This window comes from Luteimonas terrae, from assembly GCF_031457535.1.
In the GTDB taxonomy this organism is placed as follows: Bacteria; Pseudomonadota; Gammaproteobacteria; order Xanthomonadales; family Xanthomonadaceae; genus Luteimonas; species Luteimonas terrae_A.
This window is the reverse complement of sequence record NZ_JAVDWO010000005.1, coordinates 224224-273841: the sequence shown is the minus strand read 5'-3', so window position 1 is coordinate 273841 and position 49618 is coordinate 224224. Positions and strand designations below refer to the sequence as shown.

Annotated in this window: 46 protein-coding genes and 1 pseudogene (1 of these 47 cut by a window edge); 23 read left to right on the top strand and 24 right to left on the bottom strand. The window is 66.0% G+C overall.

Annotation, left to right across the window (positions count from 1 at the left end; all coding sequences use genetic code 11):
• Positions 1 to 216, top strand: a 216-nt coding sequence (locus tag J2W68_RS08220) for a hypothetical protein (protein WP_310234462.1), incomplete at its 5' end; no start/stop codon positions are given.
• Positions 217 to 364: 148 nt separating this feature from the next.
• On the opposite strand, the gene J2W68_RS18015 is transcribed toward J2W68_RS08220, so the two are convergent.
• The 9 genes and pseudogenes from J2W68_RS18015 to J2W68_RS08175 form a co-directional block, all read right to left on the bottom strand.
• The gene (locus J2W68_RS18015) at positions 365 to 694 is read right to left on the bottom strand and encodes a DUF4189 domain-containing protein (RefSeq protein ID WP_430539686.1); all 330 of its coding nucleotides are present in this window, start codon (positions 692 to 694) and stop codon (positions 365 to 367) included.
• A gap of 183 nt (positions 695 to 877) precedes the next feature.
• Positions 878 to 1072 (bottom strand): hypothetical protein, encoded by a 195-nt coding sequence (locus J2W68_RS08210; protein ID WP_310234458.1) that lies wholly within the window; start codon positions 1070 to 1072, stop codon positions 878 to 880.
• A gap of 503 nt (positions 1073 to 1575) precedes the next feature.
• Positions 1576 to 2418 (bottom strand): hypothetical protein, encoded by an 843-nt coding sequence (locus J2W68_RS08205; RefSeq protein WP_310234457.1) that lies wholly within the window; start codon positions 2416 to 2418, stop codon positions 1576 to 1578.
• Positions 2419 to 2693: 275 nt separating this feature from the next.
• Complete coding sequence (locus tag J2W68_RS08200) at positions 2694 to 3464, bottom strand: DUF4435 domain-containing protein (protein ID WP_310234454.1); 771 nt, start codon at positions 3462 to 3464, stop codon at positions 2694 to 2696.
• A gap of 37 nt (positions 3465 to 3501) precedes the next feature.
• Complete coding sequence (locus tag J2W68_RS08195; protein WP_310234452.1) at positions 3502 to 4833, bottom strand: AAA family ATPase; 1332 nt, start codon at positions 4831 to 4833, stop codon at positions 3502 to 3504.
• A 43-nt stretch (positions 4834 to 4876) separates the two neighbouring features.
• A pseudogene (locus J2W68_RS08190) lies at positions 4877 to 5346 on the bottom strand (methylmalonyl-CoA mutase family protein); the annotation flags it as partial.
• Between the two features lie 7 nt (positions 5347 to 5353).
• Positions 5354 to 5551 (bottom strand): hypothetical protein, encoded by a 198-nt coding sequence (locus J2W68_RS08185; protein ID WP_310234450.1) that lies wholly within the window; start codon positions 5549 to 5551, stop codon positions 5354 to 5356.
• Positions 5538 to 6056: a hypothetical protein gene (locus J2W68_RS08180; protein WP_310234448.1), complete on the bottom strand. Its 519-nt coding sequence runs from the start codon at positions 6054 to 6056 to the stop codon at positions 5538 to 5540. Before J2W68_RS08180 ends, J2W68_RS08185 begins: the two co-directional genes overlap by 14 nt.
• 20 nt (positions 6057 to 6076) lie before the next feature.
• Positions 6077 to 9952, bottom strand: coding sequence for a methylmalonyl-CoA mutase family protein (locus tag J2W68_RS08175; RefSeq protein WP_310234446.1), 3876 nt, complete (start codon positions 9950 to 9952; stop codon positions 6077 to 6079).
• A 546-nt stretch (positions 9953 to 10498) separates the two neighbouring features.
• On the opposite strand from J2W68_RS08175, the gene J2W68_RS08170 reads away from it, so the two are divergent.
• Entirely contained in the window at positions 10499 to 10693 is a 195-nt protein-coding gene (locus J2W68_RS08170; RefSeq protein ID WP_310234444.1) for a hypothetical protein, read from the top strand.
• A gap of 303 nt (positions 10694 to 10996) precedes the next feature.
• Here the strand turns inward: J2W68_RS08170 and J2W68_RS08165 are convergent, their stop codons facing one another.
• The 3 genes from J2W68_RS08165 to J2W68_RS08155 all read right to left on the bottom strand — a co-directional run bounded on the left by J2W68_RS08165 (position 10997) and on the right by J2W68_RS08155 (position 15210).
• Positions 10997 to 11926 carry an alpha/beta hydrolase gene (locus J2W68_RS08165; RefSeq protein WP_310234442.1) on the bottom strand — a complete coding sequence of 310 codons (930 nt, stop codon included), beginning with the start codon at positions 11924 to 11926 and terminating at the stop codon, positions 10997 to 10999.
• Between the two features lie 15 nt (positions 11927 to 11941).
• Positions 11942 to 12679, bottom strand: a complete 738-nt coding sequence (locus J2W68_RS08160) for a TetR/AcrR family transcriptional regulator (RefSeq protein ID WP_310234439.1) — start codon at positions 12677 to 12679, stop codon at positions 11942 to 11944.
• A gap of 461 nt (positions 12680 to 13140) precedes the next feature.
• Complete coding sequence (locus tag J2W68_RS08155; RefSeq protein ID WP_310234438.1) at positions 13141 to 15210, bottom strand: C1 family peptidase; 2070 nt, start codon at positions 15208 to 15210, stop codon at positions 13141 to 13143.
• Positions 15211 to 15640: 430 nt separating this feature from the next.
• On the opposite strand from J2W68_RS08155, the gene J2W68_RS08150 reads away from it, so the two are divergent.
• The 3 genes from J2W68_RS08150 (at position 15641) to J2W68_RS08140 (ending at position 19780) form a co-directional block, all read left to right on the top strand.
• Positions 15641 to 17203: a phospholipase D family protein gene (locus J2W68_RS08150; protein ID WP_310234436.1), complete on the top strand. Its 1563-nt coding sequence runs from the start codon at positions 15641 to 15643 to the stop codon at positions 17201 to 17203.
• 579 nt (positions 17204 to 17782) lie between these two features.
• A complete protein-coding gene (locus J2W68_RS08145; RefSeq protein ID WP_310156360.1) occupies positions 17783 to 18883 on the top strand; it encodes a Glu/Leu/Phe/Val dehydrogenase dimerization domain-containing protein in 1101 nt (366 codons plus the stop codon).
• A 174-nt stretch (positions 18884 to 19057) separates the two neighbouring features.
• Positions 19058 to 19780 carry a carbonic anhydrase family protein gene (locus J2W68_RS08140; RefSeq protein WP_310234434.1) on the top strand — a complete coding sequence of 241 codons (723 nt, stop codon included), beginning with the start codon at positions 19058 to 19060 and terminating at the stop codon, positions 19778 to 19780.
• A gap of 165 nt (positions 19781 to 19945) precedes the next feature.
• On the opposite strand, the gene J2W68_RS08135 is transcribed toward J2W68_RS08140, so the two are convergent.
• Together J2W68_RS08135 and J2W68_RS08130 are read right to left on the bottom strand one after the other, a co-directional pair.
• The gene (locus J2W68_RS08135) at positions 19946 to 20473 is read right to left on the bottom strand and encodes an REP-associated tyrosine transposase (protein ID WP_310234432.1); all 528 of its coding nucleotides are present in this window, start codon (positions 20471 to 20473) and stop codon (positions 19946 to 19948) included.
• Between the two features lie 170 nt (positions 20474 to 20643).
• The gene (locus J2W68_RS08130) at positions 20644 to 23472 is read right to left on the bottom strand and encodes a S8 family serine peptidase (RefSeq protein WP_310234430.1); all 2829 of its coding nucleotides are present in this window, start codon (positions 23470 to 23472) and stop codon (positions 20644 to 20646) included.
• A gap of 195 nt (positions 23473 to 23667) precedes the next feature.
• Here J2W68_RS08130 and J2W68_RS08125 point away from each other — a divergent pair, with 195 nt between their 5' ends.
• From J2W68_RS08125 to J2W68_RS08100, 6 genes are all read left to right on the top strand, one after another.
• Complete coding sequence (locus tag J2W68_RS08125; protein WP_310234428.1) at positions 23668 to 24843, top strand: thiolase family protein; 1176 nt, start codon at positions 23668 to 23670, stop codon at positions 24841 to 24843.
• Positions 24844 to 24970: 127 nt separating this feature from the next.
• The gene (locus tag J2W68_RS08120) at positions 24971 to 25306 is read left to right on the top strand and encodes a hypothetical protein (protein WP_310234426.1); all 336 of its coding nucleotides are present in this window, start codon (positions 24971 to 24973) and stop codon (positions 25304 to 25306) included.
• Positions 25307 to 25514: 208 nt separating this feature from the next.
• Entirely contained in the window at positions 25515 to 25874 is a 360-nt protein-coding gene (locus tag J2W68_RS08115) for a hypothetical protein (RefSeq protein ID WP_310234424.1), read from the top strand.
• Between the two features lie 498 nt (positions 25875 to 26372).
• Positions 26373 to 26969 carry a bactofilin family protein gene (locus tag J2W68_RS08110; protein ID WP_310234422.1) on the top strand — a complete coding sequence of 199 codons (597 nt, stop codon included), beginning with the start codon at positions 26373 to 26375 and terminating at the stop codon, positions 26967 to 26969.
• A gap of 2 nt (positions 26970 to 26971) precedes the next feature.
• Positions 26972 to 27376 carry a hypothetical protein gene (locus J2W68_RS08105; RefSeq protein WP_430539685.1) on the top strand — a complete coding sequence of 135 codons (405 nt, stop codon included), beginning with the start codon at positions 26972 to 26974 and terminating at the stop codon, positions 27374 to 27376.
• A 53-nt stretch (positions 27377 to 27429) separates the two neighbouring features.
• Positions 27430 to 27996: a hypothetical protein gene (locus tag J2W68_RS08100; protein WP_310234420.1), complete on the top strand. Its 567-nt coding sequence runs from the start codon at positions 27430 to 27432 to the stop codon at positions 27994 to 27996.
• A 16-nt stretch (positions 27997 to 28012) separates the two neighbouring features.
• Here J2W68_RS08100 and J2W68_RS08095 read toward each other — a convergent pair whose 3' ends face one another.
• Genes J2W68_RS08095 through J2W68_RS08085 form a run of 3 tightly spaced genes read right to left on the bottom strand, consistent with a single transcriptional unit; the run spans position 28013 to position 30359 of the window.
• Positions 28013 to 28255 carry a DUF6587 family protein gene (locus J2W68_RS08095; protein ID WP_310234418.1) on the bottom strand — a complete coding sequence of 81 codons (243 nt, stop codon included), beginning with the start codon at positions 28253 to 28255 and terminating at the stop codon, positions 28013 to 28015.
• Positions 28256 to 28263: 8 nt separating this feature from the next.
• Positions 28264 to 30117, bottom strand: coding sequence for a ferrous iron transporter B (feoB, locus tag J2W68_RS08090; RefSeq protein WP_310234416.1), 1854 nt, complete (start codon positions 30115 to 30117; stop codon positions 28264 to 28266).
• On the bottom strand, positions 30114 to 30359 hold the full coding sequence (locus J2W68_RS08085; protein WP_310234414.1) for a FeoA family protein: 246 nt from the start codon (positions 30357 to 30359) through the stop codon (positions 30114 to 30116). The genes feoB and J2W68_RS08085 overlap by 4 nt, the downstream gene beginning before the upstream one ends.
• Positions 30360 to 31012: 653 nt before the next feature.
• Between J2W68_RS08085 and J2W68_RS08080 the strand changes: the two genes are divergently transcribed.
• From J2W68_RS08080 to efpL, 4 genes are all read left to right on the top strand, one after another.
• On the top strand, positions 31013 to 33589 hold the full coding sequence (locus J2W68_RS08080) for a sensor domain-containing protein (RefSeq protein ID WP_310234412.1): 2577 nt from the start codon (positions 31013 to 31015) through the stop codon (positions 33587 to 33589).
• Between the two features lie 79 nt (positions 33590 to 33668).
• On the top strand, positions 33669 to 34439 hold the full coding sequence (locus J2W68_RS08075) for an SDR family oxidoreductase (protein WP_310234410.1): 771 nt from the start codon (positions 33669 to 33671) through the stop codon (positions 34437 to 34439).
• Positions 34440 to 34667: 228 nt separating this feature from the next.
• Complete coding sequence (locus J2W68_RS08070) at positions 34668 to 35210, top strand: aspartyl protease family protein (RefSeq protein ID WP_310234409.1); 543 nt, start codon at positions 34668 to 34670, stop codon at positions 35208 to 35210.
• Positions 35207 to 35773 (top strand): elongation factor P-like protein EfpL, encoded by a 567-nt coding sequence (gene efpL, locus J2W68_RS08065; protein WP_310234406.1) that lies wholly within the window; start codon positions 35207 to 35209, stop codon positions 35771 to 35773. The genes J2W68_RS08070 and efpL overlap by 4 nt, the downstream gene beginning before the upstream one ends.
• A gap of 132 nt (positions 35774 to 35905) precedes the next feature.
• On the opposite strand, the gene J2W68_RS08060 is transcribed toward efpL, so the two are convergent.
• The 3 genes from J2W68_RS08060 to J2W68_RS08050 form a co-directional block, all read right to left on the bottom strand.
• Complete coding sequence (locus J2W68_RS08060) at positions 35906 to 37702, bottom strand: DUF4105 domain-containing protein (RefSeq protein WP_310234404.1); 1797 nt, start codon at positions 37700 to 37702, stop codon at positions 35906 to 35908.
• A gap of 14 nt (positions 37703 to 37716) precedes the next feature.
• On the bottom strand, positions 37717 to 38016 hold the full coding sequence (locus J2W68_RS08055; protein WP_310156377.1) for a DUF2388 domain-containing protein: 300 nt from the start codon (positions 38014 to 38016) through the stop codon (positions 37717 to 37719).
• 77 nt (positions 38017 to 38093) lie between these two features.
• Positions 38094 to 39479, bottom strand: coding sequence for an FAD-binding oxidoreductase (locus J2W68_RS08050; RefSeq protein ID WP_310234403.1), 1386 nt, complete (start codon positions 39477 to 39479; stop codon positions 38094 to 38096).
• Between the two features lie 132 nt (positions 39480 to 39611).
• Between J2W68_RS08050 and serA the strand changes: the two genes are divergently transcribed.
• Positions 39612 to 40844, top strand: a complete 1233-nt coding sequence (gene serA, locus J2W68_RS08045; protein ID WP_310234401.1) for a phosphoglycerate dehydrogenase — start codon at positions 39612 to 39614, stop codon at positions 40842 to 40844.
• A gap of 19 nt (positions 40845 to 40863) precedes the next feature.
• Here serA and J2W68_RS08040 read toward each other — a convergent pair whose 3' ends face one another.
• Both J2W68_RS08040 and J2W68_RS08035 read right to left on the bottom strand, forming a co-directional pair.
• Positions 40864 to 41298, bottom strand: coding sequence for a VOC family protein (locus J2W68_RS08040; RefSeq protein WP_310234398.1), 435 nt, complete (start codon positions 41296 to 41298; stop codon positions 40864 to 40866).
• A 91-nt stretch (positions 41299 to 41389) separates the two neighbouring features.
• Complete coding sequence (locus tag J2W68_RS08035; RefSeq protein ID WP_310234396.1) at positions 41390 to 41992, bottom strand: NUDIX hydrolase; 603 nt, start codon at positions 41990 to 41992, stop codon at positions 41390 to 41392.
• A 198-nt stretch (positions 41993 to 42190) separates the two neighbouring features.
• Between J2W68_RS08035 and J2W68_RS08030 the strand changes: the two genes are divergently transcribed.
• The 7 genes from J2W68_RS08030 to J2W68_RS08000 all read left to right on the top strand — a co-directional run bounded on the left by J2W68_RS08030 (position 42191) and on the right by J2W68_RS08000 (position 48623).
• Positions 42191 to 43702 carry an amino acid permease gene (locus J2W68_RS08030; protein ID WP_310234393.1) on the top strand — a complete coding sequence of 504 codons (1512 nt, stop codon included), beginning with the start codon at positions 42191 to 42193 and terminating at the stop codon, positions 43700 to 43702.
• Between the two features lie 96 nt (positions 43703 to 43798).
• Positions 43799 to 45106: an amino acid permease gene (locus tag J2W68_RS08025; RefSeq protein ID WP_310234392.1), complete on the top strand. Its 1308-nt coding sequence runs from the start codon at positions 43799 to 43801 to the stop codon at positions 45104 to 45106.
• Positions 45103 to 45348, top strand: coding sequence for a hypothetical protein (locus J2W68_RS08020; RefSeq protein WP_310234390.1), 246 nt, complete (start codon positions 45103 to 45105; stop codon positions 45346 to 45348). The genes J2W68_RS08025 and J2W68_RS08020 overlap by 4 nt, the downstream gene beginning before the upstream one ends.
• A 30-nt stretch (positions 45349 to 45378) precedes the next feature.
• Entirely contained in the window at positions 45379 to 46026 is a 648-nt protein-coding gene (locus J2W68_RS08015) for a methylthioribulose 1-phosphate dehydratase (protein WP_310234389.1), read from the top strand.
• A 109-nt stretch (positions 46027 to 46135) separates the two neighbouring features.
• On the top strand, positions 46136 to 46690 hold the full coding sequence (locus tag J2W68_RS08010) for a 1,2-dihydroxy-3-keto-5-methylthiopentene dioxygenase (RefSeq protein WP_310234387.1): 555 nt from the start codon (positions 46136 to 46138) through the stop codon (positions 46688 to 46690).
• Between the two features lie 348 nt (positions 46691 to 47038).
• Entirely contained in the window at positions 47039 to 47728 is a 690-nt protein-coding gene (gene mtnC, locus J2W68_RS08005; protein WP_310234386.1) for an acireductone synthase, read from the top strand.
• A gap of 1 nt (position 47729) precedes the next feature.
• The gene (locus tag J2W68_RS08000) at positions 47730 to 48623 is read left to right on the top strand and encodes a C13 family peptidase (RefSeq protein ID WP_310234384.1); all 894 of its coding nucleotides are present in this window, start codon (positions 47730 to 47732) and stop codon (positions 48621 to 48623) included.
• A 344-nt stretch (positions 48624 to 48967) separates the two neighbouring features.
• Here J2W68_RS08000 and J2W68_RS07995 read toward each other — a convergent pair whose 3' ends face one another.
• Positions 48968 to 49105 (bottom strand): hypothetical protein, encoded by a 138-nt coding sequence (locus tag J2W68_RS07995; protein ID WP_310234382.1) that lies wholly within the window; start codon positions 49103 to 49105, stop codon positions 48968 to 48970.
• Positions 49102 to 49618 carry the end of a calcineurin-like phosphoesterase family protein gene (locus tag J2W68_RS07990; protein WP_310234380.1) on the bottom strand. The gene runs 1043 nt beyond the window's last position, so only the last 517 of its 1560 coding nucleotides appear in the window; its start codon lies off the right edge, out of view; its stop codon occupies positions 49102 to 49104. Before J2W68_RS07990 ends, J2W68_RS07995 begins: the two co-directional genes overlap by 4 nt.

Here is a 49618-nt window from a genome sequence, read left to right as displayed (position 1 = left end):
GCCTGTCTCCAGATGGCTGGAGCGCATGCGATCACTGCCGCCAGAAGTCCTCGATCAGATGGCGCTGACGCCATGAAAACGTGGGGAAACCTTAGAACCTGGCACCGTTATCGTCGGCCCGCGCAAGCCTGCCAAGTGACCAAACCCCGTCTAGAGAAATTCAAACCGGTGTATGCGAACCTGACCACGTTAGTTGCGGCACTGAACAAGCTGTGATCAGAAACGGACAAAATACCGACTTCGATTTGATCCGGCTTTGCACTTCATGCTGCTCCTGAATATTCAAAAGTCACAATCTAATCAATCGTTTCAGGCCAGTGCAATATCGACCCGCAAATTCGGATCTCGAATGATCGCCACCACCTCATCCACCCTGACGCCTACTGCGCGGCGTTGTGCAGCCTGACCAAACAATTGAGCAGTCTTTCCCGCAAGTGCGTCTTGCAGAGGATACGGCATGACTTATGGTAGTCGGCTCAAAAGCCCATGCGCTATTACCAGGACGTGACACAACTGCCGCGCAGCCCAACTCGAGAGCGAATTCGACCTCACATTCGCCACCACCTCGCTCGCGACACATCTCAAGCGCAGCGTTCTCCGCAGCTCGCTCGGACTGCCCATAAACAAAGCCCGTGCGAGAGTTTGTCGTGCTGCCCGCAAAAGCGATCCAGGGACCCGATGCATCACCCCACATTGGAGACTCCGGCCCAACCGCCGGAGCGTGGCTACCAGACCGACGCGAGTCGCTTTGTTCCGCGGACGACGCTCCCGGAAGAGCGAAAATAACTGCCGCGATCGTCCAAGCCAATCCAGATCCAAACCAATTCATTGCTTCTTGCCTCGTTCCATCAAAGAGTCAGAAGAACTTACAACTCGATTAACCAGATTCCTGACCGCTCTCACTTCTAACGGAAACCCCATTCGCCTTATACATACCCTGCGTGATATCCAATTTCTGACCAGACGCATTACGGCCAACAGTGCCGAAGCTCGACTTCGCAGCAAACTGAGCCAGTGTTCCGTTGAAGAACATAGCAGCAGTAGGCGGCGCCATCACCATCAGCACCGACATGATCGATCCAACACCGCCCTGCTGACAGCGGCGGATCCAAGCCGCCGCTGAACGCGGGCATTACGCCCGTGGCCGACAACATGGTCGACAGAGTATAGGCTGCGAGCATCGCCGCAGCGGACAGCGCCACCACCTCTGTGGCGATCGCGACCATCCCGGCGAGGAGCATCGTACCGATGCCATAGAGCAACCAGCGCTTGAAGAGGTCCTGGGTCTGAGGTTTCCCCACGTTTTCATCTGGAACGGGGTCAGGTTCTAAGGTTTCCCCACGTTTTCATCGCGTCAGCGCCATCTGATCGAGGCAGCCGGCGGTAGTGATCGCATGCGGTCCAGCGTAAGCTGGAGCCGGATTAATTACCTCCGTCCCCTTTGGCTCGGAGGGCTGCCTTCGTGCCAAGTCTAATTTGGTTCCGGTAGGAGACGGATTAATTACCGCCACCCTCTTTTGGATTTCTTTGGATTTTAGTCGGAAATCAGAACGCAAAAATCTCACCCATAATAAGCTATTCGCTCTGATCCAGCCATACTTCTAAAATCATGAACCCCCCCTCACCCTCATCACCCGCATCTTCATCCACCGGGGGCGACATATAGGATGGAGCTGTAAAAACCGCGCGCGCAAATGCGTCCAAAAACCGATTCCAGAGCGAGCTACTCTCGAAAGAATAGAGCTTGGAGCTTATGGAGCGCGAAATCGGCTTAACAGCACTGGGGAACCGAGCCAAGGGTGAAGCATGCGAGTATCTAAATATTATATCGTGAACCAATTGCGACCAATCATCGCCACAGACGCCACCTGTTGATGGCGAAGTGCAGGCCTGCCCAACTGCGCCAGCGCTTCGCTTCGCCATTCCCAACATAGCTTGACCAAGATGCACTACAGAACCGCCCGTAGCTGTTCGAGAACTTGGCCATAATAGGTTATAAGGCAATCCTTGGATCTTATTATTAGGAATAATTAAGTAGCGGGCGAATTTTTCAAGCCCGATTGCAGGCACTGACGGCGCCGCAAGAATATAACTACTTTTGGTCGGGTTTAGTAGATCCCCGCCGCTGGACGTCCTAACTTCCAATGTCCCACTTGACATCTCAAGCAGGTTTCTCTCCTTCCAGCTTGAACTTAAGCGCTGACAGGCGTCCAACTGATTCACGCAGGCGGCGCATTTCGCCTGCACCAGCAGCGCCGATTTATATCTGCTTAATCCATTAAAAGTAATGTTGACGACCAATAACAAGTCAGCCAACTCAACCCATCTGGAAGCAGAGTCTTTTGGATCGCGGGCTTTAGGGTATTGGTCAACCCAGGTAGACGTAACACGCAGATTAGCTAGCGTCGAATCGTCCAAATTCGCCACCAACCACCTAGCAAGATAGTTAATCCTGCTCGAAGAATGTAACGACCTTAAATGCCAGCGCTCTCTTTGGCTGCTTGGATTCGAAACTGCCCCCCGAGCGCCCCAAAGACGCTCAATACTCGACCAAAGACGCCAAGAAAAAACCGGCCAATTTTTCATAGAAATTTTTCGATTTAAAATCGTTCTTACCCATTAATTCTAGCCGAATTGACTAGATAGCCAAAACTTGATTAAAACGGCTCAAAATCAGGCATTTGATTACCAACTCACGCATGACGAACGGCCCCTGAAACACCCGCGTGAACCATGCTTGCAACGTCGCCGCGATTTCGCCAAAACGCATCACTCAACATTCTAAGGAAAGCTCGGTTATCTACGTTCACTCTCTGGCCGGTCATGAGCCGCACAACTTTCGAAAACAACCGCCGCAGAAGCCCAAATATAATATGACCTCTTAAATATCTAATCACCACTTCATACGGCTGCAAAAGAGAAAGCTGAGCTCTTACCGCTTCGTGATTGCGCCCCAACTCTCTCACAGCCGTACGGACAGATTCCTTCCAATCAGCGCACATCGTCAGGCCAGGCTTATTTCCAAAAATAACATCGCAATGAGACGGAACAAGCGCATTGGGCTCCCCAGCCAAACGAGTAACTACGTCATAGACAACCGTATCATAATAAGTCTCGCCGTGATCCCGAAGATGCGAAATTAATGCGTCAACTGCCTCACCTCCGGCCTCACTCCTCCCACAATACTCTGATGCAACGATGTCTAAAACCTCATCGAGCGCAGGTAGATTCTCGATCGAGTAGCAGGGTAGATAATACACGGAAGGATGCGATATTTTTCCTCCGATAAAGTCGTCAAGATCAGAATCCATCACAACGGCATAGCCAGTAGCGCCCCCTACAAGCCTCCCCGCAAGTTCAGAAACGTTAATTTTTCCGTAGGCAGGTTCACACCTAATCTCAAGCTCTCCAACTAAAGGGCTAAAGAAGGAAACGTCATCAACACCTTCGACGTAAAGGATCACCTGCCTAACGAACTTCGACTTAACCGACTTCCCCGCATTAGTTCGTTGAAACTCGAGCGCAGCCATCAGCCCCCCTAGCGATGTCGATTATTTTCTCCGGATAGGGCCCTGCGATGTCAGGCGAGTGCGTAGCGACGATGAACTGCATATCACCACCTAGCGCGACCAGGCTTGGTATTAATTTCTCCTGCCACGTTACGTGAAGCGACAGCTCGGGCTCGTCGGCCATATATATCGAGGGGACCGCCTCCCTTACCAACGCCTGCAGTAGGAGAATCATGATTTGTTTCTCACCGGAGGAAAGAGAGGAAGGCTTATGAATACCCCGCTCATCAACCGTGTCTCGTATTAATAGATCACCCGAAGGCCCGACTTCGACTCTCTTGGACCGCAGAAACGAATTCGCAACTTCAACGAACTTGAATATAGGCCTAAATATCTCGTTACGACGAACCTCCAGGTTCTTTGCCAGCTCGGTTAGTGACTTCGTTCTACTCATAAGCGGGAGCATAAGAACTTCTCTCACGGTAAAACCGTGAGAATTACCTTTCTCTTTCAACTTCGATACGGTCTTTTCAGCCTCACTGAAATGCTCGTCGATCTTCTTTCTGGTAGACGGAGACAGAAGGTCCGCCGCAGAGAAAGCCTGGACCAACTGAGCTTTGTCGTCGTCCGTTAGCCTTTGTTTTTGCAACTTCGAGACTACAAATGAATCATGATGCTTGTCGAAAAGCATAAGAGTAAGAATACTTCTCTCGAAGTCTTTATATTCTTTTGCCATCAAGTTATCCAAGCCAAGCCTAAATTTCGCAAGCTCACCCAAAAGGTCCGTCAATCTATGATCAACAGACTCAATGGGTCTACCTCTATTGCTTGAGTACCGTTCATCAGGCTCTTCATCTGCGATGGGAAGTCGCCTTGCAACGGGAAGCCAAACAATATTTACAAGCTTATTGAGCTCCTCGAGTACTGATCTTTTACCTTCGAGAACTCGCTGGCGAATAACGCGCGGCCCATACCTTTCAATTGCATACGCATCAAAGGGGATTGAGAATTTCCTCCCCGAGATGTAATAGTTTATCCTTCTCGATTCAGGCACCACTCTGATTGTTCGAACCGAATTATTATCGAACGAAGCGAGGCGAATGGCTATTTGAGCGAAAGGCACGTCCATGAGGCCGAAGACATCGGCCTGCAGAGTGCATCTGATAAGACTCAGGATGGTGGTTTTTCCAGACGCATTTTCGCCAATAATAATATTGACGGCAGGATCAAATGGAACATCAATAGTCCCTTCTCGACCCCAGAGACCTTCAATTTCGACGCGCGATATGTAAGAAGGCTTTTGCTCTACTTCCGTTTCAGTCATTTGACCCCTCGCTAGTGCATGGATAACTTACGTACGGGTGGGATCACATATTCCGCCGACATTCCCCATCCACGTCATATAGCGCACAACCGACCTGCCCCAGGCTATGCGTCTTCACCGCTTCCATCAGCGCTTCGAACACATTGCCTCGTTCGCGCGCCGCGTTCTGAAGATACGCGAGGTTTTCGGTTTCTGAAGCGTCTGCGCGAAGAGCGCCCTCACCCCGGCCCTCTCCCAGGGGGAGAGGGGGAAGTGCAACCGCGTTGCGGCCTTCCTGCCAGTTGCGGACGTTCTCGATCTGCTGGCCTTTCTCTTCCTCGGTGCTGCGGATCAGTTCGATCTCGGTGGCGATCTCGCCGGTGTGTTCCTTGGGCAGGAACATGTTCACGCCCACCTGGGACAACGAGCAGTCGTGCTTCTTGTGCTCGTAGTACGTGGACTCTTCCTGGATCTTGCCGCGTGCAGGGTGTCCGTAGCACCCTGCACGCCGCCGCGATCACTGACGGCATCCCAGGCGGCGTCATTGCGCCTTCTGCTTCGATGAGACGCGATCCCGGAGCGCGAGACGCTCAGGCGACAGTGCGCCACTGCGATAGGCCAGCTCGACCATCTCTTCGAAGAAGTCGACCTTCGCGGCAGTGCTCAATCCGATCCAGTCCAGCAGTTGGGTCCGCTCAGCATCTTCGAACGTGAAGCCGGCCGGATCAGTCGCGTGCATGGCGCGCGCTCGTTTCTGCATCGAGGATCTGCCGGAGTTTGCCAATGTCTTCAAGGTCGCGGGGCCGACCTGCGCGCTGCTTCATTTCGATGAGGTGCGGGATGGACGCCACCCGCACCGGCAGCCCGTCGAGATCCTTGGTGACGGCCTGCTGCAACAAGTGCTCGAACGCGATGGGCTCGTCGATGAAGACATCGACCGAGCGCAGCGGGTTGGCGGGGTCCCACAGCGGGAAGACCAGCATGTTGCGGGTCTCGCGCCACTCGGCGCGCTTGGCTGGATCGGCGAAGTCGTCGAGTGTCACCGGCAGACGGGGCCGCAGGCCGATACCGGACAGCGAGGCCATGCCCCGCCGCGCGTTATCGGGCGACAGGCCGATGGCCAGGTCGAGGTCGGCCGTGGCCCGCAGGTAGCCGTGCATGATCACAGCCAGGCCACCCACCACGACATAGTCGACCTCGGCATCGGCCAGCGTCTTGAAGATCTCGCGGAGGTTGAAGGCCATCGTGGTGGACCGGCGGGCGGCTACATGTTGCGGCGGTATTCGCCGCCCACATCATAGAGCGCGTGGCTGATCTGGCCGAGGCTGTGGGTTTTCACGGCTTCCATCAGGGCTTCGAAGACGTTGCGGCGTTCGCGGGCGGCGGTTTGGAGGTAGGTGAGGTTTTCGGTTTCTGACGCGTCTGCGCGAAGAGCGCCCTCACCCCGGCCCTCTCCCAGGGGGAGAGGGGGAAGGACGACGGCATTGCGGCCTTCCTGCCAGTTGCGGACGTTCTCGATCTGCTGGCCCTTCTCTTCCTCGGTGCTGCGGATCAGTTCGATCTCGGTGGCGATCTCGCCGGCGTGTTCCTTGGGCAGGAACATGTTCACGCCCACCAGGGGCAAGGAGCCGTCGTGCTTCTTGTGCTCGTAGTACATGGACTCTTCCTGGATCTTGCCGCGCTGGTACATGGTGTCCATGGCGCCCAGCACGCCGCCGCGCTCGCTGATGGCTTCGAACTCCTTGTAGACGGCCTCTTCCACGATGTCGGTGAGGTAGTCGACGGCGAAGCTGCCCTGCCAGGGGTTCTCGATGAAGTTGAGCCCCATTTCCTTGTTGATGATCATCTGGATGGCGACGGCGCGGCGCACGCTTTCTTCCGTCGGCGTGGTGATGGCTTCGTCGTAGGCGTTGGTGTGCAGGCTGTTGCAGTTGTCGAACAGCGCGTAGAGCGCCTGCAGTGTGGTGCGGATGTCGTTGAACTGGATCTCCTGCGCATGCAGGGACCGGCCGCTGGTCTGGATGTGGTACTTCATCATCTGGCTGCGCTCGTTGGCGCCGTAGCGCTCACGCATGGCGCGTGCCCAGATGCGGCGGGCGACGCGGCCGATGACGGTGTATTCCGGGTCCATGCCGTTGGAGAAGAAGAACGACAGGTTGGGCGCGAAGTCGTCCACGCGCATGCCGCGCGCGAGGTAGTACTCGACGATGGTGAAGCCGTTGCTCAGGGTGAAGGCGAGCTGGCTGATCGGGTTCGCGCCGGCTTCGGCGATGTGATAGCCGGAGATGCTGACCGAGTAGAAATTACGGACCTTGCGGTCCACGAAGTACTGCTGGATGTCGCCCATCATCCGCAGCGCGAACTCGGTGCTGAAGATGCAGGTGTTCTGGGCCTGGTCTTCTTTGAGGATGTCGGCCTGCACGGTGCCGCGCACGGTGGCGAGCGTGCGTGCCTTGATCTCGGCGTAGGTGCCCGCGTCCACCATCTGGTCGCCGGAGGCGCCCAGCAGTCCGAGGCCCAGACCGTCATTGGTGGGCGGCAGGTCGCCGTGGTAGCGGGGGCGCTCGCGGCCTTCGAAGAGTTTGGCAAGTTTGGCTTCGGCCTCGTTCCAGCGCGCGTCGTCTGCCTTGAGGTACTTCTCCACCTGCTGGTCGATGGCGCAGTTCATGAACATCGCCAGGATCATCGGCGCGGGGCCGTTGATGGTCATCGACACCGACGTGGTGGGCGCGCACAGGTCGAAGCCGGAATAGAGCTTCTTCATGTCGTCGAGCGTGGGGATGTTGACGCCCGAGTTGCCGATCTTGCCGTAGATGTCCGGGCGCGGCGCCGGGTCTTCGCCGTACAGGGTGACGCTGTCGAAGGCGGTGGACAGGCGCGCGGCCGGCTGGCCGACGGACAGGTAATGGAAGCGGCGGTTGGTGCGCTCGGGCGTGCCCTCGCCCGCGAACATGCGGATCGGGTCTTCGCCGGTGCGGCGGTACGGGTACACGCCGCCGGTGTAGGGATAGCTGCCCGGCAGGTTTTCCTTGCCGAGGAAAGTCAGCAGCTCGCCCCAGGACTTGTAGGTGGGCGCGGCGATCTTGGGGATCTTCTGGTGGCTCAGCGAGTCGCGGTAGTTGTCGACCTTGATCGACTTGTCGCGCACCTGGTACTCGGTGAATTCGTCGGTGATGGATTTCAGGCGCTGCGGCCATTCGCGCAGGAGCTTGAGGGATTCGCTGCTGAGGGTCTGGATGGCGTCGTTGTAGCGCTGGCGCAGGGTGAGGAGGGAGCGGTCGACTCGTTCGTCATTCCCGCGAACGCGGGAATCCAAGGACGTTGCGCTTCCACTGCCTGAACGTCCATGGGCCCCCGCCTCCGCGGGGGTGACGGTGTTGGGGTCAGGCGCGATGCCGGCCTGGACCGGGTCGGCGGGGACTGCGGGGGATGGGCTATCGACGACGGTGGCAAGAGCGCCCTCACCCGCGCCTGCGGCGCGACCTCTCCCGCTTGCGGGAGAGGTGTTCATTCCCTGCTCGGGCGCGATGTCGTCGGAGTGATAGAGATCGAGGGCCTTGGGCAGCTGCGGGTCTTCGAGTTCCTGCAGCGCCTGCCACATGGCCTGGGCGCGGTCGGCGGCTTCGGCCTGGCGCTCGATGTCGGTGTTGATGCGGCGGCCCTGCTCGGCGATCTCGGCGAGGTAACGCACGCGCGCACCGGGGATCAGCACGGTGGCGCGCGGTTCCTTCAGCGAGGTGTCGAGGCGAGGCTGGAAATCGCAACCCACCGCTGTTGTAGGAGCGGCCTTGGCCGCGATGCCCTTGGCATCACCGGTGGAAGCCCCGGTCGCGGCCGAGGCCGCTCCTACACCGGTCTTCTCGCGCAGCAGGCGGCACAGGTTGTCGAACATCCAGGTCACGCCGGGATCGTTGAACTGGCTGGCGATGGTGGGATACACCGGCACGTCGGCATCGGCGGTCTGGAACGCGACGCGGTTGCGCTTCCACTGCTTGCGGATGTCGCGCAGGGCGTCCTCGGCGCCGCGCTTGTCGTATTTGTTGAGCACGATCAGCTCGGCGTAGTCGATCATGTCGATCTTCTCGAGCTGGCTGGCCGCGCCGTAGTCGCTGGTCATCACGTACATCGGGAAATCGACGAGATCGACGATCTCAGAATCCGACTGGCCGATACCGGCGGTTTCCACGATCACCAGGTCGTAGGCGAGGCTCTTGAGGAAGCCGATGCAGTCCTTGAGCACCGCGTTGGTGGCGACGTTCTGGCGGCGGGTGGCCATCGAGCGCATGTAGACGCGATGGCTGCGCAGCGAGTTCATGCGGATGCGATCGCCCAGCAGCGCGCCACCGCTGCGGCGACGCGTGGGATCGACCGAGATCACCGCGATGCGCATCTGCGGGAAGCTGGCGAGGAAGCGGTTGAGCAGTTCGTCGGTGACCGAGGACTTGCCAGCGCCGCCGGTGCCGGTGATGCCGATGACGGGTGTGGTCAGGGGCGGCTCGGCACTGGGGGCCAGGGATTTGGGGGAACGGCTTGCCCAGCCCTTGCGCATGAGGGTGAGTTCGGACTCGGAATAGACGCCGTCCTCGAGCGCGCTGAGGACCCGGCCGATGCCGATTTCGTCTTCGATGTCGGGTGTCTGCTCCAGCGCATCGCGACCCCCGGCCGCCGCATCCCGGGCGCCGCCTGCGCGGCTCACCACGTCTTCGATCATCTCCACCAGGCCCATCTTCATGCCGTCGTTGGGGTGGTAGATGCGCTCGACGCCGTAGCCCTGCAGCTCGCGGATTTCCTCGGGGGTGATCGTGCCGCCACCGCCGCCGAACACGCGGATATGGCCGGCGCCCTTCTCTTTCAGCATGTCGACCATGTACTTGAAGTACTCGACATGACCGCCCTGATAGCTCGACAGCGCGATGGCGTCGGCGTCTTCCTGCAGCGCGGCGCGCACCACGTCTTCGACGCTGCGGTTGTGGCCGAGGTGGATGACTTCCGCGCCCTGCGACTGGATGAGGCGACGCATGATGTTGATGGCGGCGTCGTGGCCATCGAACAGGCTGGCGGCAGTGACGAAGCGCAGCGGCGAGGCGTCGAACTGGGCGGCGGTGGCGGTGGAATCGATCTGGCTGGCCGGCGTGCTCATGGCGCGCTCCTGCGGGGACAAAAGATGCGTCGATTGTAGCGGTGGGCGCGTAGCTGTTTCGGATGAAAATATGCTGCGGTGCGGCAGATTTCGGGTTCGCGGGTGTGGGTTTGGTTGTGTCGAGGCGGAGAGCGAAGTCGCTGGGCCCCGGCGTGCGCCGGGGCGACGGCTTCGTTCGATCGATGCGCGACCTGGACGTTACCGAGCGCGGTGCGGTCAAAGTTGAAGATCACAATGGGCCCCAGCGTGCGCTGGGGCGACGGCGGGAAATCGGCAGCGTACTTCCGTCATCCCAGCGGCTTTCAACAGACGTATGTCTGGATCAAGCTGGAAAAGCTCTTCAACAGCCGAACGGCTTGTCATCCATTTTGATTTTCGTCACTTCGCTCGACGAAAGATTGGAAGCGAAGGCCTATGAGCCCCGTCGCCCCGGCGGAGGCCGGGGCCCAGCGACTTCCGCACGGACGTCGAGCGCTGACGCCACCCTTGCCTTCCCTCGACACCATCGCGCGCAGCATCCAACCCCACACAGCAGCCCCGCCGCTCATGACCCCACTCGACAAGCCCCTCAAGCGCGAAGTCCGCATCGGCGAACACGCCTATTCGCTGACCATCGACCCCGACGGCCTGATGCTGGTCCCCAAGGGCAAGCGCAAGGGCCTCGAACTGCGCTGGACCGATCTGGTCAGCGGGGATGCGGCACTGGCGACGGCGTTGCAGGCATCGCTTGAAACGCCTTGAGGAGCGCTACGCGGATGCGGCAAGCGATCGCGCGCGAGCGCGCTCCTACAGGTCGGACCTGTTGGTCGACCGATCCGCGCCTTCTTTGTAGGAGCGCGCTCGCGCGCGAAGCTGTTGCGCGGCGGGGTATCACTGCGGGTTCCGGTCCAGGCCGCGCAGCGGCAGGTGGCGAACGGCAGAGCCATGCCGATGGCGTGCGGGCAGCGCATGCGTCACGCGATGCGGCAGAGCGGTCGCGCGCGAGCGCGCTCCTACAGGGCGGACCTGTTGTGCCGTCTTTGTAGGAGCGCGCTCGCGCGCGAATCAACACACCCCGAACGGCAGCGCGCCGGTGGAGACCACGCGCTGGCCGACGGTGTCGCCCTGCAGGAAGGCGATCGCATCGGCGACGACGGCGGCATCGTTGGCGATGCGGTGATGGCCCAGGCCGGTGGTGCTGAGCAGGTGCGCCTGGGGCCAGTAGCGCGCGTAGCGTTCGCCTTCGGCCCAGGGCACGTCACGGTCTTCGAGGTCGTGCACCACCAGCGCCGGGCGGGCGATGCGCGGGGCGGTGGAGTGGGCCTGCAGGTCGGCGACGGACTGGGCGGTCACGGCTTCGTAGTCGTCGAAGATCCGCCGGGTCAGGTGCTGGGCCAGGCCGATGACGCCGGCGAAGCGACGGGCGGCGTCGACGGGATCGGCGGCGGGTGCCAGCAGGATCGCCCGCTCGGCCTGCAGGCCACGGCTGAGCGCGATGGCCACGGCCGCGCCGCCCAGCGAATGTCCGATCACGCCCGCGAGCGGGCCCAGGTGCGCGGCCACGGCCTGCACGCCCGCGACGAACATCGGCAGGTTGGCGCGACGGCCGCTGCTGCGGCCATGCGCCGTCTGGTCGAACGCGACGACCGCATAGCCGGCGCGCTGCAGCGGCGCCACCCACGGCAGGAAACGCAGGCCGTAACTGGACCAGCCGTGGGCCAGCAGCACGCAGGGTTGGGTGTCCGGATCGCCCCAGGTGTAAACGGTCAGCTGCTCGCGACCGAGCGGCAGGCGATGGATGCGCGCGCTGTTGACGTCCACATTGCGGGCCCGCTCGCGCGAGGCCGACATGGGCGTGCCGAACAGATCGAACGCGCGGTGCAGCGTGCCCGTCGGGGCCAGCCAGCTGCCCAACCGGAAGCGCCAGCGCAGCAGCGCGAGCCCGGCATGTTTTCGAACGGTCGTGCTATTTGAGGACGCGGCGGCGGAGGCCATGGCGGGTTCCAGGGATCAGGCGGTGGGAGACGGGTTCGACGCGGACCCGGACGCGGGCCCCGTGCCCGCGCCATAAGACGCGAGCAACCGGTCCAGCGAACGCAGCGCGAGCTGGCGCGCGTGGTCGGGGTCGTACAGGCGGGCGGTGTGCAGCCCTTCGGTGATGGCGAAGATCTCGAAGGCGAGCAGCATGGGATCGGTCGACGGGGCCAGCTCGCCGGCGTCGACGCACATACCGACGGCCTTCGCCAACTGCTGGCGCCAGTGCTGCAGCCAGCGCACGGTGCGCTCGCGCAGCGCGCCCGGACGTGCGTCGTATTCGTTGGCCGCGCCGAGCATCACGCAGCCGTCGGGGTTGTCCAGCACCCACTGGAACCAGCCCTCGGCGATCGCGCGCAGGCGCGGCAGGCCGCGCGGCCGGGCCAGCGCCGGCGCCACGACGACCTCTGCGAAGCGTTCCGCGGTCCAGTCGAGCACGCTGAGCTGCAGGTCCTCGCGCGAGCCAAAATGGGCGAACACCCCGCTCTTGGACATGCCGGCGGCACCGGCCAGATCGCCGATCGACAGGCCTTCCAGCCCCTGGCGCGAGGCGATGGCGTAGGCGCGCTCGACGATCATCTCGCGGGTCGCGCTGCCTTTGCTGGTGGCGGGCACAGGGGTCATGCCGGGATAAATAGCACGAACGTTCGTATTTTCAAATCCGGCCGTTCGGGCCTTATGGAAGGTCTGAACAATTCCGCGTTTGGCCGTCATTCCCGCGAAGGCGGGAATCCAGCGTCTTTGGTTTTCAAAGGCTTGAAGTCACTGGATCCCCGCCTGACCGGACATGCGTCCGTTGAAAGCCGCGGGGATGACGGCAGTTATTCAGAGCCTCCTTAGTCCGCCCCGCAGGCCGGCGTGGCCCATTCGGGCTCCCTGCATGCGCCTCCGCCATCACCCCGCGTCGCACCCGACGGGTGCTTTCAGCGCCTCGCACAGGCGCGGTCGTGGAACCGGGACTTGGGTGATGGCTGCAACCGGTACCGCATTCGCCGCTGCAGTGAGGCTGGCCGGACGTCAGGCTCAACGCCCCGACGGGGTATCCAGTGCCTCGCGCAGGCGCAGGCGACAGTCCTCCAGTCCGGATTCCGGGCGGTGAATCCGCACCTTCCTCGTCGCCCCGGCGCAGGCCGGGGCCCAGCGACTTCGCTTCCAGATCGAGACATCGAGACAACTCACCCCCGCCCCACCGGATCCAAAGCCTCCCTCAACCGCGCCCGGCAATCCGCCAAGCCCGATTCCGAGCGGTGAATCCGCACTGGCGCGGTGGTGCTGCGCTCGCCGAGAATCCGACACAGCGTGGCCTGCAGCGTCGCTGCGTCGTCGTCGAAGCCGCCATGGCTCGTCGCCGCGCTGCCATCCGCGGCATGCGCGGGATCGCCCTGCACCGGTGCCTGGATCCAGTCCAGCTTGCCGGTCGCCAGCAGGTCGCGGATGGCGCCGTTGGATTCGATGAAGCGCGCCATGCCCAGCAGCGGTGTGCCGTTGCGATGCTCGCGGCGCACCCAGCTGCGGGCGCGCTCTTCGAAGGCGTGGGCGACGAGGTACAGCAGCGACTTGTTGTAGACGCGGGCGCAGTGGTCGTCCTGTTCGGCGCGGTCGCTCAGGGTGAACAGGCCGGCGTGCGCGATCTGCCCGGCGGCCAGCGCGGGCGCGAAGCTCTGCTCGAACAACGCCATCGTCATCGCCGGCGCCCACAGATTGAGGCTGGCGATGCGCTGGCCGATGCCCTGCATGCTGGCGGCCGGGCCCGTGGACACGAGTCCGTCGGCGGTGATCAGCTGCGCCAGCGGTGCGAGCAGGATCGAACCGGCGCTGTGGCCGACGAGATGCAGTTCGACGTCCGGATCGGCCTGCATCCATTCGCCGAGCAGGCGCGCGACCTGCGCGGCGCCGCCGGCTTCGGTGAGCTGGTCGCCGTTGCGGACGACGGCGGTCGTCGCGAGCAGCGCGTTCTCCTTCATCTCGTTCCACATCGCCTTGCCGCCCAGCGCGCGCGCCAGCGGTTCGATGGTGTCGTCGATGCGATCGAGCAGCACGCCCTTGGCCGTGTCCATCAGGCCTTCCGTGCGCGGGCGCACGGCGTCGCGCAGGATGTTGCCGAGCGTGCTCCAGAAATCGGTCTTCCACACGAAGCACAGCGGGTAGATCTGCTGCGGCAGCATCAGCTCGCGCAGATCGGCGACACGCTGGATCGCGGCCTGTTCCGGCACAAGTCCGCCGTGGGCGTAGAGCATCACGCGCTTTTTCGGCCAGTCGCGGGTGATGCGTGGCAGGTCTTCGCGGATGAGATTGCGCACCGCGTCCTGGCCGGTGCCGAAGCGCCCGCTGGTGCGCAGGCGGCCGTCGTTGCCGAGGCTGACGATGTGCGGGCGCAGGTCGGCCTGCGAGTAGCCGTTCGATTGGCGCGCCAATGCCGAATTGCTGGCGGCCACGGCCTGCACGCGCTGCAGGCGCACCGGCACGGCGAGCCGCGCCACCCAGACATCTGTACCGCGCTGCAGCCATTCGTCGTAGCTGATCCAGCCGAAGCCGCGCTTGCCCCAGCCCGTGCCCCAGGAGTTCTGGATCCAGAATCCATCGCGGTCGTAGCCGACGATGGCGAACGCGTGGTAGCCCGCGATCGGCTGTTCAGTCCATTCGATGACGCCCGACGTCGGCGGCGCCATCCAGTCGGCGTGCACGGCGGCCGAGGCGTAGAGCACGCCCACTTCGGCGAACGCGGCGTGCATCGCCACCAGATCCTTGTGGTTGACGCGGTAGTAGGCGCCCAGCGGATGTTCCTGCGCGGCGCGCGCGCGTTCCTCGGTGTAAACCTCGTGCAGCGGGTCGGTGGTCTCGGGCCAGCAGTCCTCGGCGCAGACGCCGTGGCGGTGCCAGCCCTTCATCGCGCCGCGGCAGCTGGAGCCGTCGTAGTCCTCGCCTTCCCACTCGTCGTAGCGGCGGGCCATGTCGTAGAGCATGCGTGTGCTCATGCGCTCGGTGACCGGGTCGGGCCGTCGGCGGCGTAGCAGGGTATGCGCGACGGTCGCCAGGCCGTAGGCGGTGCAGGCGCCCTCCTCGCCCTGGTCGAGCACCGGCACGCGCAACGCGATGAAGCGCGAGAGCGGCATTTCGCTGGGCACGTCGACCAGGGTGGGTTCGAACATGCGGTCGCGGAAATCCGCGGTGTCGGGGCGTGCGTCGAGCAGCCGCTGGGTGGTCGCCTTGCGCGCAACGCGGCGCGTGGTCTTTCGGGTCGCCATGAAGCCTCCGTGGTGCGCATATCGAACGCGCCCGGGCCTGCCGGGCGGACAACGACGGATCCCCCGCCGCAGTGTGCAACGGATCGATGACGGTCGCGATATGGCCCAAGGCGCGCGCGGCCGGTCGCAGGCGCCGCGACGGTGGGTCATTTCCGCGAAAGCGGATGTGGTTTCCAACAGCCGAATGGCTGGTCAATCCATGGGCGCTCGACCCGATCGCGCAAACGTCCTTGGATTCCCGCCTTCGCGGGAATGACGACGGGTCAATCCATGGACTCTCGACCCGATCGCGCAAACGTCCCTGGATGACCAGCCCTCCGGGCTGTTGAAGAGCGCTTCCCGCCTTCGCGGGAATGACGATTTGTTGGTTGGGATAACACCTGCATCCGCGTTCTGCGATGCTTGTGCGGATGACCACCGGCCTGCGCCCATGAAGAAACGCGTCAAAAAAATTGTCGGCTGGAGCCTGTTCACGCTGCTGGTGATGGCGGTCAGCAGCATCTTCGTGGCCGACCACCTGCTGCCGCCGGCCAGCGGCGTGCCCAGTCATGTGCTGCCACTGGCCGACGACGCCACGGCGCTCGACCGCGAACTGGTGCCACTGCTGGCACGCCATGACGGCAAGACCGGCGCGATCATGCTGCCCGACGGCGTGGACGCCTACGCCGCGCGTGCGATTTCCGCGCGCCAGGCCGGCCGCAGCCTCGACCTGCAGTACTACATCTGGCACGACGATCTGACCGGGCGGATGCTCGCGCACGAGGCCTGGATGGCCGCCGAGCGCGGCGTGCGCGTGCGGATCCTGCTCGACGACATGGGCATCGGCAAGATGGACGACACCCTGCTGGCGATGGACTCGCACGCCAATATCGAGCTGCGCGTCTACAACCCGTTCCGCAACCGCACCGGCGTGATGCGTCTGCTGGAGATGGTGCAGCGCGCCTGGGGCGTGAACCACCGCATGCACAACAAGGCGTGGATCGCCGACGGCCGCGTGGCGGTGGTGGGCGGTCGCAACATCGGCGTGGAGTACTTTAGCGCGGCCGAGGAATTCAACTTCCACGATCTCGACATGGTGCTGTTCGGCCCGGCAGTGGCCGATGCCAACGCGATCTTCGATGACTTCTGGAACAGTGAGGCGGCGGTGCCGATCGAGGCACTGAACCGCAAGTCGAAATCGACGATCCGCGCCGTGCTGGCGCAAATCCAGGAGGAATCGCGCAGCGACGAGGCGCAGCGCTATCTGGAGGCGATGGAGCTGTCGCCGAGCGTGCGCGGCTACTTCTCGCAAGGGCTGACGCCAATCTGGAGCGAGCACATCCGCATCCTGTCCGACCCGCCGATCAAATGGCGCGGCGACGACCGCGAGGACTGGCTGGTCGAGCGCCTAGTCGGCGACATCGTGGACGCCGAGCGCTCGGCGCTGCTGATCTCGCCCTACTTCGTGCCCGGCGTGCAGGGCACCAGCGGACTGGTCCACCTGGCGCAACGCGGCGTGCATGTGGCGGTGGTGACCAATTCGCTGGCGGCGAACGACGTGGTTGCGGTGCATGGCGGTTACGTTCGGTATCGCACGACGCTGCTCGAAGGCGGCGTGCACCTGTTCGAAGCCCGCAGCCGCGCGGAGGCGAAGGCCGCCAGCAGCCTGTTCGGCAGCAGCGGCGCCAGCCTGCACACCAAGGCGATCCTGGTCGACGGCCGACGCGGCTTCGTCGGCTCGTTCAACCTCGATCCGCGCTCGGCGAATCTCAACACCGAAATGGGCGTGCTGTTCGACGACCCCGCGCTGGGCGCTGCGCTGTTCGAGGAATACAGACACCTCACCGCACCGGGCATGAGCTATTGGGTGTACCTCAACAGCGATGGCGACACCCGCTGGCTCGACCGCACCGAAGACCCGCCGGCGCCACTGAAACTCGAGCCCGACAGTACCCGCCTGCAGCGCGTAAGCGCGAATGTCGTGCGCTGGCTGCCGGTGGAGTCGCAGCTGTAAGGTCGCATTGCCGCTCGAAGCCCTCCCCCGCTCGCGGGGGAGGGTTGGGTGGGGGCGAACCGTCAGGCTGTGCGAGGCGCGAACCAGGCGAGTCGGAAGGGCCTCGCTTTTTTGAGCTCGTCATCCCGGCGAAGGCCGGAAGTGCTTCACAACAGCGCTTAATGCTGGTCATCCAGCGAATTGAGGGCCGGTAGCGGAGCAGCAACGCCATGTGCGTGATTGAGGCGGCAAGCCTGCTGACAGGTTCGCGATCTCGGCCGACTGGAAGTCGCTGGATCCCGGCCTTCGCCGGGATGACGGCTTCTGGCTTATCGCGACCCAGACGACTTGGAGGTCGGCCAGCTCTTCACAGAGAGCCGAGCGAACAACGCCAAACCACCCCAACCGCTTGATCCTGAAGCCCTTCGGACCCGGAAGTTGCACCTTCAACCAATTCACAGGGCAGGGGCGTAAAATGGCCGGCTACCCCACACCCCGCGGCCCTGCCGGACCGATCCGGTCGCCAAGACGGACCCGCACAGCCCCCACGCCGCCTCCTGCCACCAGACGTCGGGCCTACCGCCCGTGACGGAGTTTTGAATGATTTTCGAGCACCTCGACACCTACGGCCACGAGCAGGTCGTGTTCTGCCACAACAAGGACGTGGGTCTGAAGGCGATCATCGCGATCCACAACACCGTGCTGGGTCCGGCGCTGGGCGGCACCCGCATGTGGCCGTACGACTCCGAGCAGGACGCGCTCAACGATGTGCTGCGCCTGTCGCGTGGCATGACGTACAAGAACGCGGTCGCCGGCCTGAATCTCGGTGGCGGCAAGGCGGTGATCATCGGTGATCCGGCGTCCGACAAGTCGGAAGGCCTGTTCCGCGCGTTCGGCCAGTTCGTCGAGTCGCTGGGCGGCCGCTACATCACCGCCGAGGACGTGGGCATCGACGTCAACGACATGGAACTGGTGTATCGCGAAACCCAGTTCGTCACCGGCGTGCACCAGGTCCACGGCGGCTCGGGTGACCCTTCGCCGTTCACCGCCTACGGCACGATGCAGGGCCTGCTCGCCGCGCTGAACCGCAAGTTCGGCAACGAGGACGTGGGCAACTACAGCTACGCCGTGCAGGGCCTGGGCCATGTCGGCATCGAGTTCGTGAAGCTGCTCGCCGAGCGCGGTGCGAAAGTGTTCGTCACCGACATCAACAAGGATCGCGTGGCACGCGCGGTGGACGAGTACGGCGCCGAAGCCGTGGGTCTGGACGAGATCTACGACGTCAACGCCGATGTCTATTCGCCGTGCGCGCTCGGCGGTACGGTCAACGAGCAGACGTTGCCGCGCCTGAAGGCCAAGATCATCTGCGGCGCGGCGAACAACCAGCTCGTCAACAACGCGATCGGTGACGAGGTCGAGAAGCGCGGCATCCTCTACGCACCCGACTACGCGGTCAACGCAGGCGGTGTGATGAACATCTCGCTGGAAATCGACGGCTACAACCGCGAACGCGCGATGCGGATGATGCGCACGATCTATCACAACCTCACGCGCATCTTCGAGATCTCCGAACGCGAGGGCGTGCCGACCTACATGGCCGCCGACCGCCTCGCCGAGGAGCGCATCCAGACCATGGGCAAGCTGAAGCTGCCGCTCGGCCGCGCCCAGCCGCGCTTCCAGGGCCGCGTGCGCGGCGGCTGATCCGGCCGTCTCGTAAGTGTCACGAAAACGCCACCTTCGGGTGGCGTTTTTGCTTGCGCGCGGCGCGTTGCTTAACGGTTGCGGAGCCCCGCACCGGGCCCACCGCCACTGCCGGATCGCAGGTGTAGGCTGGCCGCCCCGACGTCTCCCGACGCCCTCCCCCAGGAGATTCCAATGCCCCGTCTGACCCGCACCCGCACCCTCGTCCTCGCCATGGCCGCCCTGCTCGCCCCGACGTTTGCCGTCGCCCAGCAGTACGACTACGAGCGGCAGGACACCTGGCAGTACCCGGCGTCGCTGGGCCAGTCCCCGATCGACATCCAGCGCGCGGTGGCCACCGAAGGCGACATGGAAGAAGCCCAGGCGATCGAACTGCGCGACACCCAAGCCGCGCTGCGCGTGGTCGACAATGGCCACGCGGTGGAAGTGGAAGCACATGGCCCGGACGCGCTGATCCGCGGACGCCATTTCGAGCTGATGCAGTTCCATTTCCACGCCGCCAGCGAACACACCATCGACGGCGAATCGTTCCCGCTCGAAGGCCACTTCGTGTTCAAGGCGAAGGACGGCCGCCTGGCCGTGGTCGGCGTGATGTACCGCGAGGGCGAGCCCAACAAGCTGGCCGGCGAAGTGCTCCAGGCGCTGGGCGGCGCGCACGAGGGCGAGATTGAAAGCGAGGACATCGCGATCATGCTGCCGCGCGACAAGAGCTATCACCACTATCTCGGGTCGCTGACCACGCCGCCGCTGACCGAGAACGTCGAGTGGTACGTGCTGGACAACCCGGTGACGCTGTCGGCAGAACAGATCGCCGGCTTCAACGCCCGCTACAGCCACAACAACCGCAAGGTCCAACCGCTCAACGAACGCCCGCTGATCCATTACGCGGCGCATTGATTGCGAGCTTATTTGTAGGAGCGCGCTTGCGCGCGATCAGTCCTGGCTGGGAACATCGCCCGCACGCGCACTCGTGCGGGCTCGACCGTTTTCTCCATCGAGCCAAACCGCATCCCAGACACGCATTGATCGCGAGCTTGTCTGTAGGAGCGCGCTTGCGCGCGATCAGTCCTGGCTGGGAACAATGCCCGCCCGCGCACTCGTGCGGGCGCGGGCGTTTTCCCCATCAAGCCAAACCGCATCCCAGAACGGATAGTCGGCAAGCGACCGGCTCAGCCCTGCCCGCAGCGGATTGGCGACGACGTAGCGCGCCGCGGCATGCAGGTCCTCATCGCGCCGCATCGCACGGTCGTGAAACGCCCTTGCCCATATGGGACGCGTGTTCCCCCAGCTGTGATGCAAATTGCGACTGACAGCCGACTTCATCCGCGCCACAACCCGCTCTAATGATTCGTTGCCCAGCTGCAACAACCAGTGCGCGTGGTCGGGCATCAGCACCCAAGCCAAGAGTTTCGAATCCCCTGCAGCACGCGGGCTCGTGAAGGCGCAGCACGCTGCTCGCGCATTGTCAAAATCAGCGAATAACTTGCGCCGTTTCCAGGTGGAAGCGGTGACGAGGTAAGGCCGATCGGCTTCAGACCGTCGGCCGACACGCAGTGCACGATGACCCCGGCTTTCGACTGGACAAGGCATGCCTCCATTTTCGGACGCTCACTACCTCGAAGCCACAGGGGATCAACCCGAGGCCCTGTAGGTGACACCGCGTGACGCTGTTCTCTCGATAGCGCATTTCGCGCGCGAGCGCGCTCCTACAGAAAAAAGGCTGCTTGTGAGCAGCCTTTTTCAAGGGGATTGCTGGCAGATCAGAACCCGACCGCAACCCGCATCGATGCCATGCGATCACTGCCGCGCGGCCCGAAGCGCTGGTCGACGCCCAGCATCATCCGCGCGCGCGGCGTCAGCCAGGATTCGAACCCCACGCCCACGAGACCGCCCGAACGCGCGGGCGCAAAGCCGGCGATCGGTGCCCATGCCTCGACCCCGGTGAAGCTGGCCTGCAGGTCGAACCCGCTCGACGACAGCGTCTGCTGCCATTCGCCATAACCGTGCAGCGAGAATCCCGGCGCATCCCAGCGCGCGCGAAGGCCGGCGATGGCCTGGCTGCGTTCGACATCCCAGCCTGCAGTGCGCAGGCCAAAGCCGTCGCCGCCGCGTTCGTCGAAGCCGTCGCTGCGCAGACGCACCTGCTCGGCGCCGACATACGGGCCGAACGCCGTCGTGCCGACGCGCCACTGATGGCCGGCCTCGACCGCCGCCTGCGTGTAATTGCCGGCGTAGCGCGTCGACACACCCTGCCAGTCCGCGCCCGCGAACAGCTGCCGCTGCATGTCACGATCGAAGCGGCCGCTGCCGAGCTGCGCCATGACGTAGCTGTCGCCGAAGCTGCGCGCCAGATAGGCCTGCGCCTGGGTCTGCCGGTCTCGATTGCGGTCACCGCGGGCCTCGGAGATGCCATCGCCTCGCAGTTCGCCGAAGGCGAAGCCGGCCACCAGTCCGTTGCCCAGCAGATGATCGCGGCCGATGCTCCAGCCGTCGACGCTGAAACCATCGCGCGCGAATCCGCCGCTGCCGCCCTGCCCCAGCGATTCCCGCCACACGCCGGCAGACGCATCGCGCGCCGCCAATGCGCCCACCCGGGATGCGACCGCGCGTCGGCCCATGTCGACGTTGTCGAATGTCGCCGTCAGCGCCGCCGCATGCTGCGCGCCCGACAGGCTCTCGAGCGCGGCGACCGCGGCCGCTTCGCTCTGGATGCCCTGGAATTCGCCAGCCACCCGGACGAAGCCGTCAGCGATGGCGCCGCCGCCCACCGACGACTGGCCATCGACCTGTGCGAACGCCCCTTCCACCCGTTCGGCCGCGCCCATCGACTGCGCGGTGATTCCGCTCATCGAGGCTGCCGCGGCCGTCACGTTGAGCCGGATCACATCGATCCAGGCGAGGTTGGTGTCGTAGCGCAGGTTGCCTTCGAGGAAAACGCCCGGTCCGCTGGTGAGGCTGCCGAACACGCCGGTCACGCCGCCAGCGGCTTCGACGACGTTCTCGCGGCGCTGGGTCGTATACCCGCTGATGACGCCGGTGACCTGCAGTTCGCCTGCGAGGCTGGCGCTACCGCTCACCTGCAACGGCGCGCCCATCTGCCACGCGAGACGGCCCGCAGACCCTTGCTGGAAGTTGCCGGCGATGGTCCGCGCCGGTGTGTTGCCGGTCACCGCAAACGTGCCGTTGTTGACGAGGTTGCCGCCCACGCGCGCGCCGGCGAACTGCAGCACCGCGCCAGACATGACCGTCGCCGGCCCCGGGATCGACGACGCGAACGCGAGCGTGCCGCCCTCGGCGCGCGTGGCACCGCCGTACGTGGACGTGCCCGTGATCTGCAGCGTGCCGCCGCCGCGCTTGATCAAGCCGCCTGCACCGCTGATGTCGTTGGCCCAGGTCGACGTGCCGCTGTTGAAGTTCGCGGTCACATCGCCCCAGTCGAACTTCGCCGGCCCGCGGACGGCCTTGCCGACGTTGAGCACGCCGTAGCCGAACACCGCGTCCACACCGGGCGCACCGATGTCGGTCGCGGTGCCCAGGATGGTCTGGCGCACCAGGTCGTTGTCGAAGTACGGGAACGCTTCCCAGACCAGCGCGGCGGCGCCCGAGACCAGCGGCGCGGCTAAGGAGGTGCCGCTGTAGCGGTAGTAGGTCGGCGCGTCGGGGGCATCGTCGGTGTCGGTGACGATCACCGTGCCGGGCGCAACCAGGCAGTAGCGCATCGCGACGCCGCAGGCGTTCGAGTAACTCGCGAGCGTGGTGGTGCTGTTCTCGGCCAGCGCGGACACGGTGAGCCAGCCGCGCTCCAGATCCGCCGCCGGCGTGCTCCCGTTGGTGCCGGCCTTGCTCGGCAGCGCTGCGGTGTCCGACGGATTCGCGAAACTGGAATTGCCTGACGCGAACACCACCAGGCCGCCGTGATCGATCACGAACGGGCGGTACTCGCTCGCAATCTGCGCGGTGACGCTCAGGTCGGTCCAGTACAGACCGCCCCAGGAGTTGTTCATCACCTTGACGTTGCGGTTGATCAGATCACGGTGGATCGCCGTCAGACCCAAGGGGCCGTCGATCTCGTTGCCCCCACCGGTGCCGTCGTCTTCGGGTGGCTTGTCGCTGATGATCCGGGCGGACACGATCTCCGCGTTCTGGGCCACGCCGCCTGGCCAGGTGCCGAACGGACGCCCGGCCGCAGCCTGTGCGACCGCGGTGCCATGGCCGACGACATCGTCGACCGTGAGGTTGTTGCCCGACGATCCGATGTAGGTCAGGTTCGCGATCACCCGGTCGCGCAACGCCGGATGGTTGCGGTTGATGCCGCTGTCGAGGAAGCCGATGCGCACGCCGCGTCCGGTCAATCCGGCCTCGTGCGCGGCAAAGGTATTGGTGTCGGCGAGATGCCGGCTGTAAGCGGGATTGGGTGGCTGGACGACCGTCGGCGGCGGTGTCGTCGGTGGGGGCGCCAGTGGTGGCGGTGGCGTCGGCATCACCAGTCCGCCGCCGGAACCGCCTCCGCCACAGGCGGCGAGGGCCGTGCCCAGCGCGCAGGCCAGCACCGTACGTGGAATACCCCGCGCGCCGCTGCGCACGCTCATCGCTCTCGACATCATGTCTGCCCTCTTCGATGCGGACGCACGCCGTCCACCTGCACCCCTGTCGCCGCATCTATACCCGCAATCGCGGGCCGGTGCCATCGGCGCGGTTCCAGTTCCGCGGACGCATCCGCACACGCAGGCGCCGGGTGCGATAATCGGCGGACATGCAGTTCACCTAATTGGAGTCACCTCCCCATGACTGACATCGTCATCGTCGGCGCCAAGCGCACCGCCATTGGTTCCATGCTCGGCCAGTTCACCGGCGTTCCCACGACGACCCTCGGCGCGACCGCGATCACCGCCGCGCTCGAACACGCCGGCGTGTCGCCCGACCTCATCGACGAGGCCATCATCGGCTGCGTGCTGCCGGCCGGTCTGGGCCAGGCGCCTGCGCGCCAGGCATCGCGCGCGGCGGGGATTCCCGACAAGGCCGGCTGTGTGACCATCAACAAGGTCTGCGGCTCGGGCATGCAGGCCGTGATGTTCGGCCACGACCTGATCAAGGCCGGCACCGCGAAGTTCGTCGTCGCCGGCGGCATGGAGTCGATGACCAACGCGCCGCACCTGCTCAACGGCTCGCGTACCGGCATCCGCTACGGCAGCGCCGAAATGCTCGACCACATGGCGTGGGACGGCCTGACCAATCCCGACGACGGCAAGTCGATGGGCGTGTTCGGTGATGTCGCCAGCCACAAGTACGGCTTCACCCGCGAGGATCTCGACGCCTACGCCGTCGAAAGCGCCACCCGGGCGAAGAAGGCCATTGAAAGCGGCGCATTCAAGAACGAAATCGCGCCGGTGACGGTCAAGACCCGCAAGGGCGAGGCGACGTTCGACACCGACGAGGCGCCCGGCAAGATCCAGGTCGAGAAGATCCCGACCCTGCGCGCGGCCTTCGGCAAGGACGGCGTGCTGACCGCGGCCAGTTCCTCGAGCATCTCCGACGGCGCCGCGGCGCTGGTGCTGACCTCGTCCGACGAAGCCGCCGCGCACGGCCTCACGCCGCTGGCGCGCATCGTCGCCCACGCGCGTCATTCGCAGGCCCCCGAGTGGTTCACGACCGCGCCGGTGACCGCGATCCAGAACGTGCTGGACAAGGCGGGCTGGAAGATCGAGGACGTCGATCTGTTCGAAGTCAACGAAGCGTTCGCCAATGTCGCGATGGCGCCGATGAAGGATCTCGGCATCCCGCACGACCGGCTCAATGTGAATGGGGGCGCACTGGCACTCGGCCATCCCATCGGCGCGAGCGGTGCGCGCTTGATTGTCACGCTGATTCACGCGCTCAAAGCGCGCGGCCTGAAGCGCGGTATTGCCACGCTTTGCATTGGTGGTGGCGAAGCGACCGCAATTGCCGTGCAAATGGCGTGAACTTCGGATAACGTGTTTTTTACGAAAAAACCACGCACGTCCCGCTTGACACCCGTCAGAGGCTTGTCATCATGTCGGCGGCGCGCATTCAAGCGCGTTGCCCACACTTTCAGACGAGGAAGAAACAATGACGATCAATAAGGCTCTGCTTGCCCTGGCTCTGGGTATGGCGCTGGCTGCTTGCAGCAACGCCGACCAGGCCAACAGCTCGGCTGAAGGCGCTGCTGACGCCGCTGCCGACGCACAGGCTGCTGCGAACGAGACGCAGGATCCGGCCGTTGCCGGTACCGCGCAGGCTGCTGCCGACGACGCCGCTGCCGCTGCTGACGCCGCTGCCGACGCTGCTGCCCAGGCCGCCGCTGCCGGTACGGACGACGCCGCCGAGCACGCTGCTGACGCCGCTGACCATGCAGAGACCAAGGCTGAAGACGCCGCGGACGCTGCTGAAGAAGTGACGCCGTAATTTGCTTCGATGGCCTTCGGCCATCTGTAGTGAATTCGAAGGCCGCCGGGTTCTCCCGGCGGCCTTTTTCATGCGCAACGTACTCGCCTACCACGAGGGAGTAGATGGCGCTTCAGTGCGTCGCCCGCCAACAACGACGCTCTTTGCGCAGCCCTCACACCCGCGCATTCAATCTTCGCGCCGTCCTCATCCACACAGGAAACACGCCATGCATTTCAAGCCGATGACCGCAATCGCCGCCGCATCGCTGCTGGCCCTGGCCGCGTGCAGCAACTCCAACGATGCCGAGCGTGAGCGTGCCGAAGCCGCCGCTGCCACCGAGAGCGCCGGTCAGGCGATCTCCGATGCCGCGTCCGCCACCGCCGATGCCGCACGGGCCACAGCCGACGCTGCAGCCCAGCAGACCCGTGTCGCCGCCCAGGATGCCGAAGTCGCCGCACGGGACGCCGCACGCCGTGCGGACGCTGCCGCCGACGAAGCCGCACGGGCCACGGGCCAGGCGACGCAGGAAGCAGGCCAGGCGATCGAGAACGCAGGTGAACGCGTCGAAGAGCGCGCCGATCGCTGATCGCCTCTACCCAGGCCATCGAAAGCCCGCCTGATGGCGGGCTTTCTGTTTGGGCCATCTACAGACTTGAAACTGCGCTCCGGTTTCGACGCAACGGAATCGTGTGCCGACCGGCCTGCTACGCGGGCCGGGAGCCTGGATCAGCGACCGCACATCGCACATCGCACATCTGACACTGTCGAACGCAGCGCATACCTAGCCGCGCATCTGTCGCGGCAGCTGCGCCCAATGCTAGTGCTTCGAAGGCTGCGCGGTAGCGGCCATCGATCCGTGACATCACCGGGTAATCCCACAAGCACGCGCGGGACATCTCGCGTAACGCTTCTTGAACATGCGGCAAGTGCTTGCCCTGTCTCGGATCTGCCCCAACGGTCACAGTTGGATGTCGTCGTTTGCGTGCTAGGCTCGGGGTCCGCGTTTGCCCACCGCGGCGGCGTGGAAATACCCTTTCGAGCGGTGGTTTCCGCTCTCCTGTCCATTTCCGAGGTAAAGCGCGACATGGCCATTTTCCAGCAGTCCGGCACCGTCAAGAAAGATTCCTCCGCGTTCGGTGCCGACGCTCCGCCGCCGCCCGCTCCGGCACGCGAAACACCCCCGCCCGCGGTTGCGGACTTCCAGACCGCGACACCGCCGGCGTCCACCGCGCCTGCACCCTCGCCTGCACCGGCCCCCGCATCCGCGCCGCGTCCCGCGACGCCGGTGAACAAGGAATCGATCATCGCCGCCGACCTCACGATCGAGGGCAAGATCGAGGGCACCGGCGATGTGCGTATCGCGGGCCGTTTCAAGGGCGACGTCAACGTGCAGGGCAATCTGACCATCGAGCACGGCGCCAAGCTCAACGGCGGCGTCCGCGCCCAGCAGGTGCTGGTTTCGGGCGAACTCGAAGGCAACATCGAATCCGCGTCCCTGGTGGAACTGCGTGATTCGGCGGTGCTGACGGGCGATCTCAAGGCAGGCTCGTTGACGGTGGCGTCGGGATCGAAGATCCGCGGCCACATCGAGTGCGGCTGGGGCGATGTCAAGCCGACGACGACTACGACGACGACCGGGAGCGCCAAGGACAAGGGCGCCAACGACAAGTCCAGCGACTGACCGTGAGCAGTCGCCCGGGCGCGGCAGGTGCGACACGCACCTGCCCGCACTGCAAGACCGTGATCCTGGAGAGCGCTTCGCGCTGTCCGGCGTGTCAGCATTTCCTCAAGATTGACAGCGCGCCCGGCTCGCCGATCGTGGCGCGCAATACCGTGCAACGCGAAGAAACCACCACGGCCCTGCAGGTCGAGGGTCGCATCCGGCACCCGTCCGAGGGCGGTGCCTGGGAGTATTCGGTCGTGCTGGTGATCCGCGACGAGGATGGCAAGGAGATCAACCGCCAGGTCGTCGGCGTCGGCGCCTTGCTGGTGGGCGATGAGCGCACTTTCAGCCTGTCGGTCGAGGTCACGCCGACCAACGATGCGCGACGACCCACGCGCTCTCCATTGAGCCGGGGACGCCACTAGCGCTTCCCGGACAACCCGCTTCACCATGCGCGACCACATGACAAGGAAGTCCGATGCCAGCCACTACCCCGACCGCGCGCGCCCTCGTCCTGCTCGCCGCTGCGCTCGTGCTCGCCGCGTGCGGGCCTGCGCCAAACACCGACCTGGCCGCCGAGATGCCGCCGGGCGCCGATTCCGTGGCGACCGCGGCTGACGACAGCCCGGCGGCGACCGCTGTGGGCGGCCCGACATTCGATGCGCCCTGCGTGTCCACGCAGGAAAATGTGGGGGAAACCACCGCGCGTTCTGCGGACGTGCCACCGCGTACCCATGCATTCGCGACTCGCGAGGACATCCGGGCGTGCGTGATGTTCCGCACGCGGGACGCGGGAGGCCGCCGCAGCTCGGTCTTCAGCAACTACCGGCCCAACGTCCGCTTCGTCGGGACGGACCGCGAGGCCACGGCCACGCACGTGTGCACGTTGCGCTTTGATGCCGATGGCGCCGTCGAACCCGGGTCCACCGTTGCCGCGTACCTGAGGTGCGAGGCGCCGGTCGAGATCGAGGACGGTGGCGCGTTCCTACTGGTCGAGGGCGGCCGCGAAGTCGGTGGCGGCACGATCGTGCTGCCGCCTGCCTGAGGCCGCAGAACGTTGCTCAGCTCGCAGGCGGTCCGCAGCTGTCGCAACTGCCGCAGGTGCCTGTTGCAGCCGGCGAAGGTGCAACGCGCCTGCCGAGCGCCCGCACCCAGGTCGGCCTGCCGGCGCGCAGCAGCGTCAACGCGAGGGCGATGCGCAGGCGTCGCGTCGCATTCGGAGCCAGCTTCTTCAACACCACCCACGCGCTGAGCAGCACGGCCAGCGCGACGACGACGTACTGCAACAGCAGAGCGGCAGTCATCCGCGCGCTCAACCCGCGCCCAGCGCGCGCGCGACCTGGTAGGTCAGCAGCGATGCGAGATACGCCAGTGCGAACAGATAGCCGGCATTGAGCGCCATCAGCTTCCACGAACCGGTTTCACGCTTGATCGTCGCCCAGGTCGACAGGCACTGCGGCGCATAGATGAACCACACGAGCAGCGACAGACCGGTGGCGATCGACCAGCCGTCGGTGATGATCGGCGTGAGCGCCTGCGCTGCAGCCGCGTCGTCGGTTGCAGAGAGCGCATAGACCGTCGCCAGCGACGCGACCGCGACCTCGCGCGCGGCCAAGCCCGGGATCAGCGCGATGCAGATCTGCCAGTTGAACCCCAGCGGCGCGAATACCACCGCCAGTGCATGGCCGATGCGGCCGCCGAAGCTGTATTCGATCGCGGCCCCGGTCGCCCCGTCCGGCGGTGCCGGGAAGGACAGCAGGAACCACAGCAATACCGTCAACGCGAGGATGATGCCGCCCACGCGCTTGAGGAAGATCATCGCGCGCTCCTTGAGTCCGATCGCGAGATCACGCGGATGCGGCAGCCGGTACGCAGGCAGTTCGAGCAGCAATGCGTGCTCGCGCTTGTCGCGGCGCCACTTCTTCATGACATACGAGACCACCAGCGCGCTGAGAATGCCGGCCAGATACAGCGCGAACAGCACCAGCCCCTGCAGGTTCAGCACGCCCCAGACCTGGCGCTGCGGAATGAAGGCGCCGATCAGCAGCGCATAGACCGGCAGGCGCGCCGAACACGTCATCAGCGGCGCCACCATGATCGTCGCCAGCCGGTCACGGGGGTCCTGGATCGAACGCGTCGCCATGATCCCGGGGATCGCGCAGGCGAAGCTCGACAGCAGCGGGATGAAGGAACGTCCCGACAAGCCTGCGCCCTTCATGACGCGGTCGAGCAGAAAGGCCGCACGCGGCAGATAACCCGACTCCTCGAGGGCGAGGATGAAGAGGAACAGGATCAGGATCTGCGGCAGGAACACGATGACCCCGCCGAGGCCGGCGATGATGCCGTCGGCGAGCAGGCTGGTCAGCGGGCCTTCCGGGAATGTGGTCGACACCCAGGCGCCGAGCGCGGACGCCCCGGCATCGATCAGATCCATCATCGGTGCGGCCCAGGCGTATACCGCCTGGAAGATCAGGAACATGATCGTCGCCAGTGCCAGCAGGCCGAAGACCGGGTGGAGCAGCCAGCGGTCGAGGGCATCGTCGATACGGCCTGTGCGACGCGGCATCGTCACCGCCGCGGCCAGCAGTGCGCGCGTCTCCGCATGCAGGTCGGCTTCGGCAACCGGGGGCGGCGGCTGCGGATCCCGCACGACCTCGGCCAGTCGCGACAACAGCGCCCGCGCCCCGTCGCGGCGGATCGCGACGGTCTCGACCACCGGGATGCCCAGCTTGGCCTCCAGCGCCGCGCGGTCGATGACGATGCCGCGACGTTGCGCGGCGTCGGCCATGTTCAGGGCGACGACCATCGGCACGCCGAGCGTGCGCAGTTCCAGCACAAAGCGCAGGTGCAGGCGCAGGTTGGTCGCATCGACCACGCACACCAGCACGTCGGGCGCGGGCTCGCCGGGATAGAAGCCGCGGCACAGGTCACGGGTGATGGCCTCGTCCAGGCTTGCAGGTTGCAGGCTGTAGGCCCCGGGCAGGTCGAGCAGCGCCCAGCCCTCTCCGTCCGGCCCGTGCATGCGGCCTTCCTTGCGCTCGACGGTGACGCCGGCGTAGTTGGCGACCTTCTGGCGGCTGCCGGTCAGCAGGTTGAACAGCGCGGTCTTGCCGGCATTGGGGCTGCCGACCAGCGCGAAACGCGGTGCCGCGATCGTGGCGCTCATGCCGCAGGCGTCACGCGGACGTGCACGCGGGCGGCTTCGCTGCGGCGAAGCGCGAAGCGTGTGTAGCCGACCTGCACCAGCAGCGGATCGCCGCCGAAAGGCCCGGCTGCCACGACCTCGACCGGCTCGCCTGGCACGAATCCGAGCTCGGCAAGACGACGCGCGATGGGATCGATTGCAGCCCCGCCCTCGATGTCTTCGACGAGGGCGGGCGTGCGGCGCGGCAGCTGGCAGAGGTTCACGGTGGCGCTCTGTTATCGAGAATGGTTCGCAATTCTACGCCCGGTCGCGCCGCGTAGCAGATGGCGAAGCCGCGTCGTTGCGGATCCAGTCCGTTTCGGTGTCGAGATGCCGGCGGTGAAGCGGATGTGCGGAGTCAGGTCGTACCGGTGCGTTACAGGAGAGAGACTCAGGGACAGGGCTTCCGCGCTGTCGCGCTGCGAAGCCGGCCCGAAGGGCGAGCGCCACAGGCGTGCGTCAAACCGTCTTCGCCGGACGCGATCCGCCGCGATTCAGCCGCGTCGGTCCCCTGCGCGTCTCGGTCAACGGGGTACGTTGGGACCTTCACGGTTCCGCAGCCCGAACCCGCTGCGCTCAGACATGGGCTGCTCCTTCAGCCCCGCCCTGCCGATGCTCGGCTCGCTTTACGGCTCGATGAGACCAAGAGCGAAAGCGACAAGCCAGAGCCAAGCCCACGCTTCGAAGACCACCGGGCCACCCATGGCCGATCGCCCACAGATCGCCCGTTCTCCTTGCACGACATGGACCACGACGCCTGCCTGCCGGACACCACAATCACCCCGGCCGGACCGGCGAGCGCCCGGACGCACCCACGCGACGGCGCTACAACGCACCTCATCTCTCCCGCATCCGGAGTGGCAATGGCATCGCGCACATGACGCACCCATCGGACACGGGGAACACCGGACTGCTGGAGCGCAAGGCCCATGCGCTGGCCTTGCCCGATGCGCTGTCGATGGCCGCAGACGACCGCAATCTGCCCGCCGATGTCCGCGCCCTGCTCGCCCGCGCGCGCGATGCGTTGGCGGTGACGCGCGCCGAGGCCGACGCCGCCGGTCTGCGTTACCACGCACTCTTCGACGCCGTCCCCGATCCGGTCAGCATCCTCGATGCGGATGGCATCGTGCTCGACCTCAACCGCGCCGGCGAGCAGGCTTATGGCCGGCCGCGCGCGGACATCGTGGGCCAACCGATCGAAGTGTTGAATCCGGACCTGCCGCGCGACCATCTCGCGCCGGTCTGGGACGCGGTGCATCGCGGACGCACCTATGTCATCGAAGTCACCAATATGCGCGGCGACGGCTCGCGTTTTCCCGTGGAAGTGCACACCGCGGGCTTCGAACACGCGGGCCGGCCGTGCCTCGTCGCGGTGGCGCGCGATCTGAGCGAACGCCGTGAGGCGGAGGTGCGCTATCGCGAGCTGATGGATGTCATGGACCGGGGCATCGCGATCCACGATGTCGCCGGCAGGTTTGTCTACGGCAATCCGGCGGCGCTGCGCCTGCTGGGCATCCGCCAGGGCACCTCGCTCGGCGACACGTCCAACCTCGGCGAATGGGTCGCGATCGGACCCGACGGCAACGAGATGCCCTGGGCCGAACTGCCGCCGGTGCGGGCGCTGCGCGACGGCCGCATCGTCGAAAGCACCCTGGTCGGCCTCTACCACCGCATGCGCCGCGAGCTGTACTGGCTGACGGTCACCGCCGTGCCGCAGTACCCGCCGGGCGGTGACCGGCCCCACCAGGTGCTGTCGCTGTTCTCGGACGTCAGTGCACTCAAACGCGACAGCGCGATGTTCGATCGCGTGCAGGCCCTGGCCCATATCGGCGGCTGGGAGCTCGACTGCGGCACCGATCGGCTCTATCTGACGGCGGAAGCCGTACACATTCTCGACCCCGCGCACCCGCCGGCGACGATGGAGGCGCTGATCGGCCTGCTGCTGTTGCCAGACCGCACCCGGCTGCGCGATGCGCTCGGCGCAGCGATGCTCGACGCCACCGGCTTCGACATCGAACTGCAGGGAATGCGCAGCGACGGCGGCACGTTCTGGGTGCGCGCGATCGGCGGGCCGCGCCAGGGCGATCCGGCGACCTCACGCTTGACCGGCACGCTGCAGGACATCGCGCGCGACAAGCACGACGAGGCGATCCTGCGGGCGCAGGCACGTACCGATCCGCTGACCGGCCTGCTGAACCGCGACGCGATCCTGTGCGAACTGGAGACGCGCATGGCCGATCCCGCACGCGCCGGCGTGGCCGTGCTCTACATCGATCTCGACCGCTTCAAGTTCGTCAACGACGCGCTCGGCCATGCCGCCGGCGACGAACTGCTGATCGCCGCTGCGCACCGCATTGGGCAGGCCGTCGGCAGCTCCGGCAGCATCGCCCGGTTCGGTGGCGACGAGTTTCTGGTGGTCTGCGACGCCGGGGCCGGCGCCAGTCACGCAGAGCGCGTGGCCAGTGCGATTCTCGATGCATTCGGTGACGGCTTCCGCTTCGACACCGAGGAGTTCTCGATCACCGCGAGCATCGGCATCGCGCGCGCGCCCGATGACGGCGACCGGCCGCAGACGCTGATCCAGAATGCGGATGCGGCGATGTACGAAAGCAAGCGGCGCATCCGCAACGGCTGGCAGCTGTTCACCCCAGCGCTGGCGCAGACCCAGCAGGACCGGCTGCGGGTGGAGACGCATCTGCGGCGCGCGATCGACAACGACGAGTTCCACCTCGTCTACCAGCCCCAGGTCGACCTGCGCAGCCGGCGCGTGATCGCCGCAGAGGCCCTGATCCGCTGGCGCAACCGGCAACTGGGCGAAATGCGGCCCGACCACTTCATCGACCATGCGGAAAGCACCGGTGACATCGTCCGCATCGGCGCGTGGGTGTTGCGCGAGGCCTGCCGGCAGACGGCGGCGTGGCGCGATGCCGGCCTGGGCGTGGTGCGCGTGGCGGTGAATGTGTCCTACCGGCAGTTCCTCGGCGACGAACTCGCCGCGCATGTCCATGACGTGCTGGCGGAATTCGCCCTGCCCGGCAGCGCGCTGGAACTGGAATTCACCGAGCGCGTGTTGATCGAGGACGCGCCCGACACGCTGCGCACCTTCGCCGCGCTGCGCGACATGGGCGTGCAGCTGAGCATCGACGATTTCGGCGAGGGCTACAGCGGCCTGAACTATCTGCGCCGGCTGCCGATACACGGGCTCAAACTCAGCCAGCTGTTCGTCGGCGGCGTGCCGGGTGATCGTTCCGATGTCGCCGTGTGCCAAGCGGTGGCGGGCATCGCGCGCAGTCTCGGTTTGGGGCTCGTGGCCGAAGGTATCGAGTCGGAAGCGCAACGCCGGTTCCTGCTCGATCTCGGCGTCACGGTCGGTCAGGGCTTCCTGTTCGCGCCGGGACTGTCGCCCGACGAGTTCTCCCGGCGTCTGCATGGCGGACCCGGCCCACCCGTCTGAACACGCCTATCGGAGCTGGCCTGATCGGCGCATGCGGCCGGCCGGTTAAACTGCGGGTTTTCCGTCCAAGGATCCGCACATGACGCCCGATTCCGTCCGCGCCCTCATCACCGGTGGCGTCTCCGGCCTCGGCCTCGCCGTGGCCCGCCACCTCGTTGCCGGCGGCGGCAAGGTCGTGCTGTTCGACGTCAACGACGACAAGGGCGCCGAAGCGGTCGCCGCGCTCGGCGACGCCAATGCGCGCTACCTGCGCACCGACGTGACCGACGAAGCCGGCGTGGTCGCGAACGTCGCCGCCGCGCGCGAATTCCTCGGTGGGCTCAACGTCGCCGTGAACTGCGCCGGCATCCTCGGCGCCGGCCGCGTGCTGGGCCGCGAGGCGCCGATGCCGCTGGACACCTTCAGCCGCACCGTCATGGTGAACCTGGTCGGCAGCTTCAACGTGGCCAAGGCCGCGGCTGCCGTCATGCAGCGCAACGATGCGGGCGAAGACGGCGAGCGCGGCGTGATCGTCAACACCGCCTCGGTGGCCGCGTATGAAGGCCAGATCGGCCAGGCCGCGTATTCGGCGTCCAAGGGCGGTGTGGTGGCCATGACCCTGCCGATGGCGCGCGAGCTCTCGCGCTTCGGGATCCGCGTCAACACGATCGCGCCGGGCATCTTCTGGACGCCGATGGTCGACGGCATGCCGGACGAGGTGCAGCAGTCGCTGTCGACCTCGATCCCATTCCCGTCGCGTCTGGGACGTCCCGAGGAGTTCGCCGACCTCGTCGCCTACATCGTCGGCAGTCGCTACCTCAATGGCGAGACCATCCGCCTCGACGGCGCGGTGCGGCTGGCGCCGAAGTAAGCGATGGGCTTGTTCGCTGCCACCGAGTATCCGGCGCGCCGGGCACTGCCCCTTCCCCCGCATTGCGGGGGAAGGTTGGGATGGGGGCGAACGTTCCGGTCGCGGGAACGACTTTCGCGGTCGTCCGCAGGCTGTCGCGAGCCCAAGGTTTGCCCCCACCCCACCCTCCCCCGCCCCGCAGGGGAGGGCTTCGATACCGCGCGCGTAACGCGTTTCCTGGCGGCTGTGATGGCTTGCCTGCTGACCTCCCTGCCCGTTGCAGCGCAGACCTCCGTATCGGCCCGTGTTGCCGCCGCGCTCGAAGCCGCCGGCTACACCGCCGTTCCGATGACCCGCCACGGCGATGCCCATCTGACCGTGGCGGCCCGCATGAACGACGTGGCCGGCATCTTCATCATCGATACCGGTGCAGGCCGCACCGTGATCGATCGCGCCGCGCAATCGCGCTTCGACCAGGGCCGGGCGACACGCGACGGGGGACAGGCGACCGGCGCCGGCGGCACCGGCATGGCGATCAGCGCCCTGCCCGGCAACCGCCTGCGCATCGGCGACTACCGCGACGACGCGTTCACCGTGCATTTCCTCGCACTCGATCACGTCAACGCGGCGTTCTCGCGGCGCGGCGAAGCGCCGGTCGACGGCGTGCTCGGCGCCGACATCCTCGAACGCGGCGGCGCCGTGATCGACTATCCGAACCTGCGGCTCTATCTCCGCAACCCAGCTGCCGCGGACGCGGCGGCGTCCTCTCCATCCAGCAGCGAACAACGATGAAAGCCTACGACGTCAAGAAAGGAAACGTGATCGAACACAACGGCACCGTTTATCAGGTGCGTGATATCGAGCGCAGCGCGCCGCAGGGTCGAGGCGGCGGACTCAAGATGCGTTTCACGCTGTACAGCGTGCCGGGCGGCAACAAGTTCGACCTCAACATCGGCGGCGACGACGATCTGAAGGAAGTCGAACTGCAGCGCCGGCAAGCGACGTTCTCGTACAAAGACGGCGAGGCGTTCGTGTTCATGGATGACGAGGATTACACGCCCTACACGCTCGACGCCGACGTTGTGGGCGACGCCAGCGGCTACATCACCGATGCGTTGTCGGGCTGCTACGTGCAGATCATCGACGAACAACCGGTCGGATTGCAGCTGCCGCCAAACGTGGTGCTGGAAGTGATCGAGACGCCGCCCGAACTGAAGGGCGGAACAGCGACCAAGCGCCCGAAGCCGGCAAAGCTCAACACCGGCATCGAAATCCAGGTCCCGGAATACATCAGCAACGGCGAGCGGATCCTGGTCAGCACCAGTACCGGCGAATTTGGCGGTCGCGCGGACTGAGCTGCAGAGAACGGGCGTATTCGTAGCCCGTTCCGCCGCGCAATTGCTGATGTAGGAGCGCGCTTGCGCGCGATGGGCTTTCCCGGGAACGCCCCTTCGCGCGCAAGCGCGCTCCTACAGGTTCGTGCACGCTCAGTCGAGTTGCAGGCCGCCTGCTTGGCGATGCAACTCGCGCAAGCGCGTGCCCAGGGTGTCCACGTTGCGATCCAGCGCGGCCACTCGCGCCCGCGCCTCGGGCGGCAGCGCCATGCGCGCCTCGTCTTCCAATTGCCCACGCAGTCCGCGCAGGCCCAGCGCCCGCGCTTCCACATCGTCCTGCAACGCCGTGCGTTCGTCGGCTTGCGGCAATCCGTAGCCATCCGGCAGCAACTGCGCCGGTCGACTGAGTGCATCACCGGCCACCAGCAAGTCGCGCAGCGTCGCGAGCGCCGGCGCGGCGTCGTCCGCATGCCGCGGATCGAGCAACTGCCGCTTGAGCAGATCGCGCAACCGCAATTCTTCCCGTCGCCGCGCCGCATGTTCCAGCACCAGCAGCGCCGCGCCGTCGCGCAGTTGCGCGGACGCGAGCCAGGGCGCGCGCATATCCGGCGCCAGATCCAGCCAGGCGTCGACCCGCGCGACTGGCAACGGCTGCGCCGCGCGGGCGACGTCGAGCAATGCCTGGTACTCCGCGTCGGCGGACGGAAAGTAATGGCCCCCACGTACCGCGTCCTCGCGATCGAGCACTGTCGGATCCGCATCGCCACTGCGCACGAGTTTCCGCAACAACCCCGTCGGCGTGATGCTGCGCAGCCGCGCGTCGGCCAGGCGCGGCACGCCGGTCTGCAGCAGCTTCCAGGTCTCGACCGCGCAGTTGTTGCCCACGAAGTAGTAGCGACCGTCGTAGCTCCAATGCAGGTTCGCGGCCTGCGTCAGCAGCGAGGTGATCTCGCCGGTCGACAGCTGCAGCGGGATCGACTGCAGGCCGCGCAGTTCGATCCGCGTGTATTCGTCGATCACCTGATCGAGCGGCAGCACGAACAGCCGCGAGGGATAGCGCCCGGTCAGCCCGCGCAGGCTGGAGATCTGCACATCATCGACGAAGGCGCGGAACGACAGCACGCGGTGATGCGCGAGATCGAGGCGGCAATCCGGTCCGGGCGCACGACCGGGCGCGCAGATCACCAGCCGCAGCATGCTGTGGCCCCAGCGGCTCATCGGCCGTGCATTGCCTTCGGCCAGCAGGTAATCGATGGCGTACACGCGCGCCGGATCCAGCGCGAGCAGTGGCGCGGCATCGGCACCCGGCTCGGCTTCCACGAATGGAAGATCCGGCGCGCAGGGCGCGTGCGGCGGGGCCCAGTCGAAGTGCGCCGCGAAGTAGGCATGCAGCGCCGGCCGGCGGCAGGCGTACTCGGCGTCGAGCAGGAAATGCTCGAGATTGACCGCGACGAACTCGGCCGGCGACGCCCGCTCGTAGGCATCGGGGCTGCGGTCGTGCATCGCGTTGTCGCGCACACGCATGCCGAAGCGCAGCGGGCGTTGCGGCCAGCCGGCGAGATCGCGCAGGCGTGGATCGCGCGACAGACCGCCATGCGGCGAACGGTCGTAGCGATGCGCTAACTCGTGCAGCAGCGCGACGTGCAGGGGCTGCGCCGACGCGTCGTCGGCCAGCAAGGTGCGACGCAGGCGTAGATGCGCGCCGAACGTCCGGCCATGCACGTCGTCGGGCAGATCGTCACGCCAGTCGACGACGACATCGAGTCCCGGCGCATCCCGCCACCTCGGCGGCAGGCGCACCAATGCAGCGGAGATCGCCGCGCCGGCGCGCGCAGATTCGGCAGGCGCCAGCGGCGTACCCGCAACCTGCTGCGTGATCGACCAGCCGGCCGCCGATGCGGCCGGCGCCAGCAGCACGACAACAAGAAACAGGGCGGCGCGCAGATGCAAGCGCGCCAGCCGGATCAACGCGCCAGGATCGCCTGGGCGAGTGCGAGGTCCGACGCGTCGCGCGCGGCGCTCTGGGTCTCGCGCAGATGGCGCAGCGCCGCTTCCAGGCGTGCACCGCGGATGCGACCGTCGCTGGCAACGAAACCGGCGGCGTCCTCGCGTGCCTGCAGCACCACCTTGTCATTGCCGGACGTACTGCCCGACGAGGCCGACGATCCGCCGGACGCGGCGCCCGCGCTGGTGCCGGCAAAACTGCCTGCAAAGGCGGACGCGGACAGACCGGTCAACAGAAGGACGAGCGCGGTACGAACCATCATGCGGGGGACCTCGGGGACGGGAGCGACAGCCGACACTCTAGCGTCGGCGTATTGCATGGGGCTGAACCGGGCGCTCAATCGAACAGCTTGCCGGGGTTGAGGATGCCGCCCGGATCCAGCGCCTGCCGGATGCCGCGCATCACCGCGATCTCCGCCGGGCTGCGCGTCGATTCCAGATACGGCTTCTTGACCAGACCGATGCCGTGCTCGGCGGAGATGCTGCCGCCATGCTCGGCCAGCGTCGCCGCCAGCAGCTTGGTCACCCGGTCGCATTCGACGACGAAGTCGGCGTTGTCCATATCGGCCGGCTTGAGCACGTTGATGTGTAGGTTGCCGTCGCCGATGTGACCGAACCAGACCACGTCGAACTGCGGGTACTCGGCCGTGAGCAGCGCCTGGGTGCGGGCGAGGAACGCCGGCATCGCCGAGATCCGCACCGAGACGTCGTTCTTGTAGGGCAGGTGCGACGCGAGACTTTCGGTAATGCCCTCGCGCAGGCGCCATAGCGCCGCGGCCTGGGTGTCGCCGTGGCTGATCACGCCGTCCTCGACCCAGCCCTGCTCCATGCAGTATTCGAACGCCGACAGCACCTGCACCTCGCCGGCCTCGCCCTCGCAGGCGAACTCGGCAACGACGTAATACGGATACACCGCCTCGAACGGCGGCTGCGCGCCGTGCGCGACGACGTGGTGCAGCGCGCGATCGGTGAAGAACTCGAAGGCTTCCAGCGGCAGGCGCGCGCGCAGCGCCTGGAAGACTTCCATCAGCACCTCGAACGACGGCAGCGCCAGCAGCATCACCCGCGTCTCCGCCGGCGGCGCGGCCAGGCGCAGCGTCGCCTCGACGATGATGCCCAGCGTGCCTTCCGATGCCACCACCAGATGCCGCAGGTCGTAGCCGCTGGAGTTCTTGACCAGACCGCGGTTGAGGTCGAGCAGCTCGCCGGTGGCGGTGACCAGCTTGACGCCGGCGACCCACTCGCGCGTATTGCCGTAGCGCACCACGCGGATACCGCCGGCATTGGTCGCGATGTTCCCGCCGATCGAGCACGAGCCACGCGCGGCGAAATCCACCGGGTACTGGAGGTCGTGCGACCGCGCCGCCTCCTGCACCGCTTCCAGCGCGATGCCGGCCTCGACGGTCAGCAGGCGATCGGCGGGCTCGAAACCGAGCACCTTGTTCATGCGCTGCAGGCTCAGCACCAGCTCGCCGTTCGCGGCGACGGCGCCGCCGGACAGCCCGGTCCGACCGCCCGACGGCACCACGGCCACGCCTTGCGCATGCGCCCAGCGCATCGTCGCCTGCACCTCGTCGATGCTGGCCGGCAACCCGATCGCCAGCGGCGCCGGCGTCCAGCGGCGGGTCCAGTCGACGCCGTAATGCGCGAGGTCCGCAGGCTCGGTCAGCAGCCGCAGTGTCGGCACGGCGGCCTGGAGGCTGGAGATGCGGGAGTCGGACATCGTCGGGCGCCGGAGCAAACGGGCCGCCAGCGTGCCAGCGCGTCCCGGGTGCGTCCAGCGCTGCGGCGCAACACGCCCGGCGCGATTCTGGCACCATGGCCCGCGCTGTCCTCCACGCGCGAATCCCATTAGATGAAGACCTCGTTTCCCCGGCAGGACATCCGCGTCCTGCTGCTCGAAGGCGTCAGCCAGAGCGCTGTCGACACCTTCCACGCCGCCGGCTATTCGCAGGTCGAGGTCTACCCCAAGTCGCTGCCCGAAGACCAGCTGCGGGCGAAGATCGCCGACGCGCACATCATCGGCATCCGCTCGCGCACGCATCTGAGCGCCGAAGTCCTGGCCGACGCGCGCCGGCTGATGGCGATCGGCTGTTTCTGCATCGGCACCAACCAGGTCGATGTCGAGGCGGCGGAGCTGGCCGGCATTCCGGTGTTCAACGCGCCCTACTCCAACACGCGCTCGGTGGCCGAACTCGTCGTCGCCGAGGCGATCATGCTGCTGCGCGGAATTCCGCAGAAGAATGCCGAATGTCACCGCGGTGGCTGGAGCAAGTCCGCGCTCGGCAGCCACGAGGCGCGCGGCAAGACGCTGGGCATCGTGGGCTACGGCCATATCGGCACCCAGGTCGGCGTGCTCGCCGAATCGCTCGGCATGCAGGTGCTCTTCCACGACATCGAAGCCAAGCTCTCGCTCGGCAACGCGCGCAGCGCGACCAGCCTCGACGATCTGCTCGCGCGCAGCGACGTGGTGACCCTGCACGTGCCGGAGACGCCGTCGACGAAGCTGATGTTCGGCGCGGCCGAAATCGCCGCAATGCGGCCCGGCGCGCACCTGATCAACGCCTCGCGCGGCACCGTGGTCGACATCGACGCGCTCGATGCCGCGCTGCGCAGCGGTCAGGTCGGCGGCGCCGCGATCGACGTGTTCCCGGTCGAGCCCAAGGGTAACGACGACGCGTTCGAATCACCGTTGCTGGGCCATGACAACGTGCTGCTGACCCCGCATGTCGGCGGCAGCACGCTGGAAGCGCAGGACAACATCGGCATCGAGGTCGCGGCCAAGCTGGTGCGTTACAGCGACAACGGCAGCACGCTGTCGGCGGTCAACTTTCCCGAAGTCACCTTGCCCGAGCACATCGGCAGCCACCGCCTGCTGCATCTGCACCGCAACATGCCCGGCGTGCTGTCGAAGGTCAACGAGGTGTTTTCGCGCGAGGCGATCAACATCGACGGCCAGTACCTGCGTACCACCGCCAACGTGGGCTACGTGGTCATCGATGTCGCCGCGACCGAGGAACAGGCCGCGCATCTGCGCAGCGAGCTGTCGAAGATCGAGGGCACCTTGCGTACGCGCGTCCTCTATTGAGGCCGCGCCGCCGTCGGCCTCAGTAGTTCGCCCACAGGCCGGGCGTGGCGAGCTCGAGCACGTGCCCGTCCGGATCCTCGAAGTAGAGGCTGCGTCCGCCGGCAGGCCACGACATCTCGCCGCGCAGCGGTACGCCGTGCGCTTCGAGACGCGCCTTCCAGCCGTCGTAGGCGTCGGCGCTGATCCGCAACGCCATGTGCAGCGGCCCTGCCCCGTCGTGGCCGGGAACGGTGCCGCGTTCTCCGGTGACGTCCGCCTGCGACGCGCCGCGCGCGAACACGAGCAGCACGCTGCTGGCCCCGGCATCGAAGGCGGTGAGGCGGTCCGTCCGCAGCATCACCGGCAGACCGAGCACGTCAGCGAAAAAGTGCACCGCGCGTGGCATGTCCTCGACATACAGGGCGGTCTCGAGCACGCCGCCGATCGGCGGCGCAGAATCCTGGGAAGGCGTCATCATGTGCGCATGGTGTGCGCTTTGCACCGCGGCCGCAAAGGGCAGGAATCCGCGCATGTGTTCGTGGCGCCGCGTGCGCGGTACCGCGGGATCAGGGATGCCGGTCCCGCGCCTCGATCCATCGCTGCGCCATGCGCCGCAGGGAGGCGTCGTGCGCCTCGCCCTCCGCGACTTCGATGATCGGACGCCACGCCAACGCAAGCGACTCCTCACTGATGGCGAAGCTCTCGTCGGCGCCCGCGCGCACGAGATAACGCACGTCGTAATGCCAGTGCCCGGGCACACCCTTGCGCTCGGGAATCCAGTGGCGGTCTAGATCGAAGATGCCCGGGCGCACGGTCACGCCGCCCAGCCCGGTTTCCTCCTCCGTCTCGCGGAGCGCCACGCGCGCAAGATCGCGGTCGCCGTCGGCGTGTCCGCCCGGCTGCAGCCACATGCCCAGCTTGCGGTGATGGGTCAGCAGCGTGCGTGTGCCATCACCGCTGACCACCAATGCCGAGGCGGTGAAATGACCAGCCAGGCGCGCGCGCTCGAACGGGTCTTCGGCGTCGCCGAGCAGATCGATGAATTCACTGGCAAGCGATTGCTGGATCGGATGCCGCACGCCGAAATCGGCGAAAGCATCCGCCAGTATCTGCACTGCGGTGGAGACAGCGGCTGGGCGTTCGGAATCAGGCGCGGACGGGTGCGACATCGACGGATTTGCTGCAGCGCGGCGTGACGGGAGGCGCAGCATCGGCGTTCCCGCGCGTGCACACAAGCGGCAGTTGCGTTGCTTGTGCCGGAACGCAGCGTTTGGCATGGTACGGCGATTGCCGCGTGGCCGCGGGGGATTCGACGGCGCGTCCGTCAGTCTTCGCGGACCGCACCGAACGACCAACCGGGGACACCGATGTTCAAGAACCTGATGATTACCAAGCCGATCGCGGCGCAACCGCATGTCGATGCGGGCGAGCCGGTCGAGGGCAGCCTCAGCGGCGAAGTCGGCTTCAAGCGGACGCTCACCGCCAAGCATCTGGTGATGCTGGGGCTCGGCGCGGTCATCGGCGCAGGCATCTTCGTCATCACCGGTACCGCGGCGGCCAATCACGCCGGTCCGGCGATCATGCTGAGCTTCGTCATCGCCGGTTTCGCCTGCGCGATGGCCGGCCTGTGCTACGCGGAGTTCGCGGCGATGATCCCGGCCTCGGGCAGTGCCTACAGCTACACCTATGCGACCCTCGGCGAAGCGCTGGCCTGGTTCGTCGGCTGGAGTCTGGTGCTCGAATACCTGTTCGCGGCCTCGACGGTCGCGGTCGGCTGGTCGGGCTACACGGTCAGTTTCCTCGACAGTCTCGGCGTGCATCTGCCTGCCGCACTGACCCAGGCGCCGATCAACTTCTGCACGCATGAAGCGGCGCTGGCCGGCGCGTGCGAGTTCGGCAAGTTCGTCACCACCGGCGCGCTGTTCAACCTGCCGGCGGTGCTGATCATCGGCGCGGTCGGCGTGCTGTGCTACGTGGGCATCACTCAGTCGGCGACCGCGAACGCCATCATCGTCTCGATCAAGGTGCTGGTGATCCTGTTGCTGCTGGGCTTCGGCGCGCAGTACGTCGATACCCAGAACTGGCTGCCGTTCGTGCCGGAAAACCAGGGCGGCGACCGCTTCGGCTGGGAAGGCGTGCTGCGCGGCGCGTCGATCGTGTTCTTCGCCTACATCGGTTTCGATGCGGTCTCCACCGCGGCGCAGGAGGTCAAGAATCCGCAGCGCGACATGCCGATCGGCATCCTCGGCTCGCTGTTCTTGTGCACGCTGATCTACATCGCGGTGTCCGCGGTGCTGACCGGCATGGTGCCCTACACCGTGCTCGGCACGGCCAAGCCGGTCGCGACCGCGCTCGAGGCGTATCCCAGCCTGCTGTGGCTCAAGACACTGGTCGAGATCGGTGCGATTGCCGGTCTGACGACGGTGATCCTGGTCATGCTGATGGGCCAGCCACGCATCTTCTTCTCGATGGCGCAGGACGGCCTGCTGCCGCGCTTCTTCGGCGCGATCCACAAGCGCTACCGCACGCCCCACAAGGGCACCGTGCTGGTCGCGCTGGTGGCCGCGGTGATGGCGGCGTTCCTGCCGATCCAGCTGCTCGGCGACGTGGTGTCGATGGGCACTCTGGTCGCGTTCGCCACCGTGTGCCTCGGCGTGATGGTCCTGCGCCGCACCCAGCCGAACCTGCATCGCCCGTTCCGCGTGCCAGCCGTGTTCCTGGTCGGCACCCTCGGCGTCCTGGCCTGCCTGGGCCTAGTCGCAACGATGCCGCTGCTGAACTGGATGGTGCTGCTGGTGTGGACGATCATCGGCTTCACCATCTACTTCACCTACGGCTACAAGCACAGCAGGCTCCGGCAGCAACTGCCGCCGCGCTGATCCGATCCAACCGCACGGCCCGCCTATCTCGCGGGCCGTGTGTCCTTGAGCCTCACGACCAGCGGCCGCTCGCGCCGCCTCCACGCGGATCGCACGATGTCCACGACTGCCACGGCCAAGAAGATCGGTCCGGTACTGGCGACCTTCATGGTCGCCAACAACATGATCGGCTCGGGTTTCTTCCTGCTGCCGGCCACGCTCGCGCGCTCGGGCGCGGTCACTGTGTTCTCGTGGCTGATCGGCACCCTGCTCGCGGTTGCGCTGGGCGGCGCGTTCGCCCGCCTCGCGCGCCAGTACCCGGATCTCACCTCGCCGGACGACTACATCCGCCCGAGCCTCGGCCGTGACATGGGGTTTCTCGCGACCACGGCCTACTGGCTTTCGTCGTGGGTCGGCAACAACGCGATCGCGGTGGCTGCCGTCGGCTATCTGGTGATCCTGCTGCCGGTGGGCGACAGCGCCGGCGTGCAGCTCGTTGGCCAGGTGCTGCTGATCTGGTCGATGTTCGCGCTGAACCTGCTGGGCCCGCGCAACATCGCGCGGTTCCAGTCGTTCTGCGTGATCTTCGGCCTGCTGCCGGTCGCGGCGATCCTGATCGCCGGCTGGGCGTACTTCGATCCCGACATCTACCGCGCCGGCTGGAACGTCAGCGGCGAGTCCGATGCGGCGGTGGCGATCGGCTCGCTGGCGACCGTGTTCTGGGCCTTCATCGGCCTGGAAACCGGCGCGATGGTCGCCGGCGTGGTGCGCAATCCCGAGCGCAACGTGCCGATCGCGACCCTCGGCGGCATCCTGCTTGCGGGCGTGGTCTACATGGTGTCCTCGGTGTTGATGATGGGCATCGTGCCGGTCGAAGAGCTGGCGACCTCCAGTGCACCGTTCGCACTCGTCGCCGGGCAGATGTTCGGTGTCTGGGCGATCCCGGTCATCGCCGCGGCCGCCGCGCTCAAGGCCACCGGCACGCTGGGTGGCTGGATGCTGGTCACCGGTGAATCCGGCGCGCGCGCCGCGCAGCGCGGCTTCCTGCCGGCGATCTTCGGACGCCTGCTCAAGAACGGCGCTGCCGGACTGGGCCTGCTGATCGTCGTGATCTCGATGACGTTGATCGCCTTCACCACGGTCTCGGACACGGTGGGCAACCAGTTCGAAACCATCATCAACATGGCGGTGACGCTGGTGGTCATGGCCTACGCCGCTGCCGGGCTGAGCCTGCTACTGGGCAACCGCGCGCATCCGGCCGGTCGACGCGAACGGCTGCTCGGCATGGGCGCGCTGATTGCCTGCGGTCTGCTGGTCTGGTCGACGCCGATCGACACGTTGATGGGCGCGGCGATCATCGCGCTGCTGGCACTGGCCGCGTTCCGCGGTTTTTCCAGGCGTCGCGACGACGCAATGCCGCGATGAATCGCGACGAGACGTACTGGTTTCCCGCGAAGACGCTCGGTTACGGCTGGGGTCTGCCGCGGCGCTGGCAGGGCTGGGTGGTCCTGGCCGTGTACCTCGGCGCGATCGCGATCATTGCGTGGCGGTTTCCGCCGTCGGTGCACCCCGCCGCTTTCGGTCTTTGCATACTCGTCGCGACCACGCTGCTGGTCGCGGTCTGCGCCCTGAAGGGCGAGCCGCCGCGCTGGCGCTGGACACGCTGACGCCGCTGGCTGCGCGTTAGAATCCGGCTCATGTCCGATCCCAACCTGCCCTACGACGTCCACCGCCTGCGCGAACTCGCCGGCGAGTTGATCGTCAACATCCGCGAACTCGCCCAGTCCGGCTGGACGCCCGCCACCAGCAGCAACTTCTCGCGCCGTCTCGATGATCGCCATGCCGCGATCACCGTATCGGGCCGCGACAAGGGCAAGCTGAAGGAAGACGACATCATGGTCGTCGACTTCGACGGCGCGGCCGTCGGCAGCGACCATCGCCCCTCGGCAGAGACCCTGCTGCACACGCAGCTCTATCGCCGGTTTCCGGACATCGGCTGCATCCTGCACACGCACTCGCCGACCCAGACCATCGCCTCGCGCCTGTTCGCCGCCGACGGCCACGTGCGCCTGGAAGGCTACGAATTGCTGAAGGCCTTCGCCGGCAACAGCACCCACGAGATGGCGGTCGATGTGCCGGTGCTGCCCAACAGCCAGGACATGCAGGTGCTGTCTGCGCAGGTGGAATCGCTGCTCGACGCCGGCCCGATGTGGGGCTATCTGATCGATGGCCACGGCCTCTACGCCTGGGGCCGGGACATGGCCGAGGCGCGCCGCCACCTGGAAGCCTTCGAGTTCCTGCTGCACTGCGAACTCGAACTGCGTCGCCTGCGCGCGCCGCACTGACGCCTCCGGCGTCATCAGCGGTGGAACGACGGCGTTCCGCCGCGGTCAACGTTGCGGACATGCGGCTTTGCTACGCTGGACGGCCCGCCACGCGCCGAGCCAGACCGCCATGAGCCGCCTCCGCATTTTCGATGCCGCCGCCCCCGATGCGCCGCTGTTCGACAGCCGCGACGGCGACGCGATCGCCCGCGAACTGCAGGCGATCGGTGTCACCTTCGAGCGTTGGCAGGCCGCCCAGCCCGTCGCCGCCGGCGCATCGCAGGACGAGGTCATCGCTGCCTACAAGGCCGATATCGACCGCATCAGCGCCGAGCGCGGCTTCAAGTCCGTCGACGTGATCAGCATCGCGCCCGACAACCCGAAGCGCGAAGAGCTGCGCGCCAAGTTCCTCGACGAACACTTCCACAAGGAAGACGAAGTGCGTTTCTTCGTCGACGGCTCGGGCCTGTTCACCCTGCACGTCGAGGGCAAGGTCTACGAGATCGAATGCGTCAAGGACGATCTGATCGGCGTGCCCGACGGCGTGACCCACTGGTTCGACATGGGGCCGGAACCGCGCTTCGTCGCGATCCGGTTCTTCGAGCAGCCCGACGGCTGGATCGGCCACTTCACCGGCTCGGACATCGCGCAGAAGTTTCCGCGCTACGAACCGGGTTCGCGGTGAGTCTGCGTCCGGCAGTCTGAGGGCCGCCGGGTGCGTTGGCGCACGGGCGCTTCAGTCTCGTAGTCCAACCTCCATCGTAATTCCCGCGCATGCGAAGCGCTCTGCAACAGCCAGACGGCTGGTCAATCCATCGACTTTCCATCGACTTTAGGCGCCTGCCCCGCATCTGATTTGCCTCAGAACAGAACAGTAGAACAACGTCCCTGGATTCCCGCCTGCGCGGGAATGACGAATTCAAAGAGAGTCGCGCGAAACCAGCTGAGCGTACCGTTCCGACGCTCGCCAACCGGGGCGCCTCGACACCCGACGCCTTACACTTCAACGCCCCGACCACCGGCTGACGCACGGATGATCCTGACCGACATCGAAGGCACCACCAGCAGCATCTCGTTCGTCAAGGACGTGCTGTTTCCGTATGCACGCCGCGCCCTGCCCGGCTTCGTCGCCGCGCATCGCGACGATCCTGAAGTGCGCCGCTGGCTCGACGTGGTCGCGACCGAACACGGCGCGATCTGCGATGACGCGGTGATCGTCGAGACGCTGCAGGGCTGGATCGACGCCGACCGCAAGCACACCGCGCTCAAGGCGCTGCAGGGCATGATCTGGTCGGCCGGTTACCGGGACGCCGATTTCACAGCGCACATCTATCCCGATGCCGCCGACGCGCTGCGCCGCTGGCATGCGGCCGGTGAGACGCTGGCGGTGTATTCGTCCGGTTCTGTGCCGGCGCAGAAGCTCTTCTTCGGCCACAGCGATGCGGGCGATCTGACCGGACTGATCTCGAACTGGTTCGACACCGAAGTCGGCGGCAAACGCGAAGCCGAAAGCTACGCGCGCATCGCCGACGCACTGGATGCCGCGCCGGCCGAAATCCTGTTCCTGTCGGACGTGGTCGAGGAACTCGACGCCGCGCGCGACGCCGGTCTGCGCACCGTGCTGATCGACCGTCTCGACGACTACCCGCAGCCGCGCGACGCAACGGCCGCGAACGGTCACACGCGCGTGACCGGGTTCGACCAGATCAACGCGATGCGCTGACATGCGGCCGGCGTCCGGTCGGCGGGTGATCTCACGTTGGATGCAGGCGGCGGCGCTGCTGTGCCTGCTCGTCTGCGCGCCGCTGCAGGCGGCCGAATCGCTGGCAACACGCGATCACGCGCTGATCGAGGCTGCGGTCGACGCGATGCCGAACGGCACCGGCGACGCGCCGGCGCTGTACGTCGTCGGCGTTGCAGGCGATGCCGGTGAAGACGTGTTCCGCAACGAGGCGCGTTTTCTCACCGATCGGGTTGCGCCGCGCCTCGGCGCAGGCGCGCGGGCACTCGCCCTGGTCAACACCACCGACAGTCTCAAGGGCGCCGGCACCCCACTCGCCACCCCGGCGAACCTGCGCCACGCGCTGTCGGCGGTCGGGGCGCATATGGACCGCGAACGCGACGTGCTGCTGCTTTACCTGACGATGCACGGCTCGCCCGATCACGCCCTCGGTCTGGCCTTGCCAGACGGCAGCGAAGACACGATCACGCCCGATGCACTGCGCGCGGCGCTCGACGACTCGGGCATCGTCCACCGCGTCATCGTGATCTCGGCCTGCTACTCGGGTGGCTTCGTGCCCGCGCTGAAGACGCCCGACACGCTGGTGCTGACCGCCGCACGTCCCGACCGGCCTTCGTTCGGCTGCGGCAGCGAATCGACGATCACCTTCTTCGGCCACGCGTGGCTGCTCGACGGGCTCAACGCCGATCGCGATTTCGCAAGTGCCTACCGGCTCGCGGCACGCGCGATCAAGCAGCGCGAACGCAAGCTCGGCTACGCGCGCTCGGGCCCGCAGATCGCCGAGGGCGCGCGCATCGGGCAGACGCTGGCGCGCTGGCAGGCGACGCTGCCTTCCTCGCATGCGCCCGCGGTGTATCCGTACCCGATCACGCCCTGATCGCGCAGCGACCACCAAAACGCTTTTTGTAGGAGCGCGCTCGCGCGCGATCGGGCCTTCCCCCTGAAAGCCCATCGCGCGCGAGCGCGCTCCTACATGCGCGGAACCGACGTAGATCCTTTTCCGAGACTGATTCTCGTTTCGTCATGGCAGTGCGATGCCTCGATAGAATCGCCCCGCGCCGCACGCCAGCCATCGCCAGCCAGCGACGCGCACGACCCGCCCGCCAGCCTTCGCGCGCCAGCCGGTCATCTTCGAAGAACCCGCCACGTGCGGGTTTTTTGTTGTCCGCGAACCTCCGAATCAGCCGTGGCCCAGCGCGAGATCCAGCGTCTGCGCACAGGTCACCGGGCGTGTTGCACTGCCCTGTCGGCGATCTTCTCCCACGACCCGGTGGCATCAGGATGCGCGGGCTGCGTTTCCCACACCGTTTCGTCGGCGAATGCATGCACCGGCAGGCCATCGAGCGGCGGCGCGCTCATCGTTCGGAACCGGCATTGTCGAAGCGATCGAGGCGATAGCTGATGCGCGCACGCTGTTCGCCCTGCCATGGATCGAACGCGCGCACTTCGACCACGTGTGCGCCGACCTCGCGATCGGTCGGCAGTGCAGCGCGCCACAGATGCATCGACGGCGTCGCCTCGGGCGATCGGTCCAGGCCGCGCAGCGTCTCGGCGAGATCGTCGCGTGCGTTCTCCAGCAGCAGCCGAGGATCGGCGCGTTCGACGCGGCGCATCGGCGCCCAGTCGCCGTCGCCGACGCGAAACTCGACGCGTGTATCGGCTTGCCCCATGTAGACGTTGGCATAGACGCCCCAGGCCGGATACGCACCCTGCCGCAGCACGCGCGGTGCATGCAGGGCCATTGCCTGCGTGATCGCCGGATCAGCAGAAGCGCGCGCCGGATGCCAGGCGAGGCGGTAGGCGCCATCGGCTTCAATATGCAGCGTCGCGAAACCGTTCGGCGTGCCGTCGGCCATCGTCGCGTCGGGGATG

Coding starts and splice junctions, on each gene's coding strand:
- J2W68_RS18015 (WP_430539686.1), bottom strand. CDS start 694: ATGTGGGGTGATGCATCGGGTCCCTGGATCGCTTTTGCGGGCAGCACG.
- J2W68_RS08210 (WP_310234458.1), bottom strand. CDS start 1,072: ATGTCGGTGCTGATGGTGATGGCGCCGCCTACTGCTGCTATGTTCTTC.
- J2W68_RS08195 (WP_310234452.1), bottom strand. CDS start 4,833: ATGACTGAAACGGAAGTAGAGCAAAAGCCTTCTTACATATCGCGCGTC.
- J2W68_RS08185 (WP_310234450.1), bottom strand. CDS start 5,551: ATGCACGCGACTGATCCGGCCGGCTTCACGTTCGAAGATGCTGAGCGG.
- J2W68_RS08180 (WP_310234448.1), bottom strand. CDS start 6,056: ATGGCCTTCAACCTCCGCGAGATCTTCAAGACGCTGGCCGATGCCGAG.
- J2W68_RS08175 (WP_310234446.1), bottom strand. CDS start 9,952: ATGAGCACGCCGGCCAGCCAGATCGATTCCACCGCCACCGCCGCCCAG.
- J2W68_RS08170 (WP_310234444.1), top strand. CDS start 10,499: ATGACCCCACTCGACAAGCCCCTCAAGCGCGAAGTCCGCATCGGCGAA.
- J2W68_RS08165 (WP_310234442.1), bottom strand. CDS start 11,926: ATGGCCTCCGCCGCCGCGTCCTCAAATAGCACGACCGTTCGAAAACAT.
- J2W68_RS08160 (WP_310234439.1), bottom strand. CDS start 12,679: ATGACGGCCAAACGCGGAATTGTTCAGACCTTCCATAAGGCCCGAACG.
- J2W68_RS08155 (WP_310234438.1), bottom strand. CDS start 15,210: ATGGCGACCCGAAAGACCACGCGCCGCGTTGCGCGCAAGGCGACCACC.
- J2W68_RS08150 (WP_310234436.1), top strand. CDS start 15,641: ATGAAGAAACGCGTCAAAAAAATTGTCGGCTGGAGCCTGTTCACGCTG.
- J2W68_RS08145 (WP_310156360.1), top strand. CDS start 17,783: ATGATTTTCGAGCACCTCGACACCTACGGCCACGAGCAGGTCGTGTTC.
- J2W68_RS08140 (WP_310234434.1), top strand. CDS start 19,058: ATGCCCCGTCTGACCCGCACCCGCACCCTCGTCCTCGCCATGGCCGCC.
- J2W68_RS08135 (WP_310234432.1), bottom strand. CDS start 20,473: ATGCCTTGTCCAGTCGAAAGCCGGGGTCATCGTGCACTGCGTGTCGGC.
- J2W68_RS08130 (WP_310234430.1), bottom strand. CDS start 23,472: ATGAGCGTGCGCAGCGGCGCGCGGGGTATTCCACGTACGGTGCTGGCC.
- J2W68_RS08125 (WP_310234428.1), top strand. CDS start 23,668: ATGACTGACATCGTCATCGTCGGCGCCAAGCGCACCGCCATTGGTTCC.
- J2W68_RS08120 (WP_310234426.1), top strand. CDS start 24,971: ATGACGATCAATAAGGCTCTGCTTGCCCTGGCTCTGGGTATGGCGCTG.
- J2W68_RS08115 (WP_310234424.1), top strand. CDS start 25,515: ATGCATTTCAAGCCGATGACCGCAATCGCCGCCGCATCGCTGCTGGCC.
- J2W68_RS08110 (WP_310234422.1), top strand. CDS start 26,373: ATGGCCATTTTCCAGCAGTCCGGCACCGTCAAGAAAGATTCCTCCGCG.
- J2W68_RS08100 (WP_310234420.1), top strand. CDS start 27,430: ATGCCAGCCACTACCCCGACCGCGCGCGCCCTCGTCCTGCTCGCCGCT.
- J2W68_RS08095 (WP_310234418.1), bottom strand. CDS start 28,255: ATGACTGCCGCTCTGCTGTTGCAGTACGTCGTCGTCGCGCTGGCCGTG.
- feoB (WP_310234416.1), bottom strand. CDS start 30,117: ATGAGCGCCACGATCGCGGCACCGCGTTTCGCGCTGGTCGGCAGCCCC.
- J2W68_RS08080 (WP_310234412.1), top strand. CDS start 31,013: ATGACGCACCCATCGGACACGGGGAACACCGGACTGCTGGAGCGCAAG.
- J2W68_RS08075 (WP_310234410.1), top strand. CDS start 33,669: ATGACGCCCGATTCCGTCCGCGCCCTCATCACCGGTGGCGTCTCCGGC.
- J2W68_RS08070 (WP_310234409.1), top strand. CDS start 34,668: ATGGCTTGCCTGCTGACCTCCCTGCCCGTTGCAGCGCAGACCTCCGTA.
- efpL (WP_310234406.1), top strand. CDS start 35,207: ATGAAAGCCTACGACGTCAAGAAAGGAAACGTGATCGAACACAACGGC.
- J2W68_RS08055 (WP_310156377.1), bottom strand. CDS start 38,016: ATGGTTCGTACCGCGCTCGTCCTTCTGTTGACCGGTCTGTCCGCGTCC.
- J2W68_RS08050 (WP_310234403.1), bottom strand. CDS start 39,479: ATGTCCGACTCCCGCATCTCCAGCCTCCAGGCCGCCGTGCCGACACTG.
- serA (WP_310234401.1), top strand. CDS start 39,612: ATGAAGACCTCGTTTCCCCGGCAGGACATCCGCGTCCTGCTGCTCGAA.
- J2W68_RS08040 (WP_310234398.1), bottom strand. CDS start 41,298: ATGACGCCTTCCCAGGATTCTGCGCCGCCGATCGGCGGCGTGCTCGAG.
- J2W68_RS08035 (WP_310234396.1), bottom strand. CDS start 41,992: ATGTCGCACCCGTCCGCGCCTGATTCCGAACGCCCAGCCGCTGTCTCC.
- J2W68_RS08030 (WP_310234393.1), top strand. CDS start 42,191: ATGTTCAAGAACCTGATGATTACCAAGCCGATCGCGGCGCAACCGCAT.
- J2W68_RS08025 (WP_310234392.1), top strand. CDS start 43,799: ATGTCCACGACTGCCACGGCCAAGAAGATCGGTCCGGTACTGGCGACC.
- J2W68_RS08020 (WP_310234390.1), top strand. CDS start 45,103: ATGAATCGCGACGAGACGTACTGGTTTCCCGCGAAGACGCTCGGTTAC.
- J2W68_RS08015 (WP_310234389.1), top strand. CDS start 45,379: ATGTCCGATCCCAACCTGCCCTACGACGTCCACCGCCTGCGCGAACTC.
- J2W68_RS08010 (WP_310234387.1), top strand. CDS start 46,136: ATGAGCCGCCTCCGCATTTTCGATGCCGCCGCCCCCGATGCGCCGCTG.
- mtnC (WP_310234386.1), top strand. CDS start 47,039: ATGATCCTGACCGACATCGAAGGCACCACCAGCAGCATCTCGTTCGTC.
- J2W68_RS08000 (WP_310234384.1), top strand. CDS start 47,730: ATGCGGCCGGCGTCCGGTCGGCGGGTGATCTCACGTTGGATGCAGGCG.
- J2W68_RS07995 (WP_310234382.1), bottom strand. CDS start 49,105: ATGAGCGCGCCGCCGCTCGATGGCCTGCCGGTGCATGCATTCGCCGAC.